This window comes from Thermus thermophilus, from assembly GCF_019974155.1.
Taxonomy (GTDB): Bacteria; Deinococcota; Deinococci; order Deinococcales; family Thermaceae; genus Thermus; species Thermus thermophilus_C.
In genome coordinates this window covers 266065-319114 of record NZ_AP025158.1, presented here as the reverse complement: position 1 = coordinate 319114, position 53050 = coordinate 266065, and the positions used below count along the sequence as shown (strand labels likewise).

The 53050-nt window shown below is 69.1% G+C and carries 60 protein-coding genes and 1 pseudogene (2 of these 61 running past the window's edge); 29 read left to right on the top strand and 32 right to left on the bottom strand.

What is annotated here, in order from left to right:
- The 9 genes from TthTMY_RS01890 to TthTMY_RS01850 form a co-directional block, all read right to left on the bottom strand.
- Positions 1-753, bottom strand: partial view of a 2-hydroxyacid dehydrogenase gene (locus tag TthTMY_RS01890; protein ID WP_223903361.1) — the 5' portion only. The gene continues 138 nt to the left of window position 1, outside the view; 753 of the gene's 891 nt are visible here — the first part of the coding sequence; the start codon lies at positions 751-753; its stop codon lies beyond the left edge, outside the window.
- Complete coding sequence (locus TthTMY_RS01885) at positions 728-1255, bottom strand: GNAT family N-acetyltransferase (protein WP_223903360.1); 528 nt, start codon at positions 1253-1255, stop codon at positions 728-730. Before TthTMY_RS01885 ends, TthTMY_RS01890 begins: the two co-directional genes overlap by 26 nt.
- A gap of 9 nt (positions 1256-1264) precedes the next feature.
- Complete coding sequence (locus TthTMY_RS01880; protein WP_096411794.1) at positions 1265-2539, bottom strand: Glu/Leu/Phe/Val family dehydrogenase; 1275 nt, start codon at positions 2537-2539, stop codon at positions 1265-1267.
- Positions 2540-2549: 10 nt separating this feature from the next.
- On the bottom strand, positions 2550-3809 hold the full coding sequence (locus TthTMY_RS01875) for a Glu/Leu/Phe/Val family dehydrogenase (RefSeq protein WP_096411792.1): 1260 nt from the start codon (positions 3807-3809) through the stop codon (positions 2550-2552).
- Positions 3810-3834: 25 nt separating this feature from the next.
- Positions 3835-5385 (bottom strand): L-glutamate gamma-semialdehyde dehydrogenase, encoded by a 1551-nt coding sequence (gene pruA, locus TthTMY_RS01870; RefSeq protein ID WP_096411789.1) that lies wholly within the window; start codon positions 5383-5385, stop codon positions 3835-3837.
- Between the two features lie 15 nt (positions 5386-5400).
- Positions 5401-6324, bottom strand: coding sequence for a proline dehydrogenase (locus tag TthTMY_RS01865; protein ID WP_096411786.1), 924 nt, complete (start codon positions 6322-6324; stop codon positions 5401-5403).
- A complete protein-coding gene (locus TthTMY_RS01860) occupies positions 6321-6983 on the bottom strand; it encodes a GntR family transcriptional regulator (protein ID WP_096411784.1) in 663 nt (220 codons plus the stop codon). The genes TthTMY_RS01865 and TthTMY_RS01860 overlap by 4 nt, the downstream gene beginning before the upstream one ends.
- 78 nt (positions 6984-7061) lie before the next feature.
- Positions 7062-7799: a CsgG/HfaB family protein gene (locus TthTMY_RS01855; protein WP_223903359.1), complete on the bottom strand. Its 738-nt coding sequence runs from the start codon at positions 7797-7799 to the stop codon at positions 7062-7064.
- A 178-nt stretch (positions 7800-7977) separates the two neighbouring features.
- Entirely contained in the window at positions 7978-8895 is a 918-nt protein-coding gene (locus tag TthTMY_RS01850; RefSeq protein WP_096411776.1) for a DUF4032 domain-containing protein, read from the bottom strand.
- Between the two features lie 97 nt (positions 8896-8992).
- Here TthTMY_RS01850 and TthTMY_RS01845 point away from each other — a divergent pair, with 97 nt between their 5' ends.
- Genes TthTMY_RS01845 through TthTMY_RS01835 form a run of 3 tightly spaced genes read left to right on the top strand, consistent with a single transcriptional unit; the run spans position 8993 to position 12191 of the window.
- Positions 8993-10180, top strand: a complete 1188-nt coding sequence (locus TthTMY_RS01845; protein WP_096411773.1) for a glycine C-acetyltransferase — start codon at positions 8993-8995, stop codon at positions 10178-10180.
- The gene (locus TthTMY_RS01840; protein WP_096411769.1) at positions 10181-11431 is read left to right on the top strand and encodes a TaqI-like C-terminal specificity domain-containing protein; all 1251 of its coding nucleotides are present in this window, start codon (positions 10181-10183) and stop codon (positions 11429-11431) included. It begins immediately after the preceding gene.
- Positions 11400-12191 carry a TaqI family restriction endonuclease gene (locus tag TthTMY_RS01835; RefSeq protein ID WP_096411765.1) on the top strand — a complete coding sequence of 264 codons (792 nt, stop codon included), beginning with the start codon at positions 11400-11402 and terminating at the stop codon, positions 12189-12191. The genes TthTMY_RS01840 and TthTMY_RS01835 overlap by 32 nt, the downstream gene beginning before the upstream one ends.
- Here the strand turns inward: TthTMY_RS01835 and TthTMY_RS01830 are convergent.
- Positions 12178-12561 (bottom strand): hypothetical protein, encoded by a 384-nt coding sequence (locus TthTMY_RS01830; protein WP_096413086.1) that lies wholly within the window; start codon positions 12559-12561, stop codon positions 12178-12180. The two genes, TthTMY_RS01835 and TthTMY_RS01830, sit on opposite strands and share 14 nt — an antisense overlap.
- Positions 12562-12702: 141 nt before the next feature.
- Here TthTMY_RS01830 and TthTMY_RS01825 point away from each other — a divergent pair, with 141 nt between their 5' ends.
- A complete protein-coding gene (locus TthTMY_RS01825) occupies positions 12703-14607 on the top strand; it encodes a DNA topoisomerase subunit B (protein ID WP_096411762.1) in 1905 nt (634 codons plus the stop codon).
- 41 nt (positions 14608-14648) lie between these two features.
- On the opposite strand, the gene ddl is transcribed toward TthTMY_RS01825, so the two are convergent.
- The 9 genes from ddl to TthTMY_RS01780 form a co-directional block, all read right to left on the bottom strand.
- Positions 14649-15608, bottom strand: a complete 960-nt coding sequence (gene ddl, locus TthTMY_RS01820) for a D-alanine--D-alanine ligase (protein ID WP_096411758.1) — start codon at positions 15606-15608, stop codon at positions 14649-14651.
- Between the two features lie 9 nt (positions 15609-15617).
- Positions 15618-16169: an aminoacyl-tRNA hydrolase gene (gene pth / locus TthTMY_RS01815; RefSeq protein WP_096411754.1), complete on the bottom strand. Its 552-nt coding sequence runs from the start codon at positions 16167-16169 to the stop codon at positions 15618-15620.
- 15 nt (positions 16170-16184) lie between these two features.
- Complete coding sequence (locus TthTMY_RS01810) at positions 16185-16805, bottom strand: 50S ribosomal protein L25 (protein WP_096411751.1); 621 nt, start codon at positions 16803-16805, stop codon at positions 16185-16187.
- Positions 16806-17024: 219 nt separating this feature from the next.
- Positions 17025-17450 (bottom strand): hypothetical protein, encoded by a 426-nt coding sequence (locus TthTMY_RS01805; protein WP_096411749.1) that lies wholly within the window; start codon positions 17448-17450, stop codon positions 17025-17027.
- Between the two features lie 7 nt (positions 17451-17457).
- Entirely contained in the window at positions 17458-17988 is a 531-nt protein-coding gene (locus tag TthTMY_RS01800; RefSeq protein ID WP_096411747.1) for a hypothetical protein, read from the bottom strand.
- 25 nt (positions 17989-18013) lie between these two features.
- A complete protein-coding gene (locus TthTMY_RS01795) occupies positions 18014-19318 on the bottom strand; it encodes a sensor histidine kinase (RefSeq protein WP_096411746.1) in 1305 nt (434 codons plus the stop codon).
- The gene (locus TthTMY_RS01790) at positions 19287-19937 is read right to left on the bottom strand and encodes a response regulator transcription factor (protein ID WP_011228792.1); all 651 of its coding nucleotides are present in this window, start codon (positions 19935-19937) and stop codon (positions 19287-19289) included. Before TthTMY_RS01790 ends, TthTMY_RS01795 begins: the two co-directional genes overlap by 32 nt.
- Positions 19934-21892 carry a protein kinase domain-containing protein gene (locus tag TthTMY_RS01785; RefSeq protein WP_223903358.1) on the bottom strand — a complete coding sequence of 653 codons (1959 nt, stop codon included), beginning with the start codon at positions 21890-21892 and terminating at the stop codon, positions 19934-19936. The genes TthTMY_RS01790 and TthTMY_RS01785 overlap by 4 nt, the downstream gene beginning before the upstream one ends.
- A complete protein-coding gene (locus tag TthTMY_RS01780) occupies positions 21892-22647 on the bottom strand; it encodes a PP2C family protein-serine/threonine phosphatase (RefSeq protein ID WP_172844670.1) in 756 nt (251 codons plus the stop codon). Before TthTMY_RS01780 ends, TthTMY_RS01785 begins: the two co-directional genes overlap by 1 nt.
- Before the next feature lie 25 nt (positions 22648-22672).
- On the opposite strand from TthTMY_RS01780, the gene TthTMY_RS01775 reads away from it, so the two are divergent.
- Together TthTMY_RS01775 and TthTMY_RS01770 are read left to right on the top strand one after the other, a co-directional pair.
- Complete coding sequence (locus tag TthTMY_RS01775) at positions 22673-24388, top strand: hypothetical protein (protein ID WP_223903357.1); 1716 nt, start codon at positions 22673-22675, stop codon at positions 24386-24388.
- A 42-nt stretch (positions 24389-24430) separates the two neighbouring features.
- On the top strand, positions 24431-25624 hold the full coding sequence (locus tag TthTMY_RS01770; protein WP_096411742.1) for an MFS transporter: 1194 nt from the start codon (positions 24431-24433) through the stop codon (positions 25622-25624).
- Between the two features lie 85 nt (positions 25625-25709).
- On the opposite strand, the gene hemB is transcribed toward TthTMY_RS01770, so the two are convergent.
- Positions 25710-26690, bottom strand: coding sequence for a porphobilinogen synthase (hemB, locus tag TthTMY_RS01765; RefSeq protein WP_096411740.1), 981 nt, complete (start codon positions 26688-26690; stop codon positions 25710-25712).
- A 31-nt stretch (positions 26691-26721) separates the two neighbouring features.
- Between hemB and TthTMY_RS01760 the strand changes: the two genes are divergently transcribed.
- The 5 genes from TthTMY_RS01760 to TthTMY_RS01735 all read left to right on the top strand — a co-directional run bounded on the left by TthTMY_RS01760 (position 26722) and on the right by TthTMY_RS01735 (position 28926).
- Entirely contained in the window at positions 26722-27039 is a 318-nt protein-coding gene (locus tag TthTMY_RS01760; RefSeq protein WP_096411739.1) for a YbaB/EbfC family nucleoid-associated protein, read from the top strand.
- On the top strand, positions 27040-27624 hold the full coding sequence (gene recR / locus TthTMY_RS01755; RefSeq protein WP_096411737.1) for a recombination mediator RecR: 585 nt from the start codon (positions 27040-27042) through the stop codon (positions 27622-27624).
- Between the two features lie 2 nt (positions 27625-27626).
- Entirely contained in the window at positions 27627-28010 is a 384-nt protein-coding gene (locus TthTMY_RS01750; protein WP_096411735.1) for a roadblock/LC7 domain-containing protein, read from the top strand.
- Positions 27998-28339 (top strand): roadblock/LC7 domain-containing protein, encoded by a 342-nt coding sequence (locus tag TthTMY_RS01745; protein WP_096411733.1) that lies wholly within the window; start codon positions 27998-28000, stop codon positions 28337-28339. Before TthTMY_RS01750 ends, TthTMY_RS01745 begins: the two co-directional genes overlap by 13 nt.
- 320 nt (positions 28340-28659) lie before the next feature.
- Complete coding sequence (locus TthTMY_RS01735) at positions 28660-28926, top strand: DUF3467 domain-containing protein (protein WP_096413084.1); 267 nt, start codon at positions 28660-28662, stop codon at positions 28924-28926.
- A 60-nt stretch (positions 28927-28986) separates the two neighbouring features.
- Here TthTMY_RS01735 and TthTMY_RS01730 read toward each other — a convergent pair whose 3' ends face one another.
- Complete coding sequence (locus TthTMY_RS01730; RefSeq protein ID WP_172844669.1) at positions 28987-30792, bottom strand: S9 family peptidase; 1806 nt, start codon at positions 30790-30792, stop codon at positions 28987-28989.
- Positions 30793-30859: 67 nt separating this feature from the next.
- Here TthTMY_RS01730 and TthTMY_RS01725 point away from each other — a divergent pair, with 67 nt between their 5' ends.
- From TthTMY_RS01725 to TthTMY_RS01710, 4 genes are read left to right on the top strand one after another with little or no spacing between them, the layout of a single operon-like run.
- Positions 30860-31588, top strand: a complete 729-nt coding sequence (locus tag TthTMY_RS01725; RefSeq protein ID WP_096411729.1) for a Nif3-like dinuclear metal center hexameric protein — start codon at positions 30860-30862, stop codon at positions 31586-31588.
- The gene (tmk, locus tag TthTMY_RS01720; protein WP_223903356.1) at positions 31588-32181 is read left to right on the top strand and encodes a dTMP kinase; all 594 of its coding nucleotides are present in this window, start codon (positions 31588-31590) and stop codon (positions 32179-32181) included. The genes TthTMY_RS01725 and tmk overlap by 1 nt, the downstream gene beginning before the upstream one ends.
- A gap of 7 nt (positions 32182-32188) precedes the next feature.
- Positions 32189-32647 carry a DUF192 domain-containing protein gene (locus TthTMY_RS01715; RefSeq protein ID WP_223903355.1) on the top strand — a complete coding sequence of 153 codons (459 nt, stop codon included), beginning with the start codon at positions 32189-32191 and terminating at the stop codon, positions 32645-32647.
- 10 nt (positions 32648-32657) lie between these two features.
- Positions 32658-33107 (top strand): DUF192 domain-containing protein, encoded by a 450-nt coding sequence (locus TthTMY_RS01710; protein WP_223903354.1) that lies wholly within the window; start codon positions 32658-32660, stop codon positions 33105-33107.
- 67 nt (positions 33108-33174) lie between these two features.
- Here the strand turns inward: TthTMY_RS01710 and TthTMY_RS01705 are convergent, their stop codons facing one another.
- Positions 33175-33408, bottom strand: coding sequence for an FmdB family zinc ribbon protein (locus tag TthTMY_RS01705; RefSeq protein ID WP_011228803.1), 234 nt, complete (start codon positions 33406-33408; stop codon positions 33175-33177).
- A 75-nt stretch (positions 33409-33483) separates the two neighbouring features.
- On the opposite strand from TthTMY_RS01705, the gene TthTMY_RS01700 reads away from it, so the two are divergent.
- Positions 33484-34038: a 5-formyltetrahydrofolate cyclo-ligase gene (locus TthTMY_RS01700; RefSeq protein WP_096411725.1), complete on the top strand. Its 555-nt coding sequence runs from the start codon at positions 33484-33486 to the stop codon at positions 34036-34038.
- Positions 34039-34043: 5 nt separating this feature from the next.
- A complete protein-coding gene (locus tag TthTMY_RS01695) occupies positions 34044-34655 on the top strand; it encodes an HAD family hydrolase (RefSeq protein WP_096411723.1) in 612 nt (203 codons plus the stop codon).
- Here TthTMY_RS01695 and TthTMY_RS01690 read toward each other — a convergent pair.
- Together TthTMY_RS01690 and TthTMY_RS01685 are read right to left on the bottom strand one after the other, a co-directional pair.
- Positions 34652-35179, bottom strand: coding sequence for an adenine phosphoribosyltransferase (locus tag TthTMY_RS01690; protein WP_223903353.1), 528 nt, complete (start codon positions 35177-35179; stop codon positions 34652-34654). The two genes, TthTMY_RS01695 and TthTMY_RS01690, sit on opposite strands and share 4 nt — an antisense overlap.
- 9 nt (positions 35180-35188) lie before the next feature.
- Positions 35189-35725, bottom strand: a complete 537-nt coding sequence (locus TthTMY_RS01685) for a phosphoribosyltransferase family protein (RefSeq protein WP_223903352.1) — start codon at positions 35723-35725, stop codon at positions 35189-35191.
- 22 nt (positions 35726-35747) lie between these two features.
- Between TthTMY_RS01685 and TthTMY_RS01680 the strand changes: the two genes are divergently transcribed.
- Positions 35748-36176 (top strand): bifunctional nuclease family protein, encoded by a 429-nt coding sequence (locus tag TthTMY_RS01680; protein ID WP_054638183.1) that lies wholly within the window; start codon positions 35748-35750, stop codon positions 36174-36176.
- Positions 36177-36179: 3 nt separating this feature from the next.
- Positions 36180-36941: a metallophosphoesterase family protein gene (locus TthTMY_RS01675; RefSeq protein WP_096411721.1), complete on the top strand. Its 762-nt coding sequence runs from the start codon at positions 36180-36182 to the stop codon at positions 36939-36941.
- On the opposite strand, the gene TthTMY_RS01670 is transcribed toward TthTMY_RS01675, so the two are convergent.
- Positions 36922-37245 carry a histidine triad nucleotide-binding protein gene (locus TthTMY_RS01670; protein ID WP_172844668.1) on the bottom strand — a complete coding sequence of 108 codons (324 nt, stop codon included), beginning with the start codon at positions 37243-37245 and terminating at the stop codon, positions 36922-36924. The genes TthTMY_RS01675 and TthTMY_RS01670 overlap by 20 nt on opposite strands.
- A gap of 10 nt (positions 37246-37255) precedes the next feature.
- The gene (locus tag TthTMY_RS01665) at positions 37256-38554 is read right to left on the bottom strand and encodes a MiaB/RimO family radical SAM methylthiotransferase (protein ID WP_096411718.1); all 1299 of its coding nucleotides are present in this window, start codon (positions 38552-38554) and stop codon (positions 37256-37258) included.
- A 62-nt stretch (positions 38555-38616) separates the two neighbouring features.
- On the opposite strand from TthTMY_RS01665, the gene trmB reads away from it, so the two are divergent.
- Positions 38617-39552 carry a tRNA (guanosine(46)-N7)-methyltransferase TrmB gene (gene trmB / locus TthTMY_RS01660; protein WP_096411716.1) on the top strand — a complete coding sequence of 312 codons (936 nt, stop codon included), beginning with the start codon at positions 38617-38619 and terminating at the stop codon, positions 39550-39552.
- A gap of 19 nt (positions 39553-39571) precedes the next feature.
- Positions 39572-40636, top strand: coding sequence for a MalY/PatB family protein (locus tag TthTMY_RS01655; RefSeq protein WP_223903351.1), 1065 nt, complete (start codon positions 39572-39574; stop codon positions 40634-40636).
- Positions 40637-40677: 41 nt separating this feature from the next.
- Here TthTMY_RS01655 and TthTMY_RS01650 read toward each other — a convergent pair whose 3' ends face one another.
- Complete coding sequence (locus TthTMY_RS01650) at positions 40678-41145, bottom strand: Hsp20/alpha crystallin family protein (RefSeq protein ID WP_096411714.1); 468 nt, start codon at positions 41143-41145, stop codon at positions 40678-40680.
- A gap of 98 nt (positions 41146-41243) precedes the next feature.
- Between TthTMY_RS01650 and TthTMY_RS01645 the strand changes: the two genes are divergently transcribed.
- The 3 genes from TthTMY_RS01645 to TthTMY_RS01635 are packed head-to-tail and all read left to right on the top strand — an operon-like array spanning position 41244 to position 43272.
- Complete coding sequence (locus tag TthTMY_RS01645; protein ID WP_096411712.1) at positions 41244-41936, top strand: sulfurtransferase; 693 nt, start codon at positions 41244-41246, stop codon at positions 41934-41936.
- The gene (locus tag TthTMY_RS01640; protein WP_096411711.1) at positions 41933-42556 is read left to right on the top strand and encodes an MBL fold metallo-hydrolase; all 624 of its coding nucleotides are present in this window, start codon (positions 41933-41935) and stop codon (positions 42554-42556) included. Before TthTMY_RS01645 ends, TthTMY_RS01640 begins: the two co-directional genes overlap by 4 nt.
- On the top strand, positions 42544-43272 hold the full coding sequence (locus tag TthTMY_RS01635; protein ID WP_096411709.1) for a zinc ribbon domain-containing protein: 729 nt from the start codon (positions 42544-42546) through the stop codon (positions 43270-43272). The genes TthTMY_RS01640 and TthTMY_RS01635 overlap by 13 nt, the downstream gene beginning before the upstream one ends.
- A 3-nt stretch (positions 43273-43275) precedes the next feature.
- Here the strand turns inward: TthTMY_RS01635 and TthTMY_RS01630 are convergent, their stop codons facing one another.
- The gene (locus tag TthTMY_RS01630; protein WP_223903350.1) at positions 43276-43704 is read right to left on the bottom strand and encodes an OsmC family protein; all 429 of its coding nucleotides are present in this window, start codon (positions 43702-43704) and stop codon (positions 43276-43278) included.
- A gap of 170 nt (positions 43705-43874) precedes the next feature.
- Positions 43875-44465 (bottom strand): annotated as a pseudogene (locus TthTMY_RS01625) (DUF981 domain-containing protein).
- 69 nt (positions 44466-44534) lie between these two features.
- Between TthTMY_RS01625 and TthTMY_RS01620 the strand changes: the two are divergent.
- From TthTMY_RS01620 to truA, 5 genes are all read left to right on the top strand, one after another.
- Positions 44535-45311, top strand: coding sequence for a metalloenzyme (locus tag TthTMY_RS01620; protein ID WP_223903349.1), 777 nt, complete (start codon positions 44535-44537; stop codon positions 45309-45311).
- Positions 45312-45378: 67 nt separating this feature from the next.
- On the top strand, positions 45379-46365 hold the full coding sequence (locus tag TthTMY_RS01615) for an iron ABC transporter substrate-binding protein (protein ID WP_096411707.1): 987 nt from the start codon (positions 45379-45381) through the stop codon (positions 46363-46365).
- Positions 46366-46409: 44 nt separating this feature from the next.
- Complete coding sequence (locus tag TthTMY_RS01610) at positions 46410-47960, top strand: ABC transporter permease (RefSeq protein ID WP_096411705.1); 1551 nt, start codon at positions 46410-46412, stop codon at positions 47958-47960.
- Positions 47939-48991: an ABC transporter ATP-binding protein gene (locus TthTMY_RS01605; RefSeq protein ID WP_096411703.1), complete on the top strand. Its 1053-nt coding sequence runs from the start codon at positions 47939-47941 to the stop codon at positions 48989-48991. Before TthTMY_RS01610 ends, TthTMY_RS01605 begins: the two co-directional genes overlap by 22 nt.
- A 4-nt stretch (positions 48992-48995) precedes the next feature.
- Complete coding sequence (gene truA / locus TthTMY_RS01600; RefSeq protein WP_096411700.1) at positions 48996-49757, top strand: tRNA pseudouridine(38-40) synthase TruA; 762 nt, start codon at positions 48996-48998, stop codon at positions 49755-49757.
- Between the two features lie 190 nt (positions 49758-49947).
- Here truA and TthTMY_RS01595 read toward each other — a convergent pair whose 3' ends face one another.
- The 3 genes from TthTMY_RS01595 to TthTMY_RS01585 all read right to left on the bottom strand — a co-directional run.
- Positions 49948-51135 carry an ABC transporter permease gene (locus tag TthTMY_RS01595; protein ID WP_096411698.1) on the bottom strand — a complete coding sequence of 396 codons (1188 nt, stop codon included), beginning with the start codon at positions 51133-51135 and terminating at the stop codon, positions 49948-49950.
- Between the two features lie 9 nt (positions 51136-51144).
- Entirely contained in the window at positions 51145-52155 is a 1011-nt protein-coding gene (locus TthTMY_RS01590; protein ID WP_096411696.1) for an ABC transporter permease, read from the bottom strand.
- 74 nt (positions 52156-52229) lie between these two features.
- Positions 52230-53050 carry the 3' end of a peptide ABC transporter substrate-binding protein gene (locus TthTMY_RS01585; protein WP_096411694.1) on the bottom strand. Its footprint extends 1060 nt past the window's final position, so the window shows 821 of its 1881 coding nt (coding positions 1061-1881); its start codon lies beyond the right edge, outside the window; it ends in the stop codon at positions 52230-52232.

Here is a 53050-nt window from a genome sequence, read left to right as displayed (position 1 = left end):
AGCCCGCCAGAGGGGGTGGTCCTGGGGAAGGGGCTCGGGGTCGGTGACGTCCAAGAAGGCCCGGACCCGCCCCGCCTCCAGGGCCTCGAGGAGGGCCTCCGTGTCCACGAGCCCTCCCCTCCCCGCGTTCACCAGGAGGGCCCCCTCCTTCATCCGGGCGAGGAAGTCCCGGTCCACGATGCCCCGGGTCTCGGGGGTGAGGGGGAGGAGGAGGACCACGGCGTCCGCCCGGGGCAGGAGGCCGGGCAGGTCCTCCCGGGTGTAGACCCCGGGGCGGGGGTGGCGGGCCACGGGGAAAAGCTCCACCCCAAAAGGCCTAAGCCTTTCCGCCACCGCCTTCCCGATGGACCCGTAGCCCAAGAGGAGGACCCTCTTCCCCTCCAGGTCGGAAAGCCTCCTCGGGGCCCAGCGCCTTTCCCTCTGGGCCTCGAGGAAGCCCGGGAGGTCCTTGAGGAGGGCGAGGAGGGCCAGGACCACCCACTCGGCCACGGGGGCGTCGTGGATCCCGGAGCCGTCGCAGAGCACCACCCCCTCGGGGACGAGGGGCAGGATCCAGTCCACCCCGGCGGAGAGGGTCTGGACCACCTTGACCTCCACCTCCTCCAGGACCCGCCGCACCACCTCCTCTTGCCCGTAAGGGGGGATGAAGAGGTCGCAGGCCTTGGGCCAGGGCGCGTCCAGAAAGCGCACCTCCACCTCCTCGGGCAAGGCGGCCCACACCTCCTCCCTAAGCCTCGGGGCCAAGATCCTCACGGCGCACCTCCATGTGCACGTCCTCTCTCCCCTTGGGGCCTGGGACCACGCCCACCTCGCGGAAGCCCGCCTTCTCAAAGGCCCGCCTCGCCCTCAGGTTGTGGGCGAAGGTCCTGAGCTTCACCCGCCTCAGGCCCAGGACGCGGAAGGCGTAGTCCAAGGCCGCCCGCACCGCTTCCGTACCGTAGCCCTGCCCCCAGCGGTCCTTCCGCCCGATGAGGATGCCCAAGGTGGCCTCCTCGCGGGTGAGGTCGTAAAGCTCAAGCGTCCCCAGGTACTCCCCCTTCTCGTCCAGGATGACGAAGGCCACGCGGTCCTTTCTCCGGGCCTCCGCCAGGACGAAGCGCTTGAAGAGCCAAAAGGGCGAGCGCAGGGGGCTTGAGCCGTTCCACTCCGCCACCTCGGGGTCGCGGAAGGTCTCGTAGAGGCCCTTCCACTCCTCCTCGGAAAGCCCGGCGGCAAAGGGCTTGAGGACCACGCGGCCGAAGCGGGGCCAGTCCACACCACTAGCCTACGGGTAGAGGCCCCGGAGGGCCCGGGCCTCGAGGACCCGGGTGGCCGCCACCACGTAGGCGGCGGTGCGCAAGGGGATCCTCTTCTCCTGGGCCACCTGCCACACCGCCTCAAAGGCGTTGCGGAGCACCCGCTCCAGGCGGGCGTTGATCTCCTCCTCCGTCCAGAAGTAGGAGTTGAAGTCCTGGACCCACTCAAAGTAGCTCACCGTCACCCCCCCGGCGTTGGCGATGACGTCGGGGACCACCAGGACCCCCTTCTCCTGGAGGATGTCGTCGGCGGCCGGGGTGGTGGGGCCGTTCGCCCCCTCGGCGATGATCCGGGCCCGGATGCGCCAGGCGTTCTGCTCGGTGATCTGCTTCTCCAAGGCCGCGGGGATGAGGAACTCCACGGGCAGGCCCCAGAAGTCCGCCGCCGGCAGGGGCTCCGCCTTGGGGTACCCCCTCACCCCCCCGAACTCTTGCACGTAACGGAGGAGGTCGTAAGGGTCAATGCCCGCCTCGTTGTAGACGGTGCCGGTGTGGTCCTGGACGGCGACGACGCGGGCCCCGTGGTCGTGGAAGACCCGGGCGGCGGCGTTGCCCACGTTGCCGAAGCCCTGGATGGCCACCCTGGCCCCCTCCACCTGAAGCCCGATCTTCTCCGCCGCGGCCGCCGCGGTGATGAAGACTCCCCTCCCCGTGGCGTCCCTCCGGCCCAGGGAGCCGCCCAGGGCAATGGGCTTCCCCGTCACCACCCCGGGCACGGTGCGGCCTACGTTCATGGAGTAGGTGTCCATCATCCAGGCCATCTCCCGCTCCCCGGTGTTCACGTCGGGGGCGGGGATGTCCCGGTCGGGGCCGAGGAGGATCCCGATCTCCGAGGTGTAGCGGCGGGTGAGGCGTTCCAGCTCCCCGGGGGAAAGCTTCCTCGGGTCCACCCGCACCCCGCCCTTTCCGCCCCCGTAGGGCAGGCCCACGGCGGCGTTTTTGATGGTCATCCACCCCGCCAGGGCCATGACCTCGGAGAGGGTGACCTCGGGGTGGTAGCGCACCCCGCCCTTGGCGGGCCCCCGGGCGGTGTTGTGGTGGACCCGGTACCCTTCAAAGTAGGCCACGCTCCCGTCGTCCAGCCGCACAGGGACGTCCACGATGAGGACTCTCTTGGGCCGCTTGAGGCTTTCCGCCAGGGGGGCGAGCCGCCCCAGGTAGGGGACGACCCGGTCCACCTGCTCCGTGAAGATCTCCCAGGGGCCTCCGTCCTTGCCCAGGTAGGAAAGGGGTTCGCTCTTCATCGCCGCTCCTTTAGGGGTACACGCCCCGAAGCCGGGTGGCCTCGTCCAACCGCTCCAAGGCGAGGGCCAAGGCGCCCATCCTCAGGTCCAACCCGTCCCGCTCCGCCCGCCGGCAGACCGCGTCCACCACCCGGGCCACACGGGTTTCAAAGCGCTCGCGCACCTCCTCCGGGCTCCAGAAGAACATGTTGAGGTCCTGCACCCACTCCAGGTAGCTGGCGAGGAGTCCGCCCCCGCCGGAGAGGAGGTCGGGCACCACCAGGACCCCCTTGCCCAAAAGGTAGGCCTCGGCCTCGGGGGTGAGGCCGAAGTTGGCCGCCTCCACCACCGCCCGGGCCCGGACCTGCCGGGCCCTGTCCCCGTCCAAGGCCCCTTCCCGGGCCGCCAGGACGAGGACCTCGGCCTCGAGGCCGAAGACCTCCTCCGGGGCCAGGTCCAGGCGGGGCAAAGACCCTGTGGCCTCGTAGGTGGAAAGGACCTGGGCCAAGTCCAGCCCCTCGGGGGCGTACATGCCCCCCATGGAGGTGGCCACGGCCACCACCCGCATCCCCAGGCGCTCGGCGTGCAGGGCCACCGCCGCCCCCACCTGGCCGAGGCCCTGCACCACCACCCGGGCGCCCCGAAGGTCCAGGCCCCGCCTCTTGGCCAGGGCCTCCAGCACGAGGAGCGCCCCAAGCCCCGCGGCGTCGTCCCGTCCCTCGCTCCCCCCCAGGGCGTGGGGCTTCCCCGTCACCACCCCGGGCACCGTGGAGCCCACGGTCATGGAGTAGGTGTCCATGATCCAGGCCATGACCTGCTGGTCCGCCCCGAGGTCGGGCCCCAGGATGTCGCTATCGGGCCCGATGAGGCCCACGAGCTCGGCGGTGTAGCGGCGCACCAGGCGCTCCAACTCCCCCGGGGAAAGCCCCTTGGGGTCCACGGCGATCCCCCCCGCCGCCCCGCCGAAAGGCAGATCGTAGACGGCCGCCTTCAAGGTCATCCAGGCGGCGAGGCCCGCGGTCTGGCCCAGGGTGACCCCCGGGTCCAGGCGGACCCCGCCCTTGGCCGGTCCCCGGGCAATGTCGTGCACCACGCGGTAGCCCTGGAAGATGCGCACCTTCCCGTCGTCCATGACCACGGGGAGGGAGAGGATGACCAAGCGCTTGGGGTGGGCCAGGTACTCCAGGGTGGTGGGGTGGGCCTCCGCCACCTTTAGGGCCCGCTCCAGCCACTCCAGGTAGGTGTCCCAAAGCCCCGGGTCCTCGGGGGGCCGGTAGGCTTTTAGCGGCATAGCATCACCGCCGAGGATTATACCCCTAGAAGCGCTCGGCCACCGCCTTCATCTCCAGGAAGAGCCTAAGGTAGTCCAAGGCCCCGGTCTTGGCGTTGGTGCCGGAGAGCTTGAAGCCGCCGAAGGGCTGGACCCCCACCAGGGCCCCGGTGATCTTGCGGTTGAAGTAGAGGTTGCCCACGTGGAATTCCCGCCTCGCCCACTCCAAGTGCTCCCGCTTCCTGGAGTAGACCCCGCCCGTGAGGCCGTAGGGCGTGTCGTTCGCCACCTCCAGGGCCTCGGCGAAGTCCTTGACCCGGATCACGGAAAGCACCGGGCCGAAGATCTCCTCCTGGGCGATCCTGGCCTTGGGGGGCACCTCCGTGAAGACCGTGGGGGCGATGAAGTACCCCTCCCCCTCGAGGCGCTTCCCCCCCAGGACGAGCTGGCCCTCGTTCTTCCCGATCTCAATGTAGGAGAGGACCTTCCTCTCTTGCTCGGCGCTCACCACGGGGCCGAGGTCGGGGTTCTCCTCGGCGGGGCCCACGGAAAGCCTTTCCGCCCGCTTCAGAACCCTCTCCAGCACGGGCTCGTAGGCCCCCTGGGTGAGGATGAGGCGGCTCGCCGCGGAGCACTTCTGCCCCTGGAAGCCGTAGGCGGAGACCACCACCCCCTCGGCGGCCAGGTCAAAGTCCGCCGTCTCGTCCACGATGATGGCGTCCTTGCCCCCGGTCTCCACGTAGGCCCGCTTGAACCAGGTCTGGCCCGGGGCCAGGCGCCCGGCGGCCTCGTAGATCTTCAGGCCCACCTCGAGGCTTCCCGTGAAGTTGATGAACCGGGTCCTGGGGTGCTCCACCAGGTACGCCCCCACCTCCTCCCCCACCCCGGGCAGGAAGTTGACCACCCCGGGGGGGAAGCCCGCCTCGTGGAAGATCTCAAAGACCTTGGCCCCTACCACCACGGCGTCCTCGGCGGGCTTGGCGATCACGGTGTTCCCCACGGCCACGGGGCCCATGATCATCCCGGTGAAGATGGCCACGGGGAAGTTCCAGGGGGCGATGACCACCCCGGCCCCCAGGGGCACGTAGAAGCTCTCGTTGTCCTCCCCGGGGTAGGGCACCACCTCCACGGCGGGGTAGCGGTAGCGCAGGGCGGCCCGGGCGTAGTACTCCATGAAGTCAATGGCCTCGGCCACGTCCGCGGAGGCCTCCACCCAGTTCTTGCCCACCTCGTAGACCAAGGTGGCCTCCAGCTCCCGCTTCCGCCGCCGCATGAGGGCCGCCGCCTTGAGGAGGAGGCGGCTCCGGTCCTCCTGGGGCCAGTCCTTCCAGGTCTTGAAGGCTTTCCAGGCGGCCTCGAGGGCGGCCTCCGCCTCCGCCTTCCCCGCCTTGGCGGTGGTGCCCACCACCTCGCTTGGCGCCGAGGGGTTGAGGGAGACCATGCGCTCCTTCGTGTCCACCCACTCCCCCCCGATGTAGAGGGGGTAGTGGCGGCCGAACTCCTCCCGCACCCGCCTCAGGGCCTCGCGCATGGTGCGCCGGGCCTCCTCCGTCTGGAAGGTCTCAATGGGTTCGTTTCGGAAAGGTTCCACCGTCATCCTCGTCCACCTCCTCTAGCCGGAGACCAAGCTCCTCAGGACGAGGAGGAGGTTCTCCGGCCTTTCCGCGATCCTCCGGGTGAGGTAGGGGTACCAGTCCCGGCCGTAGGGCACGTAGGCCCGCACCGTGTACCCCTCTCGGGCGAGCCGCCTCTGTTCCTCGGGGCGCACCCCGTAGAGGAGCTGGAACTCAAAGCGCGACCTGGGGATCCCCATGGCCTCGGTGTAGCGCTTGACCTCGGCGATGATCCTGGGGTCGTGGGTGGCGAAGGCCACGTAAAGCCCCTCCTTGAGGGCAAGCTTCCCCAGGTGCAGGTACTCGGCGTCAACGAGGCGCTTGTCCGGGAAGGCCACCTCCTTGGGCTCCCGGTAGGCCCCCTTCACCAGGCGGAGGTTGGGGCGGTAGGGAAGGAGGTCCAAAAGGTCCTTCTCCGTGCGGTAGAGGTAGCTTTGCAGGACGACCCCCACCTGGGAAAACCCCTCCTCCCTCAGGGCCTTATAGAGGCGCAAGGTGGCCTCCACCCGGGGGGAGTCCTCCATGTCCAGGCGCACGAAGACCCCCCGGGGCTCGGCCTCCCTCAGGATCTCGCGCAGAAGGGCGAGGGCGAGGTTCTCGGAGAGGTCTAGGCCGAGCTGGGTGGGCTTCAGGGAGACGTATTTAGGCCATGGCTTCTCCGACAAAGCCCATATAAGCTCCAAAATGCCCCGCTGGAAGGCCCGGGCTTCCTCCTCGGTCTTCACCCCCTCGCCCAGAAGGTCCAGGATGGCGTGGACGCCCTCCCGCTCCAGGACCTCCGCCGCCTTAAGGGCCTCCTCCACGGTCTCCCCTGCCACGTAGCGCCGCACCAGGGCCTTCGCCCGGTGCTTGATGAGGCGCTCCACCTGCGGGTTTCCCGCCACGGAAAGCACGAAGGAACGGTAGGCCAGGTCCAGGTTCATCCTCCCTCCTTCCGAAGCCGCCCCACCACCAGGTCGCGGAAGCGGAAGACGTGGGCCTCCACCGCCCACCTCGCCCCCTCGGCGTCCCTTTGGAGGAGGGCCTCGAGGATCGCCCGGTGCTCCCGCCTCGTGGCCTCGTCCTGGGAAAGGGTGGGCAGGGCGCTCCGGGCCAGGGCCAGGGTGGCGAGGAGATCCTCGTAGAGGCGGTAAAGCGTCCGGTTCCCGGATAGCCGCACCAAGGCGCGGTGGAACTCCAGGTCGCGGCGCATCTGCTCCGGGTAGTCCTCCCGGGGGGCCTCGTCAATGGCCCGAAGGAGGCGCTCAAGCTCGGCGAGCTCCCAGGGCGTGGCCCTCAAAGCCGCTTCCCGCGCCGCCTCCCCCTCCAAAAGGGCCCGCACCCCGTAGACCTCCTCCACCTCCTCCGGGGCAAAGGCCCTAACCCTCGCCCCCCTCCCCGGGACGAGCTCCACCAGGCCCTCCTCGGCGAGGCGCATCAGGGCCTCCCGCACGGGGGTGCGGGAAACGCCGAGCTCCTGGGCCAAAAGGGGCTCGGAAAGCCTCTCCCCCGGGGCAAAGCGGCCCGAGAGGAGGAGGTCCTTGAGGTGACGGTAGACCGCCTCGCGCACCTGGTTGGGGCGGCGGAAGCCCAGGGCGTGCATCCTGTATACAGAATGCAGCGAAAAGACCGGAACGTCAAGCGGGGAGCGGCCTTAAGGCCGCTCCCCATCCTCACACACCTACTTCGCAGGTTGAGGCACAGGCTGCCCGTCCGGGCCGTACTTGAAGTAAGAGGGGGGGATGCGACGGATCAGCTCTTCAACCGCCTTGCCCACCATCACAGCCAAGGCCTTACCCATGGGGGTTTTCTGGTACTGGCTCAAAGCGCCACCCAAGGCAGCCCCGGGTACCAAGGCCCCAAGCAAGCCCCCAAAGTCCGTGTCCGAAGCCTCTCCCTCCACCCGGAAGGCGGCCACCACAGCTCCCGTGCGAACATCCACCGCACGGAAGTCCACGGCCACGTAGGCCTTCTTTTGACCTCCCGTAACGGCTCCCAAGAGGCCTCCAATTAACCCACCGCCTCCACCACGGGTACCGCCGGCGTCCGGCTCAAAGGCAGTGATGGTCCCGGTGATCAAAATCTCCGCCCCCTGCAGTTGCTGAGCCTGATTGCCGATTTGGCTCTCTTTTTGCAGCTGATCTAGGATAGAGCGCTCGTAGACGATAAAGTGGTTGGAGTTAATAAGAGCAGTGGTAAGCATATCGGCAATCCCAGCCCCAACATCGCCCTTGCTGGTGGACACCTCGATGCCGAAAAGCTTACCCAAAACGGCCGCACCCACTTGGGACGAATCCACACCAGGACCGCACTTTTCCGCCTTACACGGGAATGAAGCCACAACTACCTTCGCCCGAGGCCCCGTGTAGGTGGCATAAGGGTTGTCCGGGGAAAGCCCCGAATCCACCTTGGTCGTCACCTGGGGTGCGCAAGCGGCCAGGGCAAAAGCGCTCAGAAGAAACCAAGCCCTCTTCACTGTAGGCTCACCTCCCTTTTGACCCTTGACTTTACCCCACACAGCTTGGGGCTAGGGTGAGCCTAAGGGGAAAACCAAAGAGAAGCGAGTGCATATGCACTTGACACGGCAATTCGGGCCGCTAGAATTTCTCCTTTCCCTTCGCCAAGAAAAAAGCCTTCAACTGGCGCTTAAGCCCCCCGCCAAGCCGCTTCCACACGCCCCCGAAGCGGGCTTCGTAGCTCTCCGCCGCCCCTTCGGGACCGGGGTCCACCCCGAGCTCCTGGGCCAGGAAGTAGCGGTGGTCCATGACCCAGAGGTAGAGGTCGGCCTCGGTGCGGCCCGGGAAGTCCCTGAGGAGGCCCAGGCGGCGGATGGCCTCCACCGTGGGCTTGTAGAGGTTCTCGTACCAGTCCACCACCGCCTCCTCCCAAGGGATCTCCCGGCCCTCCTCCAGCCCCTTGAAGTAGCGGCGGGTGGCGATGTGGTCCAGGAGGAGGTCGTAGCGGCCCAAGGTGGTGAAGCGGATCTCCTCCGCCTCGGGAAGGAGCTCCTTGAGCCGCGTCTTCTCCAGGAAGTGGGCGTACTCCGCCTTGAGGAGGAGGTCTTTGGGCGTGTCCCCGGGCTCCACGGGCACGGGGACGTCCAGAGCGATGACGTAAGCGTCAATGAACTTCTGCCCCGTGGCCTTGGCCAGGGCCACCCGGTGGTTCCCGTCCTTCACGAAGTAGGCCTCCCCCACCTGGTAGACCTCTATGGGGGGAAACTCCACCCCTTCAAGCTGGAGGGCGCGGAGGCGCTTCCAGCGCTCCAGGGTGTGGGGGGTTTTGGGGAGGAAGCGGTGGTCAAAGTCCTCGTAGCGGTCCACGGAGCCCACCACCTTGTCCACCTCAATGGTCCTGAGGCCCAGATGGCGCTCCCCTCTGGGCCTCAGCGCCAGGGCCTGGTGGAAGGGAAGGAGGACGTTCGGCTCCCCCCGCAAGCGGTGGAGGAGTTCGTGGAGCTTCGCCCGGCGCTCCAGGCGCTCGGCCTCGGTTTCGGCTTGCAGCTCGGCCCTCATGGAACCGCTACCACCTCCCATCCCTAGGGTAGCGCTTTTCGGTCAGAGGAAGGTGAGGCCCTGGACAGCCCCGGGGCCAAGGCGGTTAGATAAGGCCATGAGCCTGGACTTGCGCGCACGCGTCCGCGAGGAGCTGGAAAGGCTCAAGCGGGAGGGGCTTTACATCTCCCCCAAGGTCCTCGAGGCCCCCCAGGAGCCCGTCACCCGGGTGGAGGGGCGGGAGGTGGTGAACCTCGCTTCCAACAACTACCTCGGCTTCGCCAACCACCCCTACCTCAAGGAGAAGGCCCGGCAGTACCTGGAAAAGTGGGGGGCGGGAAGCGGGGCGGTGCGCACCATCGCCGGCACCTTCACCTACCACCTGGAGCTGGAGGAGGCCCTGGCCCGCTTCAAGGGCACGGAAAGCGCCCTCGTCCTCCAGTCGGGCTTCACCGCCAACCAGGGGGTGCTGGGGGCCCTCCTCAAGGAGGGGGACGTGGTCTTCTCCGACGAGCTGAACCACGCCAGCATCATTGACGGCCTCCGCCTCACCAAGGCCACCCGGGTGGTCTTTCGCCACGCGGACGTGGCCCACCTGGAGGAGCTCCTCAAGGCCCACGACACCGACGGGCTCAAGCTCATCGTCACCGACGGGGTCTTCTCCATGGACGGGGACATCGCCCCCCTGGACAAAATCGTCCCCCTGGCCAAGAAGTACGGGGCGGTGGTCTACGTGGACGACGCCCACGGCTCGGGGGTCCTCGGGGAGAAGGGGAAAGGCACGGTCCACCACTTCGGCTTCCACCAGGACCCCGACGTCATTCAGGTGGCCACCCTCTCCAAGGCCTGGGCGGGGATCGGGGGGTACGCCGCGGGGGCCCGGGAGCTCAAGGACCTCCTCATCAACAAGGCCAGGCCCTTCCTCTTCTCCACGAGCCACCCCCCGGCGGTGGTGGGGGCGCTTCTTGGGGCCTTGGAGCTGATAGAGAAGGAGCCCGAGCGGGTGGAAAGGCTCTGGGAGAACACCCGCTACTTCAAGCGGGAGCTCGCCCGCCTGGGCTACGACACCCTGGGGAGCGAGACCCCCATCACCCCGGTGCTCTTCGGCGAGGCCCCCCTGGCCTTTGAGGCGAGCCGCCTCCTCCTGGAGGAAGGGGTCTTCGCCGTGGGCATCGGCTTCCCCACCGTGCCCCGGGGGAAGGCGAGGATCCGCAACATCGTCACCGCCGCCCACACGAAGGAGATGCTGGATAGGGCCCTCGAGGCCTACGCCAAGGTGGGACGGAAGCTCGGTATAATCCGCTAAATGCTCTTCCCTCCTTCCCTCCCTCCCACGCCCTCCGAGAGGAGCCTGGGCCGGGTGGAAACTCCCCCTGAGGTGGTGCGCTTCATGGTGGGGCTCGCCGAGGCCCCGAAAGGGGGGAGGGTCCTGGAGCCCGCCTGCGCCCATGGGCCCTTCCTCCGGGCCTTCCGGGAGGCCCACGGCACCGGCTACCGCTTCGTGGGGGTGGAGATAGACCCCAACGCCCTGGACCTCCCCCCTTGGGCGGAAGGGGTGGTGGCGGACTTCCTCCTCTGGGAGCCGGGGGAAGCCTTTGACCTCATCCTGGGCAATCCCCCTTATGGCATCGTGGGAGAGGCTTCTAAGTACCCCATCCACGTCCTCAAGGAGGCCAAAGGGCTTTACAAGAAAGCCCTTTCCACCTGGAAGGGCAAGTACAACCTCTACGGGGCCTTCATCGAGCAGTCCGTGCGCCTCCTTAGGGCGGGGGGAACCCTGGTCTTCGTGGTCCCGGCCACGTGGCTTGTTCTGGACGATTTTTCTCTCCTCCGGGCGTTCCTGGCCCGAGAAGGGCGAACGGAGGTCTACTATTTAGGGGAGGTCTTCCCCGGAAGAAAGGTGAGCGCCGTGGTCCTCCGGTTCCGAAAGGGAGGAAGGGGCCTAGCCCTTTGGGACACCCGAAAGGAAGGGGAAGGCTTCATCCCCTTCCTGTGGAGCGAGGACCCCGAATGGAATGGGGAAATCATCCGCTTCGAAACAGGGTGGACCAGGGAAATGGAGGCCTCCGGGACTCCTCTAGGCAGCCTGTTCCACATCCGCTTCGCCGCCAGGAGTCCGGAGTTCAAGAAGCATCCCGCCGTCCGAAGAGAACCGGGACCAGGCCTCGTTCCTGTCCTAACGGGAAGAAACCTAAAGCCAGGATGGATAGACTACGAGAGCAATTACTCTGGCCTCTGGATGCCCAAAGAAAGAGCCAAGGAGCTTAGGGACTTTTACGCCACCCCCCACCTGGTGGTGGCCCACACCAAAGGGACCAAAGTGGTGGCCGCTTGGGACGAGAAGGCCTATCCGTGGAGGGAGGAGTTCCACCTTCTGCCCAAGGAGGGCGTGAAGCTAGACCCCCTGTTCTTGGTAGAGTGGTTAAACTCCGAGAAGATGCAAGTGTATGTTAGAACCCTTTACCGGGATTTTGTGCCGCATTTGACGCTAAGGATGCTGGAGCGGCTTCCTGTGAGGAGGGAAAATGGCTTCCGGACAAACCCAAGCAGCTCTTGAGGCTTTCGAAAACTTTCTCGGACGTTTGGACCTTGATGCCTACCAGCGCAAGTACCGACCCATCAAAACGGTAGAACAAGACCTGCCTAGAGAGTTAAATCCCCTTCCAGACTTATACGAACACTACTGGAAGCCCGATGGGGATGACCCTTCCTTTCCCAGCTACGAAGACTTCTTTAACCGCTGGTGGGAGACGCGTCTAAAGCCTTTGGACGAGTTCATTCGCAAGTACTTCTGGGGGTGTTCCTACGAGTTTGTCCGCCTCGGCCTCGAGGCCAGGCTTTACCGGACCGCCGTTTCCATTTGGACTCAATTCCACTTCTGTTACCGTTGGAACGCTTCTTGCGGGTTCCCTCTGACAGCTACCCCAGAGCTCGATGCCCAAGGGGTAGACGCACTGATCCAAGTGGGTGGGCATCAAGCGGGCATCCAGATCAAGAAGGAGACTTACCGCTCGGAAGCCCGGGGAGACAACCGCTTTTTAAAGAAGCTAAAAAACTTTGCTCTCCTCGAGGTCCCCTACACTCTACAAAGTCTGGAGGAAATACTAAAAAGAGCCGAACGAGCCCGAACCAAGAAAGAAACTCACCTCCTGTGGGCAAGGGTTGCCCATCACCTTGGACGTTTGCCCAACGGCTTTGTTATTTTCCAAGAAAGCTACGTAAAAGGTGTGGAAAGATTCCTCCAGGAAAACGCTCCAGCCCTGTCTGGGATCATCTCCTGGGAAAGGGTGGCGCAGGAAGCCCTCACCGGCCCGTGAAGTACACCCGAAGGACGAGCCCCACGCAGAAGAGGAGCCCCAGGGCCACGAAGACCTCGGGGCGCTTGGGCGGGTCCTTGAGGCCCCGGTAGAACCACCCCCCGGGCTCGAGGCCCCCCAGGTAGTGGAGGCCGGCGGCGAGGAGGAGGCCGTAGAGGAGGTGGAGGCCGTCTTTAGGCCTTAGCCCCTGGAGGAAGAGGAGGAAGCCTAGGAGGACCTGGAGGATGGCCACCCAAGCCACCCCCCGGAGAAAGGCGTAAAAGCGGGGAGGAAGGGGGCGGAAAAAGCCCCAAAGGCCCACGAGGGCCAAGGCGGGCACCGCCAAAAGGAGGAAGAGGCCAAGGGAAGCGTGCAGAAGCACCCAAACCATGGGCGCAGGATACCCGGGAAACGCCCGGGCAGAAAAGGGCCGCACATTGGCCCCAGTCCCATAAACCCTCCGGGCTTAGGCGGGAAGACCCCCCATTTTTAAGGGAAAAACGCCCATCCCGGCTTGTGCTATACTGAGGGGGTGAGCTACGACGCTTCTGCCATTAAGGTGCTCAAGGGCCTGGAGGGGGTCCGCCACCGCCCGGCCATGTACATCGGCGGCACGGGGGTGGAGGGGTACCACCACCTCTTCAAGGAGATCCTGGACAACGCCGTGGACGAGGCCCTGGCGGGCTACGCCACGGAGATCGTCGCCACCTTAAACCCGGACGGCTCCCTCACCGTGGAGGACAACGGCCGCGGCATCCCCGTGGACCTCATGCCCGAGGAGGGAAAGCCCGCGGTGGAGGTCATCTACACCACCTTGCACTCCGGGGGCAAGTTTGAGCAGGGCGCCTACAAGGTCTCCGGGGGGCTCCACGGGGTGGGGGCGAGCGTGGTGAACGCCCTTTCCGAGTGGACCGTGGTGGAGGTCTTCCGGGAGGGGAAGCACCACCGGATCGCCTTCAGCCGGGGCGAGGTCACGGAGCCCCTCCGGGTGGTGGGCGAGGCCCCTAAAGGGAAGACCGGCACCCGGGTCACCTTCAAGCCCGACCCCGAGATCTTCGGGAACCTCCGCTTTGACCCGAGCAAGATCCGGGCCCGCCTCCGGGAGGTGAGCTACCTGGTGGCCGGGCTCAAGCTGGTCTTCAAGGACCTGCAGCACGGCAAGGAGGAGGTCTTCCTGGACAAGGGGGGCGTGGCTTCCTTCGCCAAGGCCTTGGCCGAGGGGGAGGACCTCCTCTACGAGAAGCCCTTCCTCATCCGGGGCACCCACGGGGAGGTGGAGGTGGAGGTGGGCTTCCTCCACACCCAGGGGTACAACGCCGAGATCCTCACCTACGCCAACATGATCCCCACCCGGGACGGGGGCACCCACCTCACCGCCTTCAAGTCCGCCTACAGCCGCGCCCTGAACCAGTACGCCAAGAAGGCGGGCCTCAACAAGGAAAAAGGCCCCCAGCCCACGGGGGACGACCTCCTGGAGGGGCTTTACGCCGTGGTCTCGGTGAAGCTTCCCAACCCCCAGTTTGAGGGGCAGACCAAGGGGAAGCTCCTAAACCCCGAGGCGGGGAGCGCCGTGGGCCAGGTGGTCTACGAGCGGCTTCTGGAGATCCTGGAGGAGAACCCCCGCATCGCCAAGGCCCTCTACGAGAAGGCCTTGAGGGCCGCCCAGGCCCGGGAGGCGGCGAGGAAGGCGAGGGAGCTCGTCCGCAGGCAGAACCCCCTGGAGTCCGACGACCTTCCCGGCAAGCTCGCCGACTGCCAGACGGAAAACCCCGAGGAGGCGGAGCTTTTCATCGTGGAAGGGGACTCCGCGGGGGGAAGCGCCAAACAAGGCCGGGACCGCCGCTTCCAGGCCATCCTGCCCCTCCGGGGGAAGATCCTCAACGTGGAGAAGGCGGGGCTTTCCAAGGCCCTGAAGAACGCCGAGGTGCGGGCCATGGTCTCGGCCATCGGCGTGGGCATCGGGGGGGATGGGGAGGCCCACTTTGACCTGGACGGGCTCCGCTACCACAAGATCATCATCATGACCGACGCTGACGTGGACGGGAGCCACATCCGCACCCTCCTCCTCACCTTCTTCTACCGCTACATGCGCCCCCTCATTGAACGGGGCCACGTCTACATCGCCCAGCCTCCCCTCTACCGCCTCCAGGTGGGGAAGAAGGTGGAGTACCTCTACTCCGAAGAGGAGCTCCAGGCCCGGCTCAAGGAGCTGGAAGGCAAGCCCTACGAGGTCCAGCGCTTCAAGGGCCTGGGAGAGATGAACCCGGAGCAGCTTTGGGAGACCACCATGAACCCGGAGAAGCGGGTCCTCAAGCGGGTGGAGCTCCAGGACGCCCTCGAGGCCAGCGAGCTCTTTGAAAAGCTCATGGGCCAGGACGTGGCCCCGAGGCGCGAGTTCATTGAGGAGCACGCCCGCTACGCGGAGCTAGACATCTAACCCGGGCTGGCCCAAGCGGGCAGGGAATGCCCGAGGGGCGCTTAGGCGAGGGCGAGCTCCACCAGGCGCCTGAGAAGCTCCGGGTAGGCCACCCCCCCCGCCTCAAAGAGGCGGGGGTACATGCTCGTGGGGGTGAAGCCGGGAATGGTGTTGAGCTCGTTCAGGTAAAGCTCCCCCTCCGCGAGGAAGAAGTCCACCCGGGCCATCCCCCGCACCCCGAGCACCTTGTAGGCCTTGAGGGCGAGCTCCTGGACGGTCTCCTGGGTGCCGGGGTCCAAGGGCGCGGGGATGAGGAGCTCGGCCCGGCCCGGGGTGTACTTGGTCTCGTAATCGTAGAAGGGGGCCTCGTAGCGCACCTCCCCCACGGGGCTCGCCTCGCCGAAGACGTTGCCCAAGACCCCCACCTCCAGCTCCCGCACCGGGGAAAGGGCCTTCTCCACCACCGCTTTCTCGTCGTAGCGGAAGGCCAAGGCCAGGGCGGCCTCCAGGTCCTGGAAGCGTTCCACCCGGCTTATCCCCACGCTGGAGCCGGTGTTGGCCGGCTTGACGAAGAAGGGGGGGTCAAAGGGCACCATGGGGGGCTCGCCCTTCCGCACCGCCACCCAGGGGACCACGGGCACCCCCGCCTGGGCGAGGACCCGCTTGCTCAGGTCCTTGTCCATGCAGAGGGCGCTCGCCGCCACCCCCGCCCCCACGTAGGGCTTGCCCAAAAGCTCCAGAAAGCCCTGGACCGTCCCGTCCTCCCCGAAGCGGCCGTGGAGCAGGGGGAAGACCACATCGTACCCCTCCCAGGGGAGGGGCGGGGGGAAGGGGTGCTCCCCTTCGGGGGCCGCCTTGGCCTCCAAGGCGGCCAAGGCCTTTTCCCCCAGAAGCCAGCGCCCGTCCCGGGCGATCACGGCGAGGTCCGTGGGGAAGGGCATGTGGCGCAGAACCCCTTCCGCGGAGAGGAGGGAAACCTCGTGCTCGGGGCTTACGCCCCCGGCGATCAGGAGAACCCTCATGGCCTGAGCTTACCCCAAGGAGAGGTCCAGGCCGTTGAAGCGCCCGGCGCAGGGGGGAAGGCCCTCCCGCACCCAGCACCAGACCGCCTCCTTGGCCGCCTCGAGGACCCGCTCCACCACGGAAAGCTCCTCCTCGCGGAAGGGAGAGAGCACGTACTCCGCCCCCCGGGAAGGGTCCGGGGGCTTCCCAATGCCGAGGCGCAGGCGATGAAAGGCCCGGGTGCCCAGGGCCTCCTCTATGGAGAGCACGCCCCGGTTCCCGGCGGCGCTCCCCCCGGCCTTGAAGCGGATCCGCCCCAAAGGGAGGTCCATCTCATCGTGGACCACCAGGATCCGCTCGGGAGGGATCTTGTAAAAGCGGGCGAGGGGGGCCACCGCCTGCCCCGTGAGGTTGTAGTAGGTGAGGGGCTTGAGGAACAACCCGCCCTCCGCCTCCGCCACGAGCGCCTCCCCCCGGGGGCGGAAGGAAAGGCCCAGGCGGTCCAGGACCATGAAGCCGAGGTTGTGCCGGGTGCGGGCGTACCGCTCCCCCGGGTTCCCCTGGCCCACCACCAGGAACACGCCCGGACCCTTGGGCTACTCCTCTTTCTCTTCCTTGCCCTTCTTGATGACCTCGGGCTCCACCACCTCGGCCGCCGCCTCCTCGGCGAGCTTCTCCACGTCCTCGGGCGGGACCACGGCGGCGATGGTCTCCTCGGGAGAGACGGCGAGCTCCACCCCCGGAGGCAGCTTGAGATCGGAGGCGTGGAGGCTGTCGCCGATCTCCAGGCCGCTCACGTCCACCTCAATGAACTCGGGGATGTTCCGGGGGGAGACCTTCACCAGGATGTCCCGGTGGATCTCCTGGAGCACGCCGCCCGCCCGCACCCCGGCCGGGGTGCCCACGAAGCGGAGGGGCACGTACATCTCCACCGGCTCGTCGGAAAGGACGAAGAAGTCCACGTGCTCGGGGCGCCGACGCCGCTTGTCCAGGTTCACCTGGCGGACCAAGGTGGGCAGGCTCTGGCCGTCGGGAAGCTCCAGGACGATGACGTGGTGGATGGAGGCCTGGCGGAAGACCTTGTCAAACTCCACCAGGTCCACGTAGACCTTCCGGTTCAGGTGCCGGTTGTACATGACCCCAGGCAGCTTGCCCGCCCGCCTGAGGGCCGACGGCTTCTCTCCCTCGCGGTAGTACGCTTTCAAACGGTACTCCATGGCTCCTCCCAAGCCCCCAAGGGGCACACGGAGAAAAGCTTAGCACATGCCGGGGCCAAGGCTAAGTGGCTGCACGTGGATTTCGCAACATGGGTCGCCCGAAATAAGGCTTGGGAAGGTCCTCTTGGGGCCCCCACCGCGGCTTTCGCCGCGGTGGGGTACTTAAGCCCCCCGCCGCGGCGGGGGCCCCAAAGGGCCTCCCCACCCCCTTTGCCCGGCCTAAAAGAGGGGCAGGGGGCGGAGGTCCTGGTCCAGGCGGAGGATCCCCACCACCCGCCCGCGGTGGAGGACGAAGCAGCGGTACTCCCCCTCCACCTCCAGCACCCAGGGGGCCAGGGTGAGCTCCCGCAGGAAAGGAAAGGGCCGCTTGGGCAGGGGCCTCCCCCGGGGCGGCCGCGGGTGGGGCCAAAGCCTTCCCCCCTCCAGGGCCAAAACGAGGAGGGACCGCTCCCGCCCGAGGAGGACGAGGAGGCCCGGCCCCTCCCGGTAGAAGGCCTGGACCTCGAGGCCCTTGAGGACCTCGAGGCAGCGGAAAAGCGCCCGCTCCGCCAGGTGGGCTCCTGACGGAGAAGCCACCGGCCCGTCGGCCTCCCCCTGGCCCAGGACCGCCTGGGCGAGGAGGAGGAGGCCGACGAGCCACCGCATCCTTACCTTAGAACCCCCGTTCGGCGGAGATCAGGGCCAGCGCCGCCTGGGCAAGGAGGAAGGCCCTTCCGGGCTCCTTGTCCAGCCGGGCCTTGGCCTCGGCGATGAGGCTTTGCACCAGGGGGTCCTGCCCCCGGTAGTAGACGCGCTCCTTCTCCGCCCGGTCCACCAGGGCCTGGGCGCGGGAGCCAAGACGGGCGGAAAGGTCCCTGCCCCAGCGGCCCCAGTCTTTAGGGCCATGGCCGTGACGGTAGCCCATGGGGGCCTCGGGCTCCCCTTGAGCGGCCCGGTAGAGGAGGAGAGCGGCCTGGGCCTCCCGGGCCGCCTTGAAGTAGGCCTTGGCCTCGTAGCTCTTCTCCGCCCGGGCCTTGAGCTCCTTGGCCCAGGAGAGGAGCTTCTCCTCCCCCGAGGCCTTCTCGGCCACGGTCTGCAGCCGGGCGAGGGCCGCCGCCGCCCAGGCCGCCTCCCGGTAGTCCACCTGCTGGGCCAGGGAGAGGCCCGCCAAAAGAGCCAGCACGCCGACAACCGCTTTCTTCATCCCGCATCACCTCCCAGGACCCAGGCTAGCCCCCCTCCCCAAAGGGCGCACCGGGGGAAACCTTAAGCGGAGCCAAAGGCAGGTAAAGCCCCACCCCCGCCCCCCCGCGGTTTTCCACGCGGACCCTGCCCCCGTGGGCCCGGGCCACCGCGGCCACCAGGGCGAGGCCGAGCCCCGTCCCCTTGCCCCCGTGGACGAAGGGCTCCAGGACCCGGGGAAGGAGGTCTTCGGGGAACCCGGGGCCCGCGTCCACGAGCCAGACCCAGACCCCTTCCCCTTCCCGGGAAAGCTCCGCCCGCACGGGAAGCCTGCCGTGGCGGCGCGCGTTCTCCAGAACGTTCTCCACCGCGAGGGCCAAAAGCTCGGGGTCGGCCAGGACCCTCCCCTCCCCCTGGACCTCGAGGCCCTGGGCCTCCAGGAAGGCCCGGAGGTCCAAGGGGACCCTCTGGGGCGGAAGGGCCTCGAGGCGGGAGAGGCGGAGAAGCCCCGCGAGGAGGACCTCCATGCGCCCGGCCTCCCGCCAAGCCCCTTCCAGGGCCCGGGGCTCGGGCCTTCGCCGCAGCACCTCCAGGTAGCCCTTGAGGGCGGTGAGGGGAGTGCGGAGCTCGTGGGAGGCGTGGCGGGCGAAGCGCCGGGCCGCCTCCTCCTTCTCGGCAAGCTCGGCGAGGAGCCGCCCCACCCGGGCGAAAAGGGCGTTCAGCGCCGCCACCACCGGCTTCAGCTCGGCCAGGCCCGGGTCGGGGAGGGGGCTCAGGTCCTCGGGCGCCCGGGCCCGCAAGGCCTTCTCCAGGTCCCGGAGGGGACGGAGGGCCCAGGAAAGGGCGAGGGCGGCGAGGAGGAAGACCCCAAGCAAAAGCCCCCCGCCCCAGAGGGCGTAGCGGGCGAGGAGGCGCCGGCCGAGCCCGGAAACCCCTTCCAGGGGCACCGCAAGGCCGTAGGCGAGCCCTCCTTGGGCCAGGGCCACATAGAGCGTCCCCCGAAAGACCCCCTGGTAGACCCCTTCCGCCGCCAAGGCCGCGGGAAGCCCGGGGGGTAAAGGCCAGTCCCCGAGCTGGGTGAAGCGGGCCTCTCCCTCCCGGAGGACAAACCCCACCCCGCCCCCGAAGAGCTGGGCCAGGCGGAAAAGCTCCCGAAGAAGCCGCTCCTCGTCCCGGATCCCCTCCGCCTGGAGGAGGTAAAGCCGGGTGTAGAGGGCCCGCCTCAGGTCCTCGCTCGCGGCCCGCTCCGCCTCCCGGGCGGAAAGCCAGGCCAAGGGGGCAAGGAGGAGGAAAAGGGCGAGGAGGAGGAGGGCGAAGAGCCTAGCCCTCAGGGAGGAAAAGGCGGTAGCCATACCCGCGCACCGTCTGGATGGGGCTGGGCTCCCCCAAGGCCTTCCTCAGGGCGGAGAGGTGGACCTCCAAGGTGGCGGGCTCCACCTCCTCCCCCCAGACCTTCCGCATCAGGGCCTCCTTGGACAGAACCTCCTCCGGGGCCTCGAGGAAGGCCTTCAGGAGGAGGAAGGCCTTGGGGGAGAGGGCGAGGCGCCTTTCCCCGCGGAAGGCCTCCATGCGCCGGGGGTAGAGGCGGAGGTCCTTGTAGGCGAGGACCTCCTCGCGCCTCCGCGCCCGGCGGACCAGGGCCTCGAGGCGGGCCAAAAGCTCCTGGAGGCTGTAGGGCTTCACCAGGTAGTCGTCCGCCCCCTCTCTAAGGCCCTTCACCCGCCACTCCACCCCGTCCAAGGCGGTGAGCATGAGGACGGGGACCTCGGAGCGCTCCCGGATCGCGCGCAAAAGGGAAAACCCGTCTCCCTGGGGCAACAGCACGTCCAAAACCACCACCTCGGCCCAAGAAAGAAGGCCCAAGGCCTCCTCGGGCCGGTCCACGGCCCGCACCTCGTGCCCCTCCAGGGAAAGGCCGAGCTCCAAGGCCTCCCGCACCCCGGGGTCGTCCTCCACCAGAAGCACCCTCACGGCGTCCGCCTCCAAAGGGCCAGGCCCCGCACGGGCGCGTAGACCTCCAAGGGCGGAAGGGCCTCCCCGGTGTCCAGGGAGATCCGGTGGATGCGGCTAGAGCCCCGGCGGGCGGCGTATAGGACCCGGCCCACGGGAAGGAGCTCCACCAGGCTCATCCGGTCCTCCCCCTCCAGAAGGGGCAGGGGGTAGGAGGCGAGAAGCCGCCCCGAGAGGTCCAACACCCGGACCTTGACCGCCTCCACGTCGTAAAGGTAGAGCCGGCCCTCCCCCGCCCCCAGCCCCCCGAGGAGCCTAAGGGCCCCGTCCTCGCGGGAGCGGCGGAAGGCGTAGCGGGAGAGGTACGCCCCCTCGGGGGTGAGGCGCTGCACCTGCCGGTTGCCGTAGTCCAGGACGAAGAGGTGCCCCTCGGCCGCCACCAGGGCCTTGGGGTCTCGGAAGGTGCCCCGCCCAAGCCCCTGGCCCCCGAAGCGGCCCTGGTACCGCCCCGCGAGGTCCAGCCGGCTCACCGTGGCCGTCTCCCCGTCCAAGACGAAGACCTGGTCCTCGAGGACGGCGAGCCCCACGGGGAGGAGGAACTCCCCCGGCTTCATCCCGTAGGGCCCAGTGGAGAGGAGGACCTCCCCTTGAGGGGAGAGGCGGTGGAGGAGCTTCTCCCCGTGCTGGAAGACGGCGACCCAGATCCCCCCCCCAGGATCGGCGGCCACGGCCAAGGGAGGCGAGGGGAACTGCCCCGCCCCCGACCCCACCCCGGAGAGGAGGCGGGCCGGGGTGCCCCCCAGGTCCAAGAGGCGCACCGCCCCCTTCTTCGCCTCCACGGCCACCAGGAGGTACTGGGCCTCGGAAAGCTCGCGCTCCTCCTCCCAGGGGCCCTCGAGGACCCGCACCACCTCGTCCAGGCCCGGCCGCTTGGCGGGGTCCTTCTCCAGCATCCTCAGGACCAGGTCGGAAAGGGCCTGGGGGATCTCGGGCCTGAGCTGCTTGGGGGGCGTGGGCATCTGGAAGATCTGCTGATGGATCACCGTCTCGTACCCCCCGGTGAAGGGGGGCTGGCCGGTGAGGGCCTCGTAGAGGACGATCCCCAGGGAATAGATGTCCGAGCGGTGGTCCAGCTTCTGCCCCTTGGCCTGCTCCGGGCTCATGTACACGGGGGTGCCGATCCGGGCCCCGGTGATGGTGAGGCGGGTGAGCACCCGGCCCGCGGCGATGCCGAAGTCCATGAGGCGCACCCCTCTGGGGTCCACCCCCTCCTCCCTCAAGGCCCCCTTGAGGACCATGATGTTCCCCGGCTTGATGTCCCGGTGGACGATGCCCTGGGCGTGGATGTGCCTCAGGGCGTCCGCCACCCGGGCCAGGATGGCCGCCGCCTGCCTAAGGGAGAGGCGCCTCTCCTCTATGAGCTTGTCCAGCCCCTCCCCGTCCAGAAACTCCATGGCGATGTAGTGGACGCCCTCCACCTGACCGTGGTCGTAGACCTTGACGATGTTGGGGTGGTCCATGCGGGTAAGGACCTCAGCCTCCCGGTGGAAACGGCGCACGAACCTGGGGTCCCCGAGAAAGCGCTCCTGGGGAACCTTCAGGGCCACCAAGCGGCCCGTCTTGCGGTCCTTGGCCTTGTAGACGGTGGCCATCCCCCCGAGGCCCACCTTCTCCAGGATCTCGTACCGCTGGGAGAGGGCCTCCCGCTCGGCCGTGGTCCCCGCCGCGGCGGGGCGCTTTGGGCCTGGGGGCCGCCGCTCGGGCCGCTTCCGCCGCCTCGGGCCCAAGTAGAGGCGGGGCGCAGCGAGGGCCCCGAGCAAGAGGAGCGCCCCGGCGGGCAAGGCCTCCGAGCGGACCCCCAGGGCGTACCCGCTCCCGGCGAGAAGGCCGAGGAGAAGGGCCGAGGCCCAGGCCGGGAGGCGAACGGCCAGGAGGACCGTGAGGAGGACGAGGAGGGCAGCGAGGAGCAGGGCCATCACTCCACCCGCAGGGCCACGGCGGTGACGTTGTCGTCCCCGCCCCGCCGCAAGGCCTCGGCCACCATGGCCTCCAGGCTCGCCTGGAGGTCCCGCCCAAGCCGCCACTCCTCCTCGGGTACGTGCCCGTAGAGCCCGTCGGTCACGAGAAGCACCCCCTCCCCCGGGGCGAGGCGCACCTCCACGAGGTCAAAGCGCGCCTCGGGAAGGCCCAGGGCCCGGGTGAGGACGTTGCGGTAGGGGTGGCGCTCCGCCTCCGTGGGGGTGAGGACCCCCTCCTTCAGACGTTCCGCCACCCAGGAGTGGTCCTCGGTGAGGCGAAAAACCCCGGTGGGGCCGAAGCGGTAGGCCCGGGAGTCGCCGATGTGCCCCACCACCCCCTCCTTGAGCCAGTCGGCGTAGAGGAAGGCGGTGAGGGTGGTGCCCATCCCCCGGCGCTCGGGCCGCCCCGCCTCCCGCTCCACCCGGCGCCGGGCCAGGAGGAAACCCTTCTCCATGACCCGGGCAAGGCCCACGGCGGGGCGGCCGCTCTGGAGGTGCTCCGCGTAGCCCCGGGCCACCTCGGAAAGGGCCTCAATGGCGAGTTTGCTCGCCCACTCCCCGGCCTCGAGGCCCCCCATCCCGTCGGCCACCGCGAGGAGGAGCAAAAGCCCTGCCGGCGTCTCCAGGGGGAGGACCCGGTGGAAGTCCTCGTTGTTCTGGCGGCGGCCCACGTGGGAAACAGCGGCCACGCTCAGCCGGGGAGCGATGCGCATCGGCTCTATTGTATAGGATGGAGCCGTGGACCACCTGGACGACCTGGTGGACCTCTACGAGTACCGGGTGGAGGACCTCCTCCAGGGCCGCACGCCTAAAGGGGGGAAGCAGGCCCTCCTAAGGCTCCGCCAACTCCTCATCCAGTCCCGCCTGCCGGGGCCCTTGGCCAAGCGCTTCCGCCAGGCGGACGCCCGCTTCCGCGCCCAAAGGCGGGCCCTCGCCCCCGAGGCCCAAGCCCCCGTGGAGCTCCCCGCCATCGCCGTGCCCGAGGAGCCCGAGCCCCCGCCTCCGGAGGCGAGCCCCCTGGCCGCCCTAGCCCTCAAGGTGTGGCGGCTCCAGGTGGAGCGGGACGTGAAGGCCCGCCTCGAGGCCCTCCTCGCGGGGAGGCGGGAGGAGCTCCGGCTTATCCACGCCTTCCTGGACAACTTCGCCCTCTACCGGGAGACCCCGGGGTTCAAGAGGGACTTCAACCTCTCCCGCTTCGTCCCCACCCGTCCCATCCCCTCCCTCTCCGACACGCTCATGGACCTGGACGACCCCAAGGTGGCCCAGGCCCTGGTGGTGGACTTCCTGGAGACGGCGCGGGAGCTTCCCAAGCTCCTCCCCCTTCCCCCGGAGGAGACGCGCACCTACGTCCGGCGCTTCCTGAACCGCCTCCTGGAGTGGGAGGGGGCCTACAACCTCCCGCCGAAGCCCGACCTCCCCGCCCTCCGCCGGGCCCTGGAGGAGGCCCGCCGCCTGGGCGCGGGCGAGAAGGAGGTGGCCCAGCTGGAGGAGCGCCTGCGCAAGGCGGCCCAGGAGGCGAGGCGGCGGGAGCTCCTCTTGGAGGAGGAGAAGGGGCGGTTCCGCGTGGCCCTGGAGAAGGTGGTCGCCCTCCTCAGCCTCCTCCCCACCCCCCAGGGGGAGACCCCCTGGCCCAGGGTCCCCGAGCCCGGGCAAGAGGAGGAGGGCCTCCTCACCCTGCGCCTCGCCCCGGGCCCTGTGGTCCTCGGCCCCCTCACCCTCATCCTGAGCCACGCGGAGGGCGCCTGGTACCTGGGCCTCGAGGGGGAGGACCACCCCCTGGAGGACACCCTCGTCCTCCCCTGGGAGGACCTGGAGGTGTGGGCGGTGCGGGAAAACGACCTCCTCCACCTGAGGCTCGAGGCCCGAAGCGGCCTCCGCCTCTACGAGCTTCTGTCCGAGGGAAGGCTCCTCGCCTACCTCCTCCACCCGGGAAAGGACTACGCCTACCTCCGGCTCCTGAGGGGGCTTTCCGCCCGCCTCAAAGGCGAGTTCCAGGCCCAGGCCTTCGGCCCCGCCCTGGCGGAGAAGTACCGCAAAGCGCCGGAAGAGGCCCTCCAGGACTTCGCCCGCAAGGGCCTGGACCTCACCCTCAAGCGCCTGGGCCAGGCCGACCCCCTTCCCCTCCTCCAAGAGGTGGGCCAGGCCCTGGGCCTGGAGGCGGAGGCCCAAACCCTGGGCCAAGCCCTCCGGGAGTACCTGGGCCGCCGCCCCCCCACCCGGGAGACCCTCGGGGGGGAGGTCCACTTCCTGGCCTTGACCCCCGAGCCCCAGGCCCTGAAGGTGGACCAGCACGTCCTCTCCGTGCGCCTGAAGGAGGACGCCGTCTACTTGGGCCAGGCGGGGGAGGTGCCGAGGCGGCTAAAAGACCTCCTGGTCTACCGCCTGGGGGGAAAGGCCCTGGTCCTGGCCCGGGAAGGGCGCCGCCTGGCCTACACCCTCCTCTCGCTCCCTTGACCTGGAGAAAGGCCAAGGTATAATCCCCTCCAAGGAGCAGCGATGCGGGTCTTGCGTCATAAGGCCTTCGCCCGCCTGGTGGCGGCCTATTTGGTCTCCCAAGCGGGGAGCAAGGTCCACCGGGTGGCCCTCCTCGTCCTCGTCTACCTGCTCACGGAAAACGCCCTCTGGGTCTCCCTGGTGCTGGGCACCCAGCTCCTCGGCACCGTGGTCTTCTCCCCCCTGCTTTCCGCCTGGGCCGACACCCAGGACCGGAAGCGGCTTCTGGTCTGGTCGGACCTCCTCAGGGCCCCCCTCGTGGCCCTCATCCCCCTCCTCGGGGCCAAGAGCCTTCCCGCACTCCTCCTCCTCGTCTTCCTCATGGAGCTCCTCCGGGACCTCCACGACCCCATCCAAAACGCCGTGGTTCCCGACCTGGTGCCCGAGGAGGAGGTGGACGAGGCCAACGGCCTCATCCTCCTCGCCGACCGCATCTCCGAGGTCCTCTTCGTGGGGGCGGCCGGGGTTCTGGTGGCCTGGGTGGGCCCCGCCTACGCCTTCTACCTGGACGCCCTCACCTACCTGGCCTCGGGCCTTCTCCTCACCGGCCTTCCCCCCTTGAAGCCCCAGGCCCTGCCCAAGGCGGGGTACCTGGAGCGGGTGAAGGAGGGCCTGGGCCACCTCTTCCGCCAGCCCGCCGTCCGCCGCACCGTGGGCACCCTCTTCGCCGCCGCCGCCTTCGGCTCGGTGGAGACCGCCTTGGGGGTGGTCCTGGCCCTCAAGTGGCTCGGGGTGGGTTCGGCGGGGTTCGGCTTCATGGAGGCGGCCATGGCCCTGGGGGCCATCCTGGGGGGCGTGGGCCTCCCCTACCTCCTGAGGCGGATCCCCCGGGAGCGCCTCTTCCTCCTCGCCCTTCTCCTCTTCGGGGTCTTTGAGGCCTCGGTGGGGCTCTTCCCCGTCTACGCCTGGGTCCTCGCCGCCTTCTTCGTGAGCGGCTTCCTCAACATGGCCTTCATCGTGCCCGCCCGCTCCATCCTCCAGCTCAACACCCCCCAGGAGATGCGGGGGCGGATCTTCGCCGCCTTCAGCGCGGTGATGAACGCCGCCGTCCTCCTCGGCACCATGTGGGGCGGGGCCTTGGAGGAACCCTTGGGCGCCCCCAGGGTCTTCCTCCTCGCAGGGGCCATGGTGGCCCTCGCCGCGGGCTACGCCTTCCTCACCGGGGGCATCCCCGCCCCGAGGCCCAAGGAGGTCTAAGCACCCCGCCGCGGCGGGGGCCCCAAAAGGGAGCTTCCCCAGCCTTGCTTTGGGTAACCCCTGTTGCGAAATAACGCGTGGCCACTTAGGCCTCCCTAAGCCAGCGGGCGGCCTCGAGGGCGTAGTAGGTGAGGATCCCCTGGGCCCCGGCCCGGCGCAGGGCGAAGAGGCTTTCCAGCACGGCCCGCCTCTCGTCCAGCCACCCCTTGAGGGCCGCGGCCTTGAGCATGGCGTACTCCCCGGAGACCTGGTAGGCGAAGAGGGGCTTGGCAAAGCGTCCCTTCAGGGCATGGAGCACGTCCAGGTAAGGCAGGGCGGGCTTCACCATGAGCATGTCCGCCCCTTCCAGGTCGTCCAAGGCCGCCTCCCGAAGGGCGTCCCAGAGGCCCGCCCGGGGGTCCATCTGGTAGCCGGAGCGGTCCCCGAAGCCCGGGGCGCTTTGGGCCGCCTCCCGGAAGGGCCCGTAGAAGGCGGAGGCGTACTTCACCGCGTAGGAGAGGATGGGCACGTGGGCGAACCCTCCCCGGTCCAGGGCCTCCCGGATGGCCCTAACCTGCCCGTCCATCATGGCGCTCGGGGCCACCACGTCCGCCCCCGCCTGGGCCTGGGAGAGGGCGGTCCTGGCGAGGAGGTCCAAGGTGGCGTCGTTGTCCACGTAGAAGCCCAGGGGACCCTCCTTCACCACGCCGCAGTGGCCGTGGTCCGTGTACTCGCAAAGGCAGGTGTCGGCCACGACGAGAAGCTCGGGGAACTCCCGCTTGAGGAGCCGTATGGCCCGCTGCACCACCCCGTCCTCGGCGTAGGCCCCCCTCCCCAGGGGATCCTTGGCCTCCTGGGGCAGGACGCCGAAGAGGATGACCCCGCCGAGGCCCGCCTTCAAGGCCTCCTCCGCCACCCGGGGAAGCCCTGCGAGGGGGTGGCGGAAGACCCCGGGCATGGAGGAAACCTCCTCCTTCTCCCCGCCCTCCTTCACGAAGAGAGGGAGGATGAGGTGCTTTGGGGAAAGCTCCACCTCGGCCACCAGGGGGCGGAGCAGGGGGGACCGAAGCCTCCTTGGGCGCTCCATGCCTTCCACTATACTCAGTAGGGGAGAGACGATGAACTTCCAGAAGCTTCTCAAGGAAGCGCAGAAGGCCCAGAAGAAGGCCGCCGAGGTGCAGGAGCGCCTGGAGCGGATGACCGTGGTGGGCTCGGCCCAGGGGCTCGTGGAGGTGGAGGCGAACGGCCACGGGAGGATCCTCGCCCTGAGGCTCAAGCCCGAGGCCCTCAAGGCCTTCCAGGACGACCCCGAGGGCCTCGAGGACCTCCTTCTGGTGGCCATTCAGGACGCCCAGACCAAGGCCCACGAGCTCTCGGAGAAGGAGATGGCCAAGGAGCTCGGGGGCGTGGGGCAGATGCTGGGGAAGCTCTTTTAGATGCGCTACCCGGAAAGCCTCCTCAAGCTCACCCGGGCCCTCTCCCGCCTCCCCGGCATCGGCCCCAAGACGGCCCAGCGCCTGGCCCTTCACCTCGCCTTCCACAAGGAGGAGGCCGAGGCCCTGGCGGAGGCCCTGGAGGGGCTCAAGCGGGTCCAGGCCTGCCGCGAGTGCGGCAACCTGGCCGAGGGGGAGCTCTGCCCCATCTGCCAGGACGAGGACCGGGACCGCTCCCTCCTCGCCGTGGTGGAGAGCGTGGCCGACCTGTACGCCCTGGAGCGGAGCGGGGAGTTCCGGGGCCTCTACCACGTCCTGGGAGGGGCCTTGAACCCCCTGGAGGGCATCGGCCCCAAGGAGCTCAACCTGGAGGGGCTCTTCCGGCGGCTGGAAGGCGTGGAGGAGGTGGTCCTCGCCACCTCCATGACCGTGGAGGGGGAGGCCACCGCCCTCTACCTCGCCGAGGAGCTGAAGCGGCGGGGGGTGCGGGTGACCCGGCCCGCCTACGGCCTCCCCGTGGGGGGGAGCCTGGAGTACGCCGACGAGGTGACCCTGGGCCGGGCCCTGGAGGGGAGGCGGCCCGTCTAGGGATGCGGATCGGACCCGAGCTTCTCCAAGACCTGCTGGACCGGGTGGAGGGGAGCCTGGCGGCGGCCATCGGCACCCCGGACGGCCTCCTGGTGGAGGGGGTGAGGAAGCGCCCCCTGGACCTCGAGGCCGCCGTGGCGGAGCACGCCGCCTTGTGGCGGCAGGCCCGGGCGGCCTACGCCCGAAGCCTAGGGGCGGAGGAGGTGGGCGAGCTCCTGGTGGGGGGAACGGGCGTGGTAGGCTACCTGAGAAGCATGCGCACCCAGGACCCGGAACCCCTCTTCCTCCTTCTCCTCCTCACCCCAGAGGCCAACCTGGGCCAGGCGCGGCTGGCCGCCCGGCGCCTTCTGGACCGGGCAGGGGGGGTGGTGGCATGGCCTACTTGACGGGCTTGTCGGCCTTGGGCGTGGACCAGGCGGTGTTCACGGGGATGGACGGCCTGGTCATTGAGGCCTTGGGCAAGGGGCCGCCTTCCGCCGAGGCCCTGGCGGCGGAGCTCGCCGCCTTGGCGCGGCGCATGGACCCCCTGGCCCAGGCCCTGGGCGGGAAGGTCCTCCGCTTCACCCTGGCCACGGAGGACCGGGAGGTCCTGGCCGTCCGGGTGGGGGAGTTTCTCCTGGGGGCGGTGGTCCACCGGGGCCTGAACCGCAAGGCCGTGGGACAGGAGCTTTCCCGCATCGCCTTGAGGTTGGAGGAGGCGTGGAGGGAAGGCTGAGGGAGCTCCTCGAGGGCCTTTTGGCGCGGGGCATCCGCGGAGTGGCCCTGCTCCGCCCCGACGGCCTCCTCCTGGAGGCGGTGGGGGAGGCCTCCGGCGCGGCGGAGCGGGCCGCCGCCCTTTTGGGCCTGGGCGTGGCCCTGGCCCAAAGCGAGGGAGAGGAGGTGGCGGAGCTCGTGGTAGAGTACCCCGAGGGCGCCCTCTTCCTGGCCCCCGTGGCCGGCCACCACCTTCTCCTCCTGCTGGAGGACCTCCAGGACCTGGGCCGGGCCCGGGTGACCCTCAAGGGAGCGCGCCCGCGCATTGAGGGAGGCGTTAGCATGAACGAGCTGAAGCTGGACATCCACATTGACAAGGACGTGGCCCAGGGCCGCTACGCCAACCTGGCCCTCATCGCCCACACCAAAAACGAGTTCATCCTGGACTTCGCCCTGCTCCAGCCCCAGGGGGGGGCCCTGGTGGTGAGCCGGATCATCACGAGCCCCCAGCACGCCAAGGCCCTCCTCCGTAGCCTCGCGGAGAACATCGCCCGCTACGAGGAGGCCTTCGGCCCCATCCCCGAGCCCGTGGCGGAAAGCCAGGCCTGAAGCCCCCCGGGAAAACCCTCCTGCCTCCCCCGCCCTACCCGGCGAAGGAGGCAGGCGGTTTTACAGGTTTTCCCGCCACCAGTCCAGGTAGGCCCGAAGCCGGGCCAGGCGGCGGTCGGGCCGCCCCGAGCGGGAAAGTTCGTGGCCTTCCTCGGGCACCCTAAAGAAGCGGGTCTTCACCCCAAGGTGGAAGAGGGCGGTGTACCAGGTCTCCCCCTGGTCTATGGGGCAACGGTGGTCCTCTTCCGAGTGGACCACGAGGGTAGGGGTCCGGACCCGGTGGACCAGGCGGAGGGGGCTCTTCTCCCAAAGGACCTCGGGCCTCTCCCAGGGCTTGGCCCCAAGCTCCAGGTAGGTGAACCGGGGGCCGATGTCGCTCGCCCCGAAGAAGCTCAGCCAGTTGCAGATGCTCCGGTCGGTGACGGCCGCCTTGAAGCGCTCGGGGTAGCGGGCCGTGAGCCAGTTGGTCATGTACCCGCCGTAGCTTCCCCCCGCCACCCCCACCCGCTTGGGGTCTAAGGGGAAGTGGGCCAGGACGTGGTCCAAGAACCCCATGAGGTCCCGCTCGTCCCGCTCCCCCCACTCCCCCTCCAGGAGGGCGAAGTCCTGGCCGTAGCCCGTGGAGCCCCGGGGGTTGGCGAAGGCCACGGCGTAGCCCGCCCGGCGGAAAAGCTGGAATTCCAGCATGGGGGCGGCCCCGAAGGCGGTGTGGGGCCCTCCGTGGATGTAGAGGATCACCGGGTGGGGCCCCTCCCCCTCGGGCAGGAGGACCCACCCCGGGACCCTGTGCCCCTCGGGGCTTGTCCACTCGGTGTAGAGGGGCTCGGCCAGGTCCAAGACCCCGGCGTTGGGGTCAAAGGGGCCCAAGGGGCCCTCGAGCCTGGCCGGGTGGGTGAAGTCCTCCTTGAGGAGGAAAAGCCCCCGCTCCGTGAGGGCGAAGGCGAGGACGCTTCCCCCCTCGGTGAGGGCCTCCGCCCTCCCGTCCAGGCCCACCCGGTAAAGCCGCGCCCTCCCCGCCTCGGTGCGCACCAGGTAGACCCCGTCTTCGCCCCACCTGGGGCCCTGGGGGTGCTGGCCGTAGCGCAGGTCGGAGTTCAGGGAGTTCTGGAGGCTTCCCTCAAAGAGCACCCGGGCCTCGCCCCCCCTAAGGTGGTAAAGCCTCGCCTCCGTGCCCCCGCCCCGCTCAAAGGCGTGCCCCAGGAAGAAAAGCCCCTCCGGGCTCCACTCCAGGGCGAAGATGGGGCCCACGCCCCCGTAGACCTTCTCCAGCCGCCCCTCCCGGAGGAGGAAGAGGGTGTCCCGACCCTCCGCCTGGGCCCGGGCGTCCTCGGGCATGACCAAATAGAGCCCCTCAGGGGCGTAGACCATCTCCTTGGGCGGGGGGTAGCGGTCCAGGAGGAGGCGGGCCTTGCCCTCCTCCAGGGCGTAGAGGGCCACCCTCCCCTCGGGCAGAAGCCCCCTCCCGTCAAACTTGAAGGGCCAGCCCCCGAAGACCCGGGGCTCCCCAGGCCGGGGGGCCTCCTTCAGGGCCAGGAAGGCCACCTCGCCCCCGGGGCCCAGGGCGTAGTCCAGGACCCCGGCGGTCTCCGTGAGGCGCTCCGCCTCGCCCCCCCGGAGGTCCAGGCGGAAAAGCTCCTCCCGCTCCCCCACCCGGCGCAGGAAGTAGAGGAAGGGGGCGCGGTAGCGGGGCCTTCTCGCCTCCTCCTGGGTGAGGAGGCGCAAGGCCCCGTCAAAGAGGGCGACGCGGGAGCGGTAGCGGGGCGGGTCCCCCTCCTGGATCTCCGTGAGGAGGAAGAGGGGAAGGCCCTCGGGGCCTGGGGTGAGGTCGGAGAGGAAGCGGAGCTTCAGCAGGGTTTCGGGCTCCATGCCGCCATCATACTGACCGGTCATTCGCCCGCAAAGCCCCCTGGGGGGCATCGGGTAAGCTTTCCCCATGGACCGGGACGAGCTCGTGCGCTACCTGGACGCCTACCTGAGGATCCGGGACTTCCCCCAGGACCCCTCCCTGAACGGCCTCCAGGTGGAGGGGAAGAGGACCGTGTGCAAGGTGGGGGCGGCGGTGGACGCCGGGGAGGCCATCTTCCGGAAGGCCCTGGAAGAGGGGGTGGACTTCCTCCTCGTCCACCACGGCCTCTTCTGGGGAAAGCCCTTCCCCATCGTGGGCCACCACAAGCGCCGCCTGGAGCTCCTCTTCCAAGGGGGGATCAACCTCTATGCCGCCCACCTGCCCCTGGACGCCCACGAGGAGGTGGGGAACAACTTCGTCCTGGCCCGGGAGCTCGGGCTTGTGGACCTCACGCCCTGGGACGTTGGGGTAAAGGGGCGCTTCCCCGTGCCCACCCCCCTCCTGCAGGTGGCCGACCGCCTGGGCCAGCTCACGGGCATGCAGCCCCTAGTGCACCAAGGAGGCCTGGACCACGTGGAGACGGCGATCCTCGTCTCGGGCTCGGGAACGGGCCTCCTCCCCAAGGTGGACGCCGACCTCTTCATCACCGGGGAGCCCAAGCACAGCGTCTTTCACGAGACCTTTGAGCGGGGGCTCAACGTCATTTACGCGGGGCACTACGACACGGAGACCTTCGGGGTGAAGGCCCTCGCCGCCCACCTCGAGGCCCGCTTCGGCCTCCCCTGGGTCTTCCTGGACCACCCCACGGGGCTCTGATGGAAGGGCTCTTCCTTACCCTGGAGGGCCTGGACGGGAGCGGCAAGACCACCCAGGCGGCCCTCCTCGCCCGCTTCCTCGAGGAACGGGGGCTCAGGGTGCGCCTCACCCGGGAGCCCGGGGAGGGGTTAAAGGGGGTGAGGGGCTTGCTGGAGGAAGAGCTTTCCCCGGAAGCGGAGTACCTCCTCTTCAGCGCCGACCGGGCGGAGCACGTGCGCAAAACCATCCTCCCCGCCCTCAGGGAGGGGGCCTGCGTGGTCTCGGACCGCTATTTGGACTCCAGCCTGGCCTACCAGGGCTATGGCCGGGGGCTTCCCCTTCCCTGGCTCCAAGAGGTGGCCGAGAGGGCCACCTTAGGCCTCAAGCCCCACCTCACCTTCCTCCTGGACCTCCCCCCCGAGGTGGCCCTCAGGCGGGCGAAGGGCAAGGACCGCATGGAGAAGGCCGGGCTCGCCTTCTTCCAAAGGGTGCGGGAAGGGTACCTCCACCTCGCCCGCTCGGAGCCTGAGCGCTTCGTGGTCCTGGACGCCACGAGGAGCGTGGAGGAAGTGCAGGAGGAGATCCGGGCCCGCCTTAAAGCCTTCCTGCCATAATGGACCCATGCGCTTCTTCGCCCTCCTCGGCCTCCTGGGCCTCCTCGCCCTGGCCCAGGGGCTCACCTTCCCCAAGAGCACCCTCTACGTGGAGGGAAACGGCAAGCGCCACTTCCTCAAGGTGGAGGTGGCCGACACCCCGGAGCGCTGGGCCCGGGGCCTCATGTTCCGGGAGCGCCTCGGCGAGGACGAGGGCATGGTCTTCCTCTTCCCCGAGCCCACGGCGGGCGGGTTCTGGATGAAAAACACCCTCATCCCCCTTTCCATCGCCTTCTTTGACCGGCAAGGCGTTATCCTGCGCATCCTGGACATGGAGCCCTGCCGGGCCGACCCCTGCCCCGTCTACTACCCGGGCGTGGTCTACCAAGGGGCCCTGGAGGTGAACCAGGGCTGGTTCCGCCGCCGCGGCCTCGCCGAGGGAGCCCGGGTCGGGGGGGAGGCCCTGAAGCGCTGGCCCCAGCGGTGAAACGAAGCAAGTGGAGCGGAACCCCTTCCTCCCCCTTTTGGCCTTCGCCCTCCTCGTCCTCCTCTCCGTCCTCTCCTTTATGGGCTACCTGCTCGCGGCGCGGCGCCTCCAGGCCCCCCCTCCGGCCGAGGCCCTCACCGTCCTCACCCGGGAAGGCCCCCACACCCTCCGGGGACGGGTGGCCCGGACCCCGGAGGCCTGGCGACGGGGCCTCGGCCTGCGGGAGGAGGGCTTGGAAGCCCTCCTCTACCTCTTCCCCGAGGCCACGGACGCCCCCTTCAGCGCCGAGGGCTACCGCTTTCCCGTGGTGGTGGCCTTCCTGGACGGAACCCTACGGGTGCTCCAGGTGAAGCGGCTAAGCCCGGGGGAAGTCTACGCCCCCGGGACCGCCTACCGGGGCGTGCTGGAGGTGCGGGAAGGACTCCTCCCCCTCGCCCCGGGGGACCAGGTGGTGCCCTGAACACCCCCTCCCGGAACGGGGCCGCCTCAAAGCTCCCCCGCGCCGGTCGGGCGAAGGAAAGAGGGGATCAGTCCTCCTTGTCCTTGGTGTCCGAACCCTCTTCCTTCTTGGCGCCGGAGTCCTTCTTGGCGTAGTCCTTCACGTGCCAGCCCGAGCCCTTGAAGATGATGGCGGGCGGGGTGATGACCCGCTTCAAGGGCTCCCCCGTCTCGGGGTGGGCCTTGAGGGGTTCGTCGTGGAAGCCCTGCTCAAACTCGTAGTAGTTGCCCGTTTCCAAGCCCTTGTAGACGTAGATCGGCATACCCTTCCCTCCCCAATGGGATTTTGACGCTTAGCCTCCTTGAGTGTCAAGGGGCGGGCGTGGTACCCTCCCCCCGTGACCAAGGCCGAGCTCCGCCGCAGGGCCCGGGCCGCCTGGCGGGGGCTGGACCTTAAGGCCCTCTCCCGGTCCGTGGGGGCCGCCCTCCTCCCTTGGCTACGGGAGCGGGGCTTCCGGCACATCCTCCTCTACCACCCCCTGCCCCACGAGCTCAACCTGCTGCCCCTGGTGGAGGCCTACCCCGCCCGCTACTACCTGCCCAAGGTGGCGGGGAAAGGGCTCACCGTCCACCCCTTCGGCCCCCTCGCCCCCGGGCCCTTCGGCCTCCTCGAGCCCACCACCCCGCCGGAAGACCCCCTGGTCCTGGACCTGGTGGTGGTGCCGGGCCTGGCCTTTGACCGGGAGGGGTACCGACTGGGGCACGGCCAGGGGTTCTACGACCGCTTCCTCAAGGAGGTGCGGGCCGCCACCGTGGGCGTGGTGCCCCAGGCCCTCCTCTTCCCCGCCCTCCCCCGGGACCCCTGGGACGTGCCCGTGGACCACCTGGCCACGGAGGCGGGGGTGGAGGCGGTCAAACGCCCGGCCAAGGACCCCGGGAGCCTGCTAGACTAGGCCCCATGCGCGGGGCCCTTTTGGACCGCGATGGGGTCCTCCTCCTCCTGGACGAGAAGGCCCTTTACCGGAAGGCCGTGGAGCTTGCGGCGCGGGGCGCCGGGCTGGAGCGGAGCCTGGCCGCCTTGGCCCGCGCGGTGCGGGCCTTGAACGAGGCCGTGCGGGGGCTTGCGGTGCGGACCCTGGAGGAGGAGGAGGCCCTCTGGCGGTCCCTGGTCCTCGAGGTGGCCCAGGAGCTCCGGGTGCCGCCCGAAGAGCTTCTCCCCTGGAGGTACTACCGTTTCATGCGGCCCGCCCCCGGGGCCGAGGGCCTACTGCGCAGGCTCAAGGCCCGGGGCCTCAAGGTGGGTGTCCTCTCCAACACCCTGCCAAGCCTCCAGGAAAGCCTGGCCCACCACGGCCTCGCCCGGTACGTGGACGGCTTCTTCGCCTCCTGCGCTCTCGGGGTGGCCAAGCCCGACCCCCGGGCCTTCCTCCTCGCCCTGGAGGGCCTGGGCCTCGCCCCTGAGGAGACCCTCTACCTGGACGACGACCCCGAGAACGTGGAAACTGCCCGGAGGCTCGGCCTCCGGGCGGAGGTCTACACCCCCCTTTGGGCGCCGGGACGTCGGGCTTAGAGCACGGGAAGCTCCGCCACCGTGTCCACGGCGAGGCCGGGCGTGCCCTGGCGGAAGACCGCCAGGCGGGCCACCACGTGCCCCCCCGCCCGGAGAACCATCTTCTCCATGGCCTTCATGGTCTCCCCGCTCGCCACCACATCCGAGACCAGAACCACCCTCTGGTTGAGAAGCTTTTCCGCGAAGCGCCGGTCCAGCCAAAGCACCTCCCCCACCCCGAGGGTCAGGGTCTGGACCTCCTGGATGATGGGGTCCTCCATGTAGGGGCGGCGGCGCCTGCGGGCCACCACGTAGGGCAGGCCCAGCGCCTCCGCCAGGACGTGGGTGAGGGGGATGGGGCTCGTCTCCGTGGTGAAGAGGATCTCCGCCTCCTCGGGCACCAAAGGCCTCAAGGCCTCGGCCGCGGCCCGGGTGAACTCCGGGTCCCCCAGGAACTCCACCAGGGGGATGCGCCTCCCCGGAAGGGGCTCAATGAGGGGCACGTGCCGCGTCACGCCGCCTACGGTGATGGGGTAGGTCTCCATAGGGTCCTCCTACTCCGGCTTGAAGAGGGGAAGGTGGCCGAGGGCCACGACGTCCTGGCGGGGGGTGCCCTCGGTGAAGACGGCAAGCACCGCCACCACTTCCCCCCCCACGCTCTCAATGAGCTCCCTGAGGCCCGCCAGGGTGGAGCCGGTGGAGACCACGTCGTCCACGATGGCCACCTTCTTGCCCCGAACCCGGGGGATGTCGGCCCCGTCCAGGACCAGAAGCTGGGGCTTCCCCGTGGTGATGGAGAGCACCTGGCGGCTCACGGGGTTGATCATGTAGGGCTTCTCCGTCTTGCGGGCCACCACGTAGGGCTTGCCCGTGATGCGGGAGAGGGCGTGGGCCAGGGGGACAGCCTTGACCTCGGGGGTGACCAGGACCTCCGCCTCCGGAGGAAGCCGCTTGGCCAGCTCCTCCGCGGCGGCCTCGGTGAGCTCGGTGTCCCCCAAGAGGTTGAGCAGGGCCACGGCGACACCTGGCCCCACCTGGACGATGGGAAGCTCCCGCTTGACCCCGGCGATCTCCACAGGGTAGGTCCTCACGGGCCCAGTCTATACTGAGGGCATGCTGCACGCCAAGATTGAAACCCTGGGCGTGGACCCCCAGAACGGCAGCGTGGTGGTCCTGCTCAGGACGGAAAACGACAAGCTCCTCCCCATCGTCATCGGCCCCCTCGAGGCCCACCACATCGTGGTGGCCCTCCAGGGGGAAAAACCCCCAAGACCCCTCACCCCTGACCTCCTCCTCTCGGTGATGGAGATGCTCCAGGCCAAGCTCAAGCGGGTGGAGATCATTGACCTCAAAGAGGGCACCTTCTACGCCCGCCTCATCCTGGAGCACCGGGGGATTGAGCTGGAGGTGGACGCCCGCCCCTCCGACGCCATGGCCCTGGCCCTCCGGGCGGGGGCGCCCATCCTGGTGGCGGAGGAGGTGGTGGAGAAGGCCGGGGTGGAAGAGGCGAGCCTCAAGCCCCACGGGGCCGCGGAGGCCTAGGCCTTGCGCCTCCTCGCCCTGGCCCTCTTTCTCTCCCTCGCCCTGGGCCAGCGGCTTGCGGTCCTCGGGGACTGGGGGCAGGACACCCCGGGGCGGGCCCAGGTGGCGGCCCTCCTCCGGAAGGAGCACGCCCAAAGCCCCCTCACCGCTCTCCTCACCACCGGGGACAACTTCTATCCCAAGGGGCAGGTGGTGGAGCGCTTCCTGCAGGACCTCCCCCCCGTCCCCCTCTACCCCGCCTTCGGCAACCACGACGCCCCGAACCTCGAGGCCCAGCTCCGCCGCTTCGGCCTGGAGAGGCCCCACTACCGGGTCCGCTTCGGCGGCCTCGAGGTCTTCGTCCTCTACACGGAAGGCGACCTCAGGGCCCAGAGGGCCTGGCTGGAGGAGGCCCTCAAAACCTCCCGGGCCCCCTGGAAGCTTTTGGTCCTCCACCGCCCCCTCTACTCCTCGGGGCTCCACGGGGGAAGCCCCCTCTTGAGGGGCCTCTTAGAACCCCTCCTCCGCCGCCACGGGGTAGCCCTGGTCCTCGCGGGCCACGACCACCACTACGAGCGCCTGGAGGTCCAGGGCCTCCTCCACGTGGTGACGGGAGGCGGAGGCGCGGGCCTCTACCCCACCCGTCCTCCCCTCCCCTGGAGCCGGGCCCTGGCCGTGGCCCACCACGCCCTCTTCCTGGAGGTGGGGCGGGAGGGCCTTTTGGGCTACGCCCTAGACCCCGCGGGGAGGGTCCTGGACCGCTTCCTCATCCCCAGCCGCCCATGACGTGCACGTGGACGTGGAAGACCTCCTGCCCCCCCTTCTCCCCCACGTTCACCTGGACCCGGTAGCCCTGAAGGCCCAAGCCCCGCGCCACCCGGTTCGCGGTGCGGAAGAGGGCCCCGAGCTTCCGCTCCCCTTCCTCGGTGTCGGGGTAGTCGGAGAGCTTCTCCACGTGCTCCTTCGGCACCACCAGGACGTGCACCGGGGCCTTGGGCCTGATGTCGTGGAAGGCCACGAAGCCCTCGTCCTCGTAGACCTTTCTGGAGGGGAGTTCCCCGGCGATGATGCGGCAGAAGACGCACTCCATGGGAAACATCCTACCGCACGGGAAGCTCCAGGGGCCCCTTCACCCCTTCCACCCGGCCCAAAAGGACGTACCCCTCCACCCCCAGGACCCGGGCCCAGACCGTCTCCCCGGGGCGGGCCTCGCCCTGGAGGCGGGCCTCGTAGTAGTCGGGGGTGTGGCCCAGGGCCTCGCCCCCCTGGACCCTTTCCACCAGGACCTCCACCCGCTCCCCGAGCCTGGGGCGAATCCGCTCCTCCGCCAGGCGCTGGGCCAGGGCGATGAGCTCCTTGGTGCGCCGCTTCCGCACCTCCGGGGGGACCTGGGGCATGGAGGCCGCCCGGGTCTTGGGCCTCGGGGTGTAGGTGAAGGCGTGGACCCGGGTGGGCCTGAGCTCCTCCAGGAAGGCCAGGGTCTCCCGGTGCTCCTCCTCCGTCTCCGTGGGCAGGCCGGCGATGACGTCGGTGGTGAGGGCGAAGCCGGGGATGAGGTCGTAGGCCCGCTGCACCAACTCCCGGTAGTAGGCCTTATCGTAGCGGCGGCCCATGAGCCTAAGGAGCCGGTCCGAGCCCGTCTGCAAGGAGAGGTGGAGGTGGGGCCTGACCTCGGGGGCGTAGCGGCCGATCACCCTAAGGAGGTCCTCCCCCGTGTCCTCGGGCTCTATGGAGGAAAGCCGCACCTTGGCCCCCAGGTGGTAGAGGTCCTCCACGAGCCCGGCCAGGCCCCGGGGGTGCCCCTTGTAGCTCCCGAGGCGCACCCCGGTGAGGACGATCTCCTTGATGCCCATGCGGAGGAGGGCCTCGGCCTCGGCCAGGGCTTCCCGGTGGTCCCGGTGGCGCTCCTTGCCCCTTAGCCTCGGGATGATGCAGTAGGCGCAGCCCGCCTGGCACCCGTCCTGGACCTTGAGGAAGGCCCGTACCCGGCTATTCAAAAGCCCCCTCTCCCCCGCCCCCCAGAACTCGTTGGGCGGGGTGGTGATGGGGTCAGAGGGAAGGCCGAAGCGCTCCAGGATCACCCGGGGAAGCTCGGCCTTCCGGGCGTTGGGGACCACCGCGTCCGCCCCGAGCTCCTTTAGGACCTCAGGGGCGAGCTCGGCGTAGCACCCCGTGACCACGATGAAGGCCTGGGGGTTGTACCGCCTCGCCCGGCGCACCTCCTTGCGGGTGTCCGCCTCCGCCGTGGTGGTGACGGCGCAGGAGTTGATGACCACGAGGTCCGCCCCCCCGGCCTCCAGGGGCACCACCTCCGGCTCCAGGGCCTTGAGGAAGCCCAGAAGGGCCTCGGTCTCCACCTGGTTGACCTTGCACCCCAGGGTACGGAAGGCGGCGCGCATCCTTCTGATTTTGCGCCGGGGAGAAGGCCCCGTCAAGGACGGAGGCCGTATAATCGGCAACCGTGCTGGTCGTGCCCGCCCGCCTCCACCGCTGGCCTCCCGAAGTGCGGGACCTCTTCGGCCGGGAAGGCCCCCTGGTCCTGGAGATCGGCTTTGGCGACGGCCGCTTCACGGCGGAGCTCGCCCGGTCGCGCCCCAATTGGCTCGTCCTCGGGGCCGAGGTCTCGGCGGCCAGCGTCCTCCGGGCCCTTCGCCGCATGCGCCGCGAGGGCCTCGCCAACGTCCGCCTCTACCACGGCCAGGGCCCCTTCGCCCTTCGGAACCTGGTTTTGCCGGGGACCCTGGACCAGGTCATCGTCAACTTCCCCGACCCCTGGCCCAAGAAGCGGCACCAGGAGCGGCGCCTCCTGCGGGAGGCCTTCTTCCGCAGGCTCTCCACCCGCCTGAAGCCCGGGGGAAGCCTCCTCCTCACCACGGACCACGAGGAGTACTTCCGCTTCGCCCTGGAGGAGGCGGAGCGGACCGGGCTCTACCGGGTGGAGGTCCGGCCGCCCCCCGAGGCCCACCTCCGCACCAAGTACGCCCTAAAGTGGAAGGAGGCGGGGCGGACCTTCTTCCACGCCGTCTTCACCAAGCTCCGCGAAGACCCCGCCCCCTGGCCCCCCTCAAGGAGGTACGACGTGGCCCACGCCCTGCTTTCCGGCGAGCTGCCCCAAGACCTGGCCCTGGAGAAGACCCCCGTGCGCCTGAAGGAAGGGGTCGCCGTCTTCCTGGAGGTGGCCCGGGGCAAGGAGGGGTTTTACGTCCTCACCCACGTGGAGGAGGAGGACCTGACCCAGGACCTGCTCCTCGAGGTCCGCAAGAGCGCCCGGGGGGTCTACGCCGGGGTGAGCCGCTTCGGCAGCCCCCTCATCACCGAGGCCGTCAAGGGAGCAGTGCGGGCCCTGGTGGAACGGCTCAAGGCCCACGGGCTGGAGGTGGTCCAGGACCACACCTGAGGCCGGGTAAGATAAGCCCATGGACCTGCCTCCCCGCACCGGCTCCCTCAAGTGGGGCACCTACCCCGAGGACGTCCTCCCCCTCTGGGTGGCGGACATGGACTTCCCCCCGGCCGAGGCGATCCAGCAAGCCCTCGCCGAACGGGCCCAAGGCTTTCTCGGCTACCCGCCCCGGGAGGGGGACCGGGAGCTCAGGGAGCTGATCCTGGAGGCCCTGGGCCTCGAGGCGGAGCTCGCCTTCATGCCCGGGGTGGTGGTGGGGCTCTACGCCGCCGTGGCCGCCTTCACCGCCCCGGGCCAGGGGGTCCTCACCCAGGTCCCCATCTACCCGCCCTTCCTCGCCGCCATCCGGGACCAGCGCCGCACCGTCCTCGCCAACCCCTTGCGGGAGACCCCGGAAGGCTACCGGCTGGACCTCGCGGGGCTGGAGCGTCTGGCCTTCGCCACCCGTCTCCTCCTCTTCTGCCACCCCCACAACCCCACGGGCCGGGTCTTCGGCGAGGAGGAGCTCGCCGCCCTGGCCCAGATCGCCCGCAGGCACGACCTCATCGTGGTCTCCGACGAGCTCCACGCCCCCCTCACCTACGAGAAGCCCCACGTCCCCCTGGCCCGCTTCCTCCCGGAAAGGACCCTCACCCTGGTGGGCCCGGGGAAGGCCTACAACTTGGCGGGGCTGCCCATCGGGGCGGTCCTCGGCCCCAAGCCCTTGGTGGAGGCCGTGAAGCGCCACCTGCCCCACGTCTTCCCCAACGTCCTGGCCATGGCCGCCTGGAAGGCGGCCCTGAAGGAAGGGGGGCCCTGGCTGAAGGCCACCCTGGAGCGGCTTCGGGCCAACCGGGACCGGGTGGCGGCCTGGGCCAAGGCGCGGGGGCTCGGCCACCACCCGCCGGAGGGAACCTACCTGGCCTGGATCCAGACCCCCTTCCCCAAGGCCGCCGCGTACTTCCTGGAGCGGGCCCGGGTGGCCCTGAACCCGGGGGAAAGCTTCGGCCGGGGGTACGACACCTACGTCCGGCTCAACTTCGCCACCTACCCCGAGGTGCTGGAAGAGGCCCTAAGGCGGCTGGACGGGGCCCTAAAGTAAGCCCCCCTGGGAGAACCCAGGGGGGTTAAGGCCTCACGCCCTTACTGGACCACCTCAATGGGGATCCGCTTGGCCCGGGCCTCGGCCACCTTGGGGAGGGTGAGCCGGAGGATGCCGTGGCGGAACTCCGCCTTGGCCTCGTCCGTCTTCACCTCCACGGGCAGGGTGAAGGTGCGCACAAAGGAGCCGTGGGGGATCTCCTGGAGGTAGTAGCGGCGGGCCTTGGCGTCCTCCTGGGGCTTCACCTGGCCCCGGACGGTGAGCTTGGTGCCCTCGAGGCTCACCTCCAAGTCCTCAGGGGTCATCCCGGGCACGGCCATCTCCAGGACCAGGGCCTCGTCCGTCTCGTAGAGGTCCGCCGGGGCCACGTAGGCGGGGGCGAGGGGCCGGGCGAACTCGCCCATCACCTCCTCAAAGAGCCGGTTGGCCTCCTCCAGGAGGGAAAGGGGTCCCCAGGTCCGGAAGGGGGTGATTTCCGTGGGGCGTGCGTCCCTACGCACCAGGGCCATATCTATCACCTCCAGTTACGCTTATAACACCTGCGCAGTTCTTTGTCAAGTCCCCTTACTCTTTCCCACTTACCCATGCGTCCCCTATAATCAGGCCCATGGACCTGCCTAGGGACGCGGTCCTGGTGGACACCCGCCCCCGCCCCGCCTACGAGGCGGGCCACCTCCCCGGGGCCCGGCACCTGGACCTCTCCGCCCCCAAGCTCCGCCTGCGGGAGGAGGCGGAGCTTAAGGCCCTGGAAGGCGGACTCACGGAGCTCTTCCAGACCCTGGGCCTAAAAAACCCCGTGGTCCTCTACGACGAAGGGCTCACGAGCCGCCTCTGCCGCACCGCCTTCTTTCTGGGCCTGGGCGGCCTCGAGGTCCAGCTTTGGACCGAGGGCTGGGAGCCCTACGCCACGGAGAAGGAGGAGCCCAAGCCCGAGCGCACCGAAGTGGTGGCCAAGCTCCGGCGGGACTGGCTCCTCACCGCCGATGAGGCCGCCCGCCACCCCCTTCTTTTGGACGTGCGGAGCCCCGAGGAGTTCCGGGGGGAGGTCCACCCCCCCTGCTGCCCCCGGGGCGGGCGCATCCCCGGGAGCAAAAACGCTCCCCTGGAGCTCTTCTTAAGCCCGGAGGGGCTTCTTGAAAGGCTCGGGCTTCGGCCGGGGCAGGAGGTGGGGGTCTACTGCCACTCCGGGGCCCGGAGCGCCGTGGCCTTCTTCGTCTTGAGGAGCCTCGGGGTCCGGGCCCGGAACTACCTCGGCTCCATGCACGAGTGGCTCCAGGAGGGCCTGCCCACCGAGCCATGAGGGTCTTTCCCGTCACCCTAGGCCCCCTGCAGGAAAACGCCTACCTGGTGGAGACGGGGGAAGGCCCGGTCCTCATTGACCCCGGGGACGAGCCGGAAAAGCTCTTGACCCTCTTCCAAAACACGGGCCTCACCCCCCGGGCCATCCTCCTCACCCACGCCCACTTTGACCACGTGGGGGCCGTGGCCCCCCTGGTGGAGGCCCTGGACCTCCCCGTTTACCTCCACCCCCTGGACCTCCCCCTGTACGAAAGGGCGGACCTCGCCGCCCAGGCCTGGGGCTTCGCCATCCCCAAGCCCCCCCTCCCCGTGCGCCCCCTGGAGGAGGGCATGGCCCTTTTCGGCTTCCAAGTCCTCCACCTTCCCGGTCACAGCCCCGGCCACGTGGCCTTCTACGACCCCGAAGGAGCCCAGGTCTTCTCCGGGGACCTCCTCTTCCGGGGAAGCGTCGGCCGCTACGACCTCCCCGGGGCCGACCCCAAGGCGCTTTTCGCCTCCCTAAAGAGGCTCCTTTCCCTTCCCCCGGAAACCCGGGTCCACCCGGGGCACGGGCCCGGGACCACCCTGGGCCTCGAGGCCCGGACGAACCCCTTTCTCACGGGGTTAGAATGGGAGGCGTGAACGGGGCGGAGGCACTGAAGGCGCTCTACGCGCTCCAGGAAAAGGACCTGGAAATAGACCGGCTCCGGACCGAGGCGGAGAGCCTGCCCGAGGAGCTCGTGGCCCTCCAGGGCCAGGTGGAAGCCCTGGAGGAAAGGCTCACGAACCTCCTGGAGCGGCGGGCAGAGCTGGAGCGGGAGTACAACCGCCACAGCCTGGACATTGAGGACCTGAGCGCCAAGGAGAAGCAGGCGGAGGAGGAGCAAAAGCGGGCCCAAAGCGCCAGGGAGCAGACCCAGTACGAGAACCGCATCCAGCAGATCAAGGACCGGATCCGGGAACTCCTAGAACTCTCCACCCCCATCATGGAGGCCATGGAGAACCTGGAGGCGGAGATCGCCCAGGTGGAGGAGGAGCTCGCCGCGCTCAAGCCCAGGCTCCAGGAGCTCCTCGAGGCCAACCGGGCCCGGGTGGCGGAACTGGAGGCCGCCATCGCCGCCAAGGTGGAGGAGCGAACCGCCATGGCGGCGGCGATCCCCGCCCAGATCCTCAAGGAGTACGAGGCCATCCGCAGGGCCCGTCGGGGCACCGGGGTGGCCCGGATGGCGGTCCAGGGCCAGGTCTACCGCTGCGAGGGATGCAACGTGGTCCTACCCACCCACGTGGCCCAGAAGGTGGTTCAGGGGCAGCTCACCCGCTGCCCCTCCTGCGGCCGCCTCCTCTGGAAGGGGGAGTAGCCCCTAGACCAGGCGGGCCGTAAGGAGGATCTCCTTTACCCCCGCCAGGGCCCGGGACACGGGGCAGCCTTCCTTGGCGGCCTCGGCGATCTCCAGGAACTTCTCCGGGGGGATCCCCGGCACCTCCGCCTCGGTCAGAAGCTCAATCCGGGTGAGGGTGGGCTTCCCGTCCACCATCTCCAGGTGGACCCTGGCCTCGGTGGAAACCCGCTTCGGGGGAAAGCCCTCCCGCTCCAGGCTGGCCGCCAGGGCCATGGAGAAGCACCCCGCGTGGGCCGCGGCGATGAGCTCCTCGGGGTTCGTCCCCTCCCCTTCTTCAAACCGGGAGGGGTAGGAGTAAGGCCCCTGGAAGGCCTGGCTTTGCAGCTCCATAACCCCCTTCCCCTGCCTAAGGCCGCCCTCCCATACCGCCTTTGCTTTCCGAACCGGCATAGAACCTCCCTTGCTCAAAAGGCTACCCCATGCCCGGAAGCGCTTTGGGCATGGGGACACAAACCCTTGGGCCCTTTAAGTACCCCACCGCGGCTTTCGCCGCGGTGGGGGCCCCAAGAGGACCTTCCCAAGCCTTGGCGACCCATGTTGCGAAATCAACGTGCAGCCACTTAGCCCCCGCCCCCCACGGCGCTGGCGATGTGGCCGTAGTAGGCCGTAAAGCCGGTGAGGAAGGCCCCCAGGGCCATCAGGGCCAGGACCAGGGCCCCGAGGTAGGCCCAGGTGCGCCGGGCCTCGGGGCGGCTATAGGCGTAGAAGAGGATCCCAAGGCTGGCAAGGCCCGCCGCCCCCCACATGAGGGCGGTGAGGGGAGGGTTGCGGGTGAGGCCGAAGTCCAAAACCGCCCGCGCCCCCTAGAGGAGGTAAAGCCCTAGGAAGGCGGAGGGCCAGGCCAGGGCCTTAAGCTCCAGGCCCTGGTAGAGGTAAAAGCCGGCGAGGACCATCATGAAGGCGAAAAGCCCCGTGGCCACCCCGAAGAGCTCGGTGTACTGGGGCACCGGACGGCCCGCCCAGTTGGTCCAGTAGAGCTGGGCCACCGCCCCCAGGGAGAAGACCCCCAGGGTGAAGAAGAGGGGGCCATAAAGCCGCCCCAGGGCCCTCTCGTCCCCACCCCGGGCCACGGCGAGCAAGTAGGCCACCCCCGAGACCCCGGCCGCCGTGACCAGGCCTAGAACAAAGACCAGCGGGTTGTAGCTTCCCATACCCCATCACCTCCTAAACTCAGGGTAGCTCTATCCCCCCATGGCAAATGTCCCCCTTAGGATGGAAAGGTGCTCTTCCTCTTCGTGGACGGCCTGGGCGTGGGAGGGGCCTTGGCGGACCTCTTCCCCTTCCTCCTCACCCTCGCCCCCACCCCCTTGGACGCCACCTTGGGGGTGGAGGGCCTGCCCCAGTCGGGCACGGGGCAGACCGCCCTCCTCACCGGGGAAAACGCCGCCAGGCTCCTCGGCCACCACCAGGGCCCCTTCCCAAGCCCGAGGCTTCGGCCCCTCCTGGCGCAAAGCCTCTACGCCTGGGCCAAGGGGAAGGGCCTCAAGGTCCTCCACGCCAACGGCTACCGCCCGGACTACCTCAGGCGGGCCACGGAGGGGAAAAGGCTCCTCCTTTCCGCCTTCGCCCAGGCGGCCCGCCTCGCGGGCCTTCCCCTCCTCCCCTTGGGCCACCCCCTGGCCCTTCCCCCCGGCTTCTGGGAGGACCCCTACGGGACGGGGGCCAAGGCGGCGGCCTTAGCCCGGGCCTTTGACCTCGTGGTCTTGGAGTACTGGGCCCTGGACCTCGCCGCCCACCGCCACCCCGAAAGCCTTCGCGAGCGCTTCCGGGAGCTCACCCTTTTCCTCCAGGGCTTCCTCGCCGAAGGCGGCGTCCTCCTCCTGGCCTCGGACCACGGCAACGCCGAGGAGCCCTGGCACCCCCGCCACACCCTAAACCCCGTCCCCCTGGTCTACACCGGGGAGGCCCCTCCCCCACCGGAAGACCTCACGGGCGTCTTCCCCTGGTTGCGAACGATTATCACTTCTAAAACCAATAAATCCGACCGGAATACTTGACATTTCCCCCACCCCGGGGTACCCTCCTTCCCGGGAGGCGCGCCTCCCGAAGAGAACGGAGGTACCCATGGTGAAGCGTTACCTTTTGACCCTCGCGGCTTTCGCGGCCCTAGGCGCCCTTGCCCAAAGCCCCACGCTCACCATCTACTCGGGGCGGGGGCAGAGCCTGGTGGAACCCTTGGTCAAGCGGTTTGAGGCGGAGACTGGGATCCGGGTACAGGTGCGCTACAGCACCGACGCCCAGATCCTCGCCGCCCTCCAGGAGGAGGGAAACCGCTCCCCGGCGGACGTGCTTTGGCTCAACACCTCCGGGGCCCTGGGCCAGGCGGCGGCCAAGGGGCTCCTTCGGCCTTTGGGGGAAAGCCTCTTGGGAAAGCCCCTGGCCTTCGTCCCCGGCTCCAAGGCCTGGGTACCGGTCACGATGCGGCTTCGGGTGCTGGCCTACAACCCCAATAAGGTCAAGGCCGAGGAACTTCCCCAAAGCCTGCTGGACCTTCCCCGCTTCGCCCAGGAGAAGGGGCTCCGGGTGGGCTGGACCCCCACTTACTCCAGCTTCCAGGACATGGTGGCCGGGATCCTCGCCCTCCACGGTGAGGCCAAGGCCCGGGAGTGGCTCCTCGCCATGAAGGCCCTCGCCCCCAAGGCCTACCCCTCCAACCCGGCCATGCTGGACGCCATCCGGGCCGGGGAGATAGACCTCGGCTCCACCAACCACTACTACGTGGTGCGCTTCCGCCGGGCGGGGTACAACCTGGGCCTGCACCACTTCAAGGAGGGGGACGTGGGCAACCTGGCCCTGGTGACGGGGGCAGGCATCCTGAAGACGAGCAAGAACCTCGCCGCGGCCACCCGCTTCCTCACCTACCTCCTCTCCCCTCAGGCCCAGCAGTACTTCATGGGCAACATTGGGGAGTACCCCCTGGTGAAGGGGGTGGTGCTGGACCCCAACCTCATCCCCCTGGAGGAGGCCATAGCGAAAAGCCCCAAGCTGGACTTTGAGAAGCTTCCCCTGGACCAGGCCTTGAGGCTTTTGAGGGAGACCGGAGTCCTCTAGCGGGCCCAAGGGGCGGGGTCTCCCCGCCCCTTCCCCAAACGGCCATGACCCTCTTTCAGCGCGCCACCCTTCCCAGCCTACTTCCCTTCCTCCTTCCCGCCCTCCTCACCGGGGGCGGGGTCCTCCTCCCCGTGGCCTACCTGGGGGTGCGGGCCCTCGAGGCCGACCCTTTGGTCCTGCGGGAGATCCTCCTCAGACCCAAGAACCTGGAGCTCCTCCGCAACACCCTGGGCCTCGCGGCCGGGGTTTTGGGCCTCGCCACCCTCGTGGCCCTTCCCGCCGCCTACCTCACCACCCGCACGGACCTCAGGGGCAAGCGCCTCTGGGCCACCCTCCTCACCCTCCCCCTCGCCGTCCCGGGGTACGTGGGGGCCTACGTTCTCCTCTCGGCCACGGGGCCGGGGGGGCTCCTCCCCCTGCCCCGGCCCGAGGGGTACTGGGGGGCCCTCCTCGTCCTGGGCCTCACCACCTACCCCTACCTCTTCCTCGCCCTCCGGGCCGCCTTCCTGGGGGTGGACCCCTCGGTGGAGGAGGCGGCCCGCACCCTGGGCCACCCCCCGTGGCGGGCCTTCCTCCGGGTGACCCTGCCCCAGCTCCTCCCCGCCTTCCTCTCGGGCTACCTGGTGATCGCCCTCCACGTCCTCGGCGACTTCGGCACCGTGAGCCTCCTCCGCTACGAGACCTTCTCCTACGCCATCTACCTCCAGTACAACGCTGCCTTTGACCGGGTCTACGCCGCCTGGCTCGCCCTCTTCCTTCTCCTGCTCACGGGAAGCCTCCTCCTCCTGGAGGCCGCCCTCCTCCGCCGCCTGAACCTGGGCCGGACCGGCCGGGGCGCGGCCCGGACCTCGCCCCCCGCCCGCCTCGGGCCTTTCGCCCCCCTGGCCCACCTCTTCCTCCTCCTCCCCTTCCTCCTCGCGGTGGCCTTCCCCCTCTACGCCCTCCTCCACCTGGCCCGCCGCTTCCCCGCCTCCGCCACGAGCGGCCTCGCGGAGGCCTTGGGCCACGCCCTCCTCGTGGCGCTCCCCGTGGCCTTCCTGAGCGTGGGCATGGCCCTCCCCATCGCCTACCTGGCCTCCCGCTATCCCTCCGCCGCCTCCCGCACCCTGGAAAGGCTCGCCTACCTGGCCTACGCCATCCCGCCCCTGGCCTACGCCCTCGCCTGGATCTTCTTCATCTTGAGAGCCCTCCCCTTCCTCTACGGCACCCTGGCCCTCCTGGTCCTCGCCCTCGCCCTCCACTTCCTCACGGAGAGCCTAGGCCCCGTGCGGAGCGCCCTGGCCCAGGTCCCCCCCAGGCTGGAGGAGGCGGCCCGCACCCTGGGGGACACCCCCACCCGGGCCTTCTTCCGGGTCACCTTTCCCCTGCTTTGGCGGGGGGCCGCGGCCGGGGGCAGCCTGGCCTTCATCGGGGCCATGAAGGAGCTTCCCATCACCCTCCTCTTGGCCCCCACGGGGTTCAGCACCTTGGCCACCCGGGTTTTCGGCTACACTCAGGAAGCCATGTTCGCGGAGGCCGCCCCCTTCGCCCTCCTCATCGTGGGGCTTTCCGCAGCCTTCGTGGGGGTGTTGCTGTGGAACGAGCGCCGCTTCTAGAGCTCAAGGGCATCCGCAAGCGCTTCGGAGAGCTGGAGGTCCTCCGGGGCGTGGACCTCGCCCTGTATCCCGGGGAGATCCTGGCCCTCCTGGGGCCCTCGGGCTGCGGCAAGACCACCCTCTTGCGGGTGGTGGCGGGCCTCGAGGCCCCCGACGCGGGCCGGGTCTTCCTGGAGGGGCGGGACATCACCGCCCTCCCCCCGGAGAAGCGGGGCATCGGCTTCGTCTTCCAGGACTACGCCCTATTCCCCCACCTCACCGCCTTGGGCAACGTGGCCTTCGGCCTTAGGGGCAAGGACCGCCTGGCGCGGGCCCGCAAGGCCCTGGAACGGGTGGGCATGACCCTCTTCCAGGACCGGAGGCCGGGGGAGCTCTCGGGGGGGCAGCAGCAGCGCGTCGCCCTGGCCCGGGCCCTGGCCCCCGGGCCCAAGCTCGTCCTCCTGGACGAGCCCTTCTCCAGCCTGGACGCGGGGCTTAGGGCCGCCACCCGGGAGGAGGTGCGCAAGGTGCTCAAGGAGACGGGCACCGCCGCCCTCCTCGTCACCCACGACCAGGAGGAGGCCCTCTCCTTCGCCGACCGCCTCGGGGTGATGCGGGGCGGGGAGATCCTCCAGGTGGGGACCCCGGAGGAGGTCTACCTCCGCCCCAAGACCCCCTTCGTGGCCCAGTTCCTGGGCCGGACCAACCTCCTCCCCGGGGAGGGCCGGGGGAGGTACGCCGAGACCTGCCTGGGCCGCGTGCCCCTGGCGGAAGCCAGGGAGGGCCCCCTCCTCCTCTCCCTCCGCCCCGAGGCCCTGCGCCTCACCCCCCCGGGGCAGGGCCCCCAGGGGGAGGTGGTGGCCCGGGAGTTCAAGGGGCACGACCTCACCTACCGGGTGCGCCTCCACGGGGTCCAGCCCGAGCGGGAGGTCCTGGTGCAGGAAGGCCCCACCTGCCCCTTCAAGGTGGGGGACCGGGTAGGGCTAGAGGTGGTGGGGGAAGGGGTGGCCCTGGAAGGCCCCCCTGCCGCCCCGGTCCGGCAGGAGGCCTGAGGGCGTGCGGCGCCTCCTCCTCCTTTGCGAGTACGACGGCACCCTGTTCGCCGGGCTGCAGCGGCAGGGGAGGGGCCTGCGCACGGTGCAGGGGGAGCTGGAAAGGGCCCTGCCCGGGATCGGCGCCCTCCCCAAGGCGGTGGCCGCGGGGCGCACGGACGCCGGGGTGCACGCCCTGGCCATGCCCTTCCACGTGGACGTGGAAAGCGCCATCCCCGTGGAGAAGGTCCCCGAGGCCCTAAACCGCCTCCTCCCCGAGGACCTCAAGGTGGTGGGGGCGAGGGAGGTGGCCCCCGACTTCCACGCCCGCAAGGACGCCCTGTGGCGGGCCTACCGCTACCGGATCCTCGTGAGGCCCCACCCCTCCCCCCTCCTCCGCCACCGGGCCCTTTGGGTGCGGCGCCCCCTGGACCTGGAGGCCATGGAAAAGGCCCTCCTCCTCCTCCTTGGGCGGCACAACTTCCTGGGCTTCGCCAAGGAGGAAACCCGGCCGGGGGAGCGGGAGCTCCTCGAGGCCCGGCTCCAGGTGGCGGAGGGGGAAGCGGGCCTCGAGGTGCGCCTCTACTTCCGGGGGACGAGCTTCCTGCGGGGCCAGGTGCGGGGCATGGTGGGCACCCTCCTGGAGGTGGGGCTCGGAAAGCGGTCCCCGGAGAGCCTTGAGGCCATTCTGAAAACCGCCGACCGCCGCCTGGCGGGCCCCACCGCCCCGGCCCACGGCCTTTACTTCGTGGAGGCCGCCTACCCGGAGGAGAAGCTTAGGCCCTAAGGCTTTTCCCCCCTAGCCTAGGAAAGCCCTCTTCCAGGGCCCCCATGCTGGCCCAAGCCAGCATGGGGTAGTTAAGCACCCCACCGCGGCTTTCGCCGCGGTGGGGGCCCCAAAAGGACCTTCCCAAGCCTTATTTCGGGCAACCCGTGTCGCGAAATCAACGTGCAGCCACTTAGGGACCCCCAGGCGCCTAGAGGCGGCTCCTCGGGTCCAGGGCGTCCCGGAGGCCGTCCCCCAGGTAGTTGAAGGCGAGCACCGTGATGAAGATCATGAACCCGGGGGGCAGGGCCAGCCAAGGGGCGATGAAGATGTACTCCTGAGCGTTGGTGAGCATGTTGCCCCAGGTGGCCACAGGGGGCTGGATGCCAAACCCGAGGAAGGAGAGGGCCGCCTCCACCAGGATGGCCTGGCCCACCTGCAAGGTGGCCTGGACGATGAGGGGAGCCATGGCGTTGGGCACCAGGTGGCGGAACATGACGCGGAAGTCCGTGGCCCCCAGGGCCTGGGCGGCGGTGGCGTAGTCCATTTCCCTTAAGGAGAGGATGCTCCCCCGCACGAGCCTTGCCGTCCCCAGCCAGCCGAAGAAAACGAGGATGGCGATGATGATGAACACGCTGGCGGCGTCCCCAAACACCCCCTGGGCCCAGCGCCCCACCGCCACCTCGGGGTCCCGCAGGAGGGCGGAGAGCACCAAGAGGAGGGGAAGGGTGGGGATGGTGAGCATGAAGTCAATGAGGCGGCTTATGGCCACGTCCAGGTCCAGGCGGATCTCTCCCTTAAGCCCGAACCAGGCGGCCCAAAGGGCGAGGGCCAGGACGAGGCCGAAGCCCAGGTAGCCCCATAGGCTTCCCGCCCGGATCCCCTCCGCCGCCAAGGTCCAGGCCACGGAGACCGCGAGGTACAAGACCCCGTAGTAGAGCACCCAGGAGAAGACCCGCCAAAGCGCGAAGCTCCAGGGATAAAACCCCTCCTTCTCCCGCCGCAAGGGGCCCAAGTAGAAGCGGAGGGGCCGCCCGGCGTAGTAGCCCGCCAGGGTGCCCATGAGGGTCCCGATGATCACGCTGGACAAGGCCACGGCGAACCCCACGAGGAGGGAGATCCGGGAGCCGTAGATGATCCGGGAAAGCACGTCCCGCCCCAGGTCGTCCGTGCCCAGGAGGTGCTCCCGGGAAGGAGGGTTGAAGTAGTACTGGCCCACGTCCTCCCCCGTGGGCTGGGCCGTGGGGTCGTAGGGGGCGATCCAGGGGGCGAACAGGGCCATGAGGATGAGGAGGACGATGACCACCAGGCTCGCCATGGCCATCTTGTGCCGCCGGAAGCGGCGCCAGAAGAGGCTGAAAAAGGTCCGAGGCTTAGAGGATGCCGTCGCGGTCGCCATGAAGCACCTCTAGCTGTAACGGATCCGGGGATCCACCACCGCGTAGGCCAGGTCCGCCAGGAGGTTGAAGAGGGCGGTCATCAGGGCCAGAAAGGCCAGGGCGGCCATGGCCACGTTGTAGTCCTTCTCCACCAGAGCGTCAAAGATGGCCCGGCCCATGCCGGGGTAGCTGAAGATGGTTTCGGTGATGGTGGCCCCGCCCAGGACACCGGGGATGGCGAGGCCCACCAGGGTCACGATGGGGATGAGGGCGTTCCTTAGGGCGTGCTTGTAGAGCACCACCCGCTCGGCGAGCCCCTTGGCGCGGGCGGTGCGGATGTAGTCCTGGGAGAGGACCTCGAGGAGGGAGGCCCGCATGAAGCGCGTCCACTCCGCCATCTGCAACGCCGAGAGGGTGAGGACGGGGAGGACGAGGTGCCAGGCCCACTGGCCCAAAAACTCCCAGAGGCTCACCGCCCCAGAGCGCACGTCCTCCCAGAGCACCGCGGGCACCCCGCCCGTGGGGAAGCGGGGAAAGCCGGGGATACTCTCCGGCAAGACGATGGCGAAAAGGTAAAGGAGGAGGATCCCCAGGAAGAAGACCGGCATGGAAAAGCCCACGAAGGAGAGAAAGGTGATGGCGTAGTCGGCCAGGGAGTACTGCCGCACGGCGGAGAAGACCCCGACGGGGATGGCCACCAGAAGGGCCAGGGTGAGGGCGAGGCCTGAGAGCAAGAGGGTCTTGGGCAGGCGCTGGACGAAGACGTACTCCGCCGCCGGGATCCCGTAGGTACGGCTGTAGCCCAGGTCACCGCGCAAGGCCCGGTTGAGCCACTTGAAGTACCGGATGTGGAGGGGCTGGTCCAGGCCGTAAGCCCGCTTCAAGGCCTCAAACTGCTCCGCGGTCATGCGGGGGTTCTGCCGCCTGAGCTCGTCCAAAGGGTCCCCCGGCTGCAAGGCCAAAAGGGCGTAGATCACCACGCTGGCGGCGAAGAGCAGGGGGATCATCTGCAAAAGCCTGCGCACCGTGTAGGCGAACACCCTTGTACCTCCCCTTTATTCCATCAAAAAGCCCGCTGGGCTAAAGCCCAGCGGGCCTCACTATACCACCCGGGTTACCTGGTGGAAAGGGCGTACTTCGCCTGGTCCCACTTCTTCACGGCGCCGCGGCTTTCCCAGCCGATCTCCCATGCGTTCCAGCCGGGGTAGCCATAGCCACCGGCGTAGGCGCTGGCCACGTAGTTCACGAGGCCCTTCCGCACCACGTAGGGGTTGGCGCGGAAGTAGAGGGGAAGCGCGGGAAGCTCCTCGGCCCAGATCTCCTGGGCGCGCCAGAAGAGCTGCTTGCGCCGCTCGGGGTCAAACTCCAAGACCCCCTGGCTCGTCAGGCGGTCAAACTCGTCGTTCCGCCAGCCGCCGATGTTCTGGCCCTGGTAGTTGTTCTCCTTGGTGGGGACCAGGATGGCCCCGGTGTTCAGGTTCCTGTACTGGAAGAGGCCGCCGTCCTCCTGAAGGCTAGACACCCAGGCGAACTCAAACATCCCGGTCCACTTGCACTCGGAAGCCCGCTGGATGAAGTCGTCGGCAAAGACCACGGCGGAAGGAGCGTTGTTGATCTTGACGGCGATGCCGATCTTCTTGAGGTCCTCGGCGAAGAACTGCTGGGTGCGCTCGCGGATGACGTTGCCCGCGGTGGTCACGTACTCAATCTCAAAGCGCACGGTGCGCCCGCCCACGGTGCGCTGGAGGATGCCGTCCGGCCCCTTCCTCCAGCCCATCTCCGCCAGGAGGGCCTCCGCCTTCTTCAGGTCAAACTCGTACTTCTTCACGTTGGGGTTGAAGAGGGGGTTGACGGGGGCGATCCAGGTGTGGGCCACGGGCTGGAGGCCGTCAAAGAAGGCCTTCACCAGGCCCTCCCGGTTCAGGGCGTGGAGGA

What these genes read in the sequence shown, in the direction of transcription:
- TthTMY_RS01730 (WP_172844669.1), bottom strand. Translation starts at nt 30,792, where the DNA reads ATGGAGCCCGAAACCCTGCTGAAGCTCCGCTTCCTCTCCGACCTCACC.
- TthTMY_RS01750 (WP_096411735.1), top strand. Translation starts at nt 27,627, where the DNA reads ATGCGGATCGGACCCGAGCTTCTCCAAGACCTGCTGGACCGGGTGGAG.
- TthTMY_RS01770 (WP_096411742.1), top strand. Translation starts at nt 24,431, where the DNA reads ATGCGGGTCTTGCGTCATAAGGCCTTCGCCCGCCTGGTGGCGGCCTAT.
- TthTMY_RS01745 (WP_096411733.1), top strand. Translation starts at nt 27,998, where the DNA reads ATGGCCTACTTGACGGGCTTGTCGGCCTTGGGCGTGGACCAGGCGGTG.
- TthTMY_RS01840 (WP_096411769.1), top strand. Translation starts at nt 10,181, where the DNA reads ATGCTCTTCCCTCCTTCCCTCCCTCCCACGCCCTCCGAGAGGAGCCTG.
- TthTMY_RS01645 (WP_096411712.1), top strand. Translation starts at nt 41,244, where the DNA reads ATGGACCTGCCTAGGGACGCGGTCCTGGTGGACACCCGCCCCCGCCCC.
- TthTMY_RS01800 (WP_096411747.1), bottom strand. Translation starts at nt 17,988, where the DNA reads ATGAAGAAAGCGGTTGTCGGCGTGCTGGCTCTTTTGGCGGGCCTCTCC.
- TthTMY_RS01860 (WP_096411784.1), bottom strand. Translation starts at nt 6,983, where the DNA reads ATGCACGCCCTGGGCTTCCGCCGCCCCAACCAGGTGCGCGAGGCGGTC.
- TthTMY_RS01670 (WP_172844668.1), bottom strand. Translation starts at nt 37,245, where the DNA reads ATGGAGTGCGTCTTCTGCCGCATCATCGCCGGGGAACTCCCCTCCAGA.
- ddl (WP_096411758.1), bottom strand. Translation starts at nt 15,608, where the DNA reads ATGAGGGTTCTCCTGATCGCCGGGGGCGTAAGCCCCGAGCACGAGGTT.
- TthTMY_RS01850 (WP_096411776.1), bottom strand. Translation starts at nt 8,895, where the DNA reads ATGAGGGCCGAGCTGCAAGCCGAAACCGAGGCCGAGCGCCTGGAGCGC.
- pruA (WP_096411789.1), bottom strand. Translation starts at nt 5,385, where the DNA reads ATGACGGTGGAACCTTTCCGAAACGAACCCATTGAGACCTTCCAGACG.
- TthTMY_RS01615 (WP_096411707.1), top strand. Translation starts at nt 45,379, where the DNA reads ATGGTGAAGCGTTACCTTTTGACCCTCGCGGCTTTCGCGGCCCTAGGC.
- TthTMY_RS01705 (WP_011228803.1), bottom strand. Translation starts at nt 33,408, where the DNA reads ATGCCGATCTACGTCTACAAGGGCTTGGAAACGGGCAACTACTACGAG.
- TthTMY_RS01780 (WP_172844670.1), bottom strand. Translation starts at nt 22,647, where the DNA reads ATGCGCATCGCTCCCCGGCTGAGCGTGGCCGCTGTTTCCCACGTGGGC.
- TthTMY_RS01760 (WP_096411739.1), top strand. Translation starts at nt 26,722, where the DNA reads ATGAACTTCCAGAAGCTTCTCAAGGAAGCGCAGAAGGCCCAGAAGAAG.
- TthTMY_RS01725 (WP_096411729.1), top strand. Translation starts at nt 30,860, where the DNA reads ATGGACCGGGACGAGCTCGTGCGCTACCTGGACGCCTACCTGAGGATC.
- TthTMY_RS01665 (WP_096411718.1), bottom strand. Translation starts at nt 38,554, where the DNA reads ATGCGCGCCGCCTTCCGTACCCTGGGGTGCAAGGTCAACCAGGTGGAG.
- TthTMY_RS01875 (WP_096411792.1), bottom strand. Translation starts at nt 3,809, where the DNA reads ATGCCGCTAAAAGCCTACCGGCCCCCCGAGGACCCGGGGCTTTGGGAC.
- tmk (WP_223903356.1), top strand. Translation starts at nt 31,588, where the DNA reads ATGGAAGGGCTCTTCCTTACCCTGGAGGGCCTGGACGGGAGCGGCAAG.
- TthTMY_RS01785 (WP_223903358.1), bottom strand. Translation starts at nt 21,892, where the DNA reads ATGGCCCTGCTCCTCGCTGCCCTCCTCGTCCTCCTCACGGTCCTCCTG.
- TthTMY_RS01680 (WP_054638183.1), top strand. Translation starts at nt 35,748, where the DNA reads ATGCTGCACGCCAAGATTGAAACCCTGGGCGTGGACCCCCAGAACGGC.
- TthTMY_RS01695 (WP_096411723.1), top strand. Translation starts at nt 34,044, where the DNA reads ATGCGCGGGGCCCTTTTGGACCGCGATGGGGTCCTCCTCCTCCTGGAC.
- TthTMY_RS01830 (WP_096413086.1), bottom strand. Translation starts at nt 12,561, where the DNA reads ATGGTTTGGGTGCTTCTGCACGCTTCCCTTGGCCTCTTCCTCCTTTTG.
- TthTMY_RS01735 (WP_096413084.1), top strand. Translation starts at nt 28,660, where the DNA reads ATGAACGAGCTGAAGCTGGACATCCACATTGACAAGGACGTGGCCCAG.
- TthTMY_RS01835 (WP_096411765.1), top strand. Translation starts at nt 11,400, where the DNA reads ATGGCTTCCGGACAAACCCAAGCAGCTCTTGAGGCTTTCGAAAACTTT.
- TthTMY_RS01650 (WP_096411714.1), bottom strand. Translation starts at nt 41,145, where the DNA reads ATGGCCCTGGTGCGTAGGGACGCACGCCCCACGGAAATCACCCCCTTC.
- TthTMY_RS01655 (WP_223903351.1), top strand. Translation starts at nt 39,572, where the DNA reads ATGGACCTGCCTCCCCGCACCGGCTCCCTCAAGTGGGGCACCTACCCC.
- TthTMY_RS01810 (WP_096411751.1), bottom strand. Translation starts at nt 16,805, where the DNA reads ATGGAGTACCGTTTGAAAGCGTACTACCGCGAGGGAGAGAAGCCGTCG.
- TthTMY_RS01595 (WP_096411698.1), bottom strand. Translation starts at nt 51,135, where the DNA reads ATGGCGACCGCGACGGCATCCTCTAAGCCTCGGACCTTTTTCAGCCTC.
- TthTMY_RS01715 (WP_223903355.1), top strand. Translation starts at nt 32,189, where the DNA reads ATGCGCTTCTTCGCCCTCCTCGGCCTCCTGGGCCTCCTCGCCCTGGCC.
- TthTMY_RS01635 (WP_096411709.1), top strand. Translation starts at nt 42,544, where the DNA reads ATGGGAGGCGTGAACGGGGCGGAGGCACTGAAGGCGCTCTACGCGCTC.
- hemB (WP_096411740.1), bottom strand. Translation starts at nt 26,690, where the DNA reads ATGGAGCGCCCAAGGAGGCTTCGGTCCCCCCTGCTCCGCCCCCTGGTG.
- TthTMY_RS01630 (WP_223903350.1), bottom strand. Translation starts at nt 43,704, where the DNA reads ATGCCGGTTCGGAAAGCAAAGGCGGTATGGGAGGGCGGCCTTAGGCAG.
- TthTMY_RS01805 (WP_096411749.1), bottom strand. Translation starts at nt 17,450, where the DNA reads ATGCGGTGGCTCGTCGGCCTCCTCCTCCTCGCCCAGGCGGTCCTGGGC.
- TthTMY_RS01610 (WP_096411705.1), top strand. Translation starts at nt 46,410, where the DNA reads ATGACCCTCTTTCAGCGCGCCACCCTTCCCAGCCTACTTCCCTTCCTC.
- TthTMY_RS01865 (WP_096411786.1), bottom strand. Translation starts at nt 6,324, where the DNA reads ATGAACCTGGACCTGGCCTACCGTTCCTTCGTGCTTTCCGTGGCGGGA.
- TthTMY_RS01690 (WP_223903353.1), bottom strand. Translation starts at nt 35,179, where the DNA reads ATGGAGACCTACCCCATCACCGTAGGCGGCGTGACGCGGCACGTGCCC.
- TthTMY_RS01845 (WP_096411773.1), top strand. Translation starts at nt 8,993, where the DNA reads ATGAGCCTGGACTTGCGCGCACGCGTCCGCGAGGAGCTGGAAAGGCTC.
- TthTMY_RS01640 (WP_096411711.1), top strand. Translation starts at nt 41,933, where the DNA reads ATGAGGGTCTTTCCCGTCACCCTAGGCCCCCTGCAGGAAAACGCCTAC.
- recR (WP_096411737.1), top strand. Translation starts at nt 27,040, where the DNA reads ATGCGCTACCCGGAAAGCCTCCTCAAGCTCACCCGGGCCCTCTCCCGC.
- TthTMY_RS01795 (WP_096411746.1), bottom strand. Translation starts at nt 19,318, where the DNA reads ATGGCTACCGCCTTTTCCTCCCTGAGGGCTAGGCTCTTCGCCCTCCTC.
- TthTMY_RS01880 (WP_096411794.1), bottom strand. Translation starts at nt 2,539, where the DNA reads ATGAAGAGCGAACCCCTTTCCTACCTGGGCAAGGACGGAGGCCCCTGG.